The sequence below is a fragment of the Dactylosporangium sp. NPDC049140 genome (assembly GCF_040648435.1).
In genome coordinates, this window is record NZ_JBEZDS010000005.1 from 284846 (window position 1) to 339227 (window position 54382).

General features: G+C 72.6%; 52 protein-coding genes (1 of these 52 only partly in view). 28 read left to right on the top strand and 24 right to left on the bottom strand.

Translation table 11 applies throughout. The annotated features are described in order from the left end of the window. Positions 1-1931, top strand: partial view of a cellulose binding domain-containing protein gene (locus tag AB0B76_RS11915; RefSeq protein ID WP_360373652.1) — the 3' portion only. Its footprint begins 205 nt before the window's first position; only the last 1931 of its 2136 coding nucleotides appear in the window; the start codon falls outside the window, past its left edge; the stop codon is at positions 1929-1931. Between the two features lie 65 nt (positions 1932-1996). After that, complete coding sequence (locus AB0B76_RS11920) at positions 1997-3961, top strand: discoidin domain-containing protein (protein WP_360373482.1); 1965 nt, start codon at positions 1997-1999, stop codon at positions 3959-3961. A 117-nt stretch (positions 3962-4078) separates the two neighbouring features. On the opposite strand, the gene AB0B76_RS11925 is transcribed toward AB0B76_RS11920, so the two are convergent. The 3 genes from AB0B76_RS11925 to AB0B76_RS11935 all read right to left on the bottom strand — a co-directional run bounded on the left by AB0B76_RS11925 (position 4079) and on the right by AB0B76_RS11935 (position 7462). Continuing rightward, positions 4079-5692 (bottom strand): cellulase family glycosylhydrolase, encoded by a 1614-nt coding sequence (locus AB0B76_RS11925; RefSeq protein WP_360373485.1) that lies wholly within the window; start codon positions 5690-5692, stop codon positions 4079-4081. 95 nt (positions 5693-5787) lie between these two features. Continuing rightward, positions 5788-6489, bottom strand: a complete 702-nt coding sequence (locus AB0B76_RS11930; protein ID WP_360373487.1) for a hypothetical protein — start codon at positions 6487-6489, stop codon at positions 5788-5790. A gap of 370 nt (positions 6490-6859) precedes the next feature. Continuing rightward, positions 6860-7462, bottom strand: coding sequence for a hypothetical protein (locus AB0B76_RS11935; protein WP_360373490.1), 603 nt, complete (start codon positions 7460-7462; stop codon positions 6860-6862). Between the two features lie 62 nt (positions 7463-7524). Here AB0B76_RS11935 and AB0B76_RS11940 point away from each other — a divergent pair, with 62 nt between their 5' ends. The 3 genes from AB0B76_RS11940 to AB0B76_RS11950 all read left to right on the top strand — a co-directional run bounded on the left by AB0B76_RS11940 (position 7525) and on the right by AB0B76_RS11950 (position 10011). Further along, entirely contained in the window at positions 7525-8232 is a 708-nt protein-coding gene (locus AB0B76_RS11940; protein WP_360373493.1) for a response regulator transcription factor, read from the top strand. After that, positions 8229-9548 carry a HAMP domain-containing sensor histidine kinase gene (locus tag AB0B76_RS11945; protein ID WP_360373496.1) on the top strand — a complete coding sequence of 440 codons (1320 nt, stop codon included), beginning with the start codon at positions 8229-8231 and terminating at the stop codon, positions 9546-9548. The genes AB0B76_RS11940 and AB0B76_RS11945 overlap by 4 nt, the downstream gene beginning before the upstream one ends. A 76-nt stretch (positions 9549-9624) precedes the next feature. Next, positions 9625-10011 carry an aminoglycoside adenylyltransferase domain-containing protein gene (locus AB0B76_RS11950; RefSeq protein WP_360373499.1) on the top strand — a complete coding sequence of 129 codons (387 nt, stop codon included), beginning with the start codon at positions 9625-9627 and terminating at the stop codon, positions 10009-10011. 43 nt (positions 10012-10054) lie between these two features. On the opposite strand, the gene AB0B76_RS11955 is transcribed toward AB0B76_RS11950, so the two are convergent. Then, entirely contained in the window at positions 10055-10705 is a 651-nt protein-coding gene (locus tag AB0B76_RS11955) for a hypothetical protein (protein ID WP_360373502.1), read from the bottom strand. A 133-nt stretch (positions 10706-10838) separates the two neighbouring features. Next, positions 10839-11246: a MarR family transcriptional regulator gene (locus AB0B76_RS11960; protein WP_360373505.1), complete on the bottom strand. Its 408-nt coding sequence runs from the start codon at positions 11244-11246 to the stop codon at positions 10839-10841. A 55-nt stretch (positions 11247-11301) separates the two neighbouring features. Between AB0B76_RS11960 and AB0B76_RS11965 the strand changes: the two genes are divergently transcribed. Both AB0B76_RS11965 and AB0B76_RS11970 read left to right on the top strand, forming a co-directional pair. After that, entirely contained in the window at positions 11302-12933 is a 1632-nt protein-coding gene (locus AB0B76_RS11965; protein WP_360373508.1) for an MFS transporter, read from the top strand. 88 nt (positions 12934-13021) lie between these two features. Next, positions 13022-13771 (top strand): alpha/beta hydrolase, encoded by a 750-nt coding sequence (locus tag AB0B76_RS11970; protein WP_360373511.1) that lies wholly within the window; start codon positions 13022-13024, stop codon positions 13769-13771. Positions 13772-13846: 75 nt separating this feature from the next. On the opposite strand, the gene mmsB is transcribed toward AB0B76_RS11970, so the two are convergent. The 3 genes from mmsB to chvE all read right to left on the bottom strand — a co-directional run bounded on the left by mmsB (position 13847) and on the right by chvE (position 17810). After that, positions 13847-15070, bottom strand: a complete 1224-nt coding sequence (mmsB, locus tag AB0B76_RS11975) for a multiple monosaccharide ABC transporter permease (RefSeq protein ID WP_360373514.1) — start codon at positions 15068-15070, stop codon at positions 13847-13849. Positions 15071-15077: 7 nt separating this feature from the next. Next, on the bottom strand, positions 15078-16610 hold the full coding sequence (gene mmsA / locus AB0B76_RS11980; RefSeq protein ID WP_360373517.1) for a multiple monosaccharide ABC transporter ATP-binding protein: 1533 nt from the start codon (positions 16608-16610) through the stop codon (positions 15078-15080). A gap of 69 nt (positions 16611-16679) precedes the next feature. Beyond that, on the bottom strand, positions 16680-17810 hold the full coding sequence (chvE, locus tag AB0B76_RS11985; RefSeq protein WP_360373519.1) for a multiple monosaccharide ABC transporter substrate-binding protein: 1131 nt from the start codon (positions 17808-17810) through the stop codon (positions 16680-16682). Between the two features lie 197 nt (positions 17811-18007). Between chvE and AB0B76_RS11990 the strand changes: the two genes are divergently transcribed. From AB0B76_RS11990 to AB0B76_RS12005, 4 genes are read left to right on the top strand one after another with little or no spacing between them, the layout of a single operon-like run. After that, on the top strand, positions 18008-19402 hold the full coding sequence (locus AB0B76_RS11990) for an acyl-CoA synthetase (RefSeq protein WP_360373522.1): 1395 nt from the start codon (positions 18008-18010) through the stop codon (positions 19400-19402). A 31-nt stretch (positions 19403-19433) separates the two neighbouring features. Continuing rightward, a complete protein-coding gene (locus AB0B76_RS11995; protein ID WP_360373525.1) occupies positions 19434-19883 on the top strand; it encodes a cold shock domain-containing protein in 450 nt (149 codons plus the stop codon). Between the two features lie 10 nt (positions 19884-19893). Next, the gene (locus AB0B76_RS12000; protein WP_360373528.1) at positions 19894-20874 is read left to right on the top strand and encodes an SDR family oxidoreductase; all 981 of its coding nucleotides are present in this window, start codon (positions 19894-19896) and stop codon (positions 20872-20874) included. Next, complete coding sequence (locus AB0B76_RS12005) at positions 20871-21443, top strand: DinB family protein (protein WP_360373531.1); 573 nt, start codon at positions 20871-20873, stop codon at positions 21441-21443. The genes AB0B76_RS12000 and AB0B76_RS12005 overlap by 4 nt, the downstream gene beginning before the upstream one ends. On the opposite strand, the gene AB0B76_RS12010 is transcribed toward AB0B76_RS12005, so the two are convergent. Genes AB0B76_RS12010 through AB0B76_RS12020 form a run of 3 tightly spaced genes read right to left on the bottom strand, consistent with a single transcriptional unit; the run spans position 21440 to position 24739 of the window. Beyond that, on the bottom strand, positions 21440-22036 hold the full coding sequence (locus AB0B76_RS12010) for a TetR/AcrR family transcriptional regulator (protein ID WP_360373534.1): 597 nt from the start codon (positions 22034-22036) through the stop codon (positions 21440-21442). The genes AB0B76_RS12005 and AB0B76_RS12010 overlap by 4 nt on opposite strands. Before the next feature lie 13 nt (positions 22037-22049). Further along, entirely contained in the window at positions 22050-24191 is a 2142-nt protein-coding gene (locus AB0B76_RS12015) for a YhgE/Pip domain-containing protein (protein ID WP_360373536.1), read from the bottom strand. Beyond that, positions 24188-24739: an ABC transporter ATP-binding protein gene (locus tag AB0B76_RS12020; RefSeq protein WP_360373539.1), complete on the bottom strand. Its 552-nt coding sequence runs from the start codon at positions 24737-24739 to the stop codon at positions 24188-24190. Before AB0B76_RS12020 ends, AB0B76_RS12015 begins: the two co-directional genes overlap by 4 nt. 101 nt (positions 24740-24840) lie before the next feature. Between AB0B76_RS12020 and AB0B76_RS12025 the strand changes: the two genes are divergently transcribed. Then, positions 24841-25380 carry a Clp protease N-terminal domain-containing protein gene (locus AB0B76_RS12025; protein ID WP_360373542.1) on the top strand — a complete coding sequence of 180 codons (540 nt, stop codon included), beginning with the start codon at positions 24841-24843 and terminating at the stop codon, positions 25378-25380. A 210-nt stretch (positions 25381-25590) separates the two neighbouring features. On the opposite strand, the gene AB0B76_RS12030 is transcribed toward AB0B76_RS12025, so the two are convergent. Together AB0B76_RS12030 and AB0B76_RS12035 are read right to left on the bottom strand one after the other, a co-directional pair. Further along, positions 25591-25866, bottom strand: coding sequence for a hypothetical protein (locus AB0B76_RS12030; protein WP_360373545.1), 276 nt, complete (start codon positions 25864-25866; stop codon positions 25591-25593). 228 nt (positions 25867-26094) lie between these two features. Further along, a complete protein-coding gene (locus tag AB0B76_RS12035) occupies positions 26095-26979 on the bottom strand; it encodes a LysR family transcriptional regulator (RefSeq protein ID WP_360373548.1) in 885 nt (294 codons plus the stop codon). 83 nt (positions 26980-27062) lie between these two features. Here AB0B76_RS12035 and AB0B76_RS12040 point away from each other — a divergent pair, with 83 nt between their 5' ends. Beyond that, positions 27063-28280 carry an MFS transporter gene (locus AB0B76_RS12040; RefSeq protein ID WP_360373551.1) on the top strand — a complete coding sequence of 406 codons (1218 nt, stop codon included), beginning with the start codon at positions 27063-27065 and terminating at the stop codon, positions 28278-28280. A 66-nt stretch (positions 28281-28346) separates the two neighbouring features. On the opposite strand, the gene AB0B76_RS12045 is transcribed toward AB0B76_RS12040, so the two are convergent. Continuing rightward, positions 28347-28946 carry a DUF305 domain-containing protein gene (locus AB0B76_RS12045; protein ID WP_360373554.1) on the bottom strand — a complete coding sequence of 200 codons (600 nt, stop codon included), beginning with the start codon at positions 28944-28946 and terminating at the stop codon, positions 28347-28349. A gap of 547 nt (positions 28947-29493) precedes the next feature. Further along, positions 29494-30324, bottom strand: coding sequence for an aminoglycoside phosphotransferase family protein (locus AB0B76_RS12050; protein ID WP_360373557.1), 831 nt, complete (start codon positions 30322-30324; stop codon positions 29494-29496). 19 nt (positions 30325-30343) lie between these two features. Here AB0B76_RS12050 and AB0B76_RS12055 point away from each other — a divergent pair, with 19 nt between their 5' ends. Beyond that, complete coding sequence (locus AB0B76_RS12055; protein WP_360373560.1) at positions 30344-31156, top strand: phosphotransferase; 813 nt, start codon at positions 30344-30346, stop codon at positions 31154-31156. Here the strand turns inward: AB0B76_RS12055 and AB0B76_RS12060 are convergent. Both AB0B76_RS12060 and AB0B76_RS12065 read right to left on the bottom strand, forming a co-directional pair. After that, entirely contained in the window at positions 31116-32150 is a 1035-nt protein-coding gene (locus AB0B76_RS12060; RefSeq protein ID WP_360373563.1) for a LacI family DNA-binding transcriptional regulator, read from the bottom strand. The genes AB0B76_RS12055 and AB0B76_RS12060 overlap by 41 nt on opposite strands. Positions 32151-32306: 156 nt before the next feature. Next, entirely contained in the window at positions 32307-35705 is a 3399-nt protein-coding gene (locus AB0B76_RS12065; protein WP_360373655.1) for a discoidin domain-containing protein, read from the bottom strand. Positions 35706-35978: 273 nt separating this feature from the next. Between AB0B76_RS12065 and AB0B76_RS12070 the strand changes: the two genes are divergently transcribed. Further along, positions 35979-37355, top strand: coding sequence for a GH1 family beta-glucosidase (locus AB0B76_RS12070; RefSeq protein WP_360373566.1), 1377 nt, complete (start codon positions 35979-35981; stop codon positions 37353-37355). Here AB0B76_RS12070 and paaK read toward each other — a convergent pair. Then, the gene (gene paaK, locus AB0B76_RS12075; RefSeq protein WP_360373569.1) at positions 37352-38650 is read right to left on the bottom strand and encodes a phenylacetate--CoA ligase PaaK; all 1299 of its coding nucleotides are present in this window, start codon (positions 38648-38650) and stop codon (positions 37352-37354) included. The two genes, AB0B76_RS12070 and paaK, sit on opposite strands and share 4 nt — an antisense overlap. Positions 38651-38744: 94 nt before the next feature. Here paaK and AB0B76_RS12080 point away from each other — a divergent pair, with 94 nt between their 5' ends. Next, positions 38745-38936 carry a hypothetical protein gene (locus tag AB0B76_RS12080; protein ID WP_360373572.1) on the top strand — a complete coding sequence of 64 codons (192 nt, stop codon included), beginning with the start codon at positions 38745-38747 and terminating at the stop codon, positions 38934-38936. A 27-nt stretch (positions 38937-38963) separates the two neighbouring features. Then, on the top strand, positions 38964-39503 hold the full coding sequence (locus AB0B76_RS12085) for a DUF4865 family protein (RefSeq protein ID WP_360373575.1): 540 nt from the start codon (positions 38964-38966) through the stop codon (positions 39501-39503). Here AB0B76_RS12085 and AB0B76_RS12090 read toward each other — a convergent pair. Then, positions 39489-39818 (bottom strand): STAS domain-containing protein, encoded by a 330-nt coding sequence (locus AB0B76_RS12090; RefSeq protein WP_360373578.1) that lies wholly within the window; start codon positions 39816-39818, stop codon positions 39489-39491. The genes AB0B76_RS12085 and AB0B76_RS12090 overlap by 15 nt on opposite strands. Before the next feature lie 73 nt (positions 39819-39891). Between AB0B76_RS12090 and AB0B76_RS12095 the strand changes: the two genes are divergently transcribed. The 4 genes from AB0B76_RS12095 to AB0B76_RS12110 all read left to right on the top strand — a co-directional run bounded on the left by AB0B76_RS12095 (position 39892) and on the right by AB0B76_RS12110 (position 42581). Continuing rightward, positions 39892-40332, top strand: coding sequence for a response regulator (locus AB0B76_RS12095; protein WP_360373581.1), 441 nt, complete (start codon positions 39892-39894; stop codon positions 40330-40332). Positions 40333-40980: 648 nt separating this feature from the next. Beyond that, a complete protein-coding gene (locus AB0B76_RS12100) occupies positions 40981-41400 on the top strand; it encodes a hypothetical protein (RefSeq protein WP_360373584.1) in 420 nt (139 codons plus the stop codon). Positions 41401-41403: 3 nt separating this feature from the next. Continuing rightward, the gene (locus AB0B76_RS12105) at positions 41404-41628 is read left to right on the top strand and encodes a helix-turn-helix transcriptional regulator (protein WP_360373587.1); all 225 of its coding nucleotides are present in this window, start codon (positions 41404-41406) and stop codon (positions 41626-41628) included. Continuing rightward, a complete protein-coding gene (locus AB0B76_RS12110) occupies positions 41625-42581 on the top strand; it encodes an NAD(P)-dependent alcohol dehydrogenase (protein WP_360373590.1) in 957 nt (318 codons plus the stop codon). The genes AB0B76_RS12105 and AB0B76_RS12110 overlap by 4 nt, the downstream gene beginning before the upstream one ends. Here the strand turns inward: AB0B76_RS12110 and AB0B76_RS12115 are convergent. Next, positions 42571-43005: a DUF309 domain-containing protein gene (locus AB0B76_RS12115; protein ID WP_360373593.1), complete on the bottom strand. Its 435-nt coding sequence runs from the start codon at positions 43003-43005 to the stop codon at positions 42571-42573. The two genes, AB0B76_RS12110 and AB0B76_RS12115, sit on opposite strands and share 11 nt — an antisense overlap. Before the next feature lie 67 nt (positions 43006-43072). Between AB0B76_RS12115 and AB0B76_RS12120 the strand changes: the two genes are divergently transcribed. Both AB0B76_RS12120 and AB0B76_RS12125 read left to right on the top strand, forming a co-directional pair. Further along, positions 43073-43336: a hypothetical protein gene (locus tag AB0B76_RS12120; protein WP_360373596.1), complete on the top strand. Its 264-nt coding sequence runs from the start codon at positions 43073-43075 to the stop codon at positions 43334-43336. A 122-nt stretch (positions 43337-43458) separates the two neighbouring features. Further along, complete coding sequence (locus tag AB0B76_RS12125; protein WP_360373599.1) at positions 43459-43899, top strand: hypothetical protein; 441 nt, start codon at positions 43459-43461, stop codon at positions 43897-43899. A gap of 44 nt (positions 43900-43943) precedes the next feature. Here the strand turns inward: AB0B76_RS12125 and AB0B76_RS12130 are convergent, their stop codons facing one another. After that, the gene (locus AB0B76_RS12130) at positions 43944-44738 is read right to left on the bottom strand and encodes a maleylpyruvate isomerase family mycothiol-dependent enzyme (protein WP_360373602.1); all 795 of its coding nucleotides are present in this window, start codon (positions 44736-44738) and stop codon (positions 43944-43946) included. Between the two features lie 203 nt (positions 44739-44941). Between AB0B76_RS12130 and AB0B76_RS12135 the strand changes: the two genes are divergently transcribed. Continuing rightward, positions 44942-45655 (top strand): phosphatase PAP2 family protein, encoded by a 714-nt coding sequence (locus tag AB0B76_RS12135; RefSeq protein ID WP_360373605.1) that lies wholly within the window; start codon positions 44942-44944, stop codon positions 45653-45655. A gap of 31 nt (positions 45656-45686) precedes the next feature. Continuing rightward, positions 45687-46490 (top strand): DUF2127 domain-containing protein, encoded by an 804-nt coding sequence (locus AB0B76_RS12140; RefSeq protein ID WP_360373608.1) that lies wholly within the window; start codon positions 45687-45689, stop codon positions 46488-46490. A 94-nt stretch (positions 46491-46584) separates the two neighbouring features. On the opposite strand, the gene AB0B76_RS12145 is transcribed toward AB0B76_RS12140, so the two are convergent. Further along, positions 46585-47244, bottom strand: a complete 660-nt coding sequence (locus AB0B76_RS12145) for a GntR family transcriptional regulator (protein ID WP_360373610.1) — start codon at positions 47242-47244, stop codon at positions 46585-46587. A gap of 119 nt (positions 47245-47363) precedes the next feature. After that, the gene (locus AB0B76_RS12150) at positions 47364-48983 is read right to left on the bottom strand and encodes an AMP-binding protein (RefSeq protein WP_360373613.1); all 1620 of its coding nucleotides are present in this window, start codon (positions 48981-48983) and stop codon (positions 47364-47366) included. Between the two features lie 58 nt (positions 48984-49041). Here AB0B76_RS12150 and AB0B76_RS12155 point away from each other — a divergent pair, with 58 nt between their 5' ends. After that, positions 49042-52689, top strand: a complete 3648-nt coding sequence (locus tag AB0B76_RS12155) for a SpoIIE family protein phosphatase (protein ID WP_360373616.1) — start codon at positions 49042-49044, stop codon at positions 52687-52689. A gap of 403 nt (positions 52690-53092) precedes the next feature. Here the strand turns inward: AB0B76_RS12155 and AB0B76_RS12160 are convergent, their stop codons facing one another. Next, positions 53093-53407 (bottom strand): antibiotic biosynthesis monooxygenase, encoded by a 315-nt coding sequence (locus AB0B76_RS12160; RefSeq protein WP_360373619.1) that lies wholly within the window; start codon positions 53405-53407, stop codon positions 53093-53095. 42 nt (positions 53408-53449) lie between these two features. On the opposite strand from AB0B76_RS12160, the gene AB0B76_RS12165 reads away from it, so the two are divergent. Together AB0B76_RS12165 and AB0B76_RS12170 are read left to right on the top strand one after the other, a co-directional pair. After that, positions 53450-54010 (top strand): aspartyl/asparaginyl beta-hydroxylase domain-containing protein, encoded by a 561-nt coding sequence (locus AB0B76_RS12165; RefSeq protein WP_360373621.1) that lies wholly within the window; start codon positions 53450-53452, stop codon positions 54008-54010. 108 nt (positions 54011-54118) lie between these two features. Further along, a partial coding sequence (locus AB0B76_RS12170) for a hypothetical protein (protein WP_360373624.1) occupies positions 54119-54382 on the top strand: 264 nt, incomplete at its 3' end.

Here is a 54382-nt window from a genome sequence, read left to right on the forward strand (position 1 = left end):
CGGTGAAGGCGGTCGACGCCGGGTACAACGCCGCCATCGCCACCAACGCCACGGTCTCGTTCGGCTTCAACGGGGCCTTCACCAGCTCCAACCCGGTGCCGAGCGCGTTCTCCCTCAACGGCGTCGCCTGCACAGGCGCAACGACCACCCCGACGAGCACCCCGACGAGCACTCCGCCGGTCACCACTTCTCCACCGCCGCCGGGTGAGAACGGGCGGCAGATGGAGGACCTCGACCGGGGCCTGATCTCGGTGCGCTCCGGCAGCGGCAACCTGGTCTCGTGGCGGCTGCTGGGCACCGAGGCGTACGACACGTCGTTCAACGTGTACCGCGCTGGCACCCGCGTCGCGACGGTCACCAACTCGACGAACTACCTCGACAGCGGGGCGGCCGCCGACGCCTCCTACACCGTGCGGGCGGTCGTCGGCGGGGCCGAGCAGGCGGCCTCGCCGGCCTCGCTGCGCTTCACGGGCGGGGCCTACCTGGACGTACCGATCCAGAGCCCCGGCTCCACGTACAGCGCCAACGACGCGTCGGTCGGCGACGTCGACGGCGACGGGCAGTACGAGATCATCCTGAAGTGGGACCCGGTCGACGCCAAGGACAACTCCCAGTCGGGCGTGACGAGCAACGTGTACGTGGACGCGTACAAGCTCAACGGCCAGCGGCTGTGGCGGATCAACCTCGGCCGCAACATCCGGGCCGGGGCGCACTACACCCAGTTCCAGGTGTACGACTACGACGGCGACGGCAAGGCCGAGGTCGCGATGAAGACCGCCGACGGCACCACGGACGGCACCGGGCGGGTCATCGGCGACGCGAACGCCGACTACCGCAACTCCTCCGGCTACGTCCTGTCCGGCCCGGAGTTCCTCACCATGTTCAACGGCCAGACCGGCGCCGCGATGTCGACGGTCAACTACGACCCGCCGCGCGGGACGGTCTCGGCCTGGGGCGACAGCTACGGCAACCGGGTGGACCGCTTCCTCGCCGGGACGGCCTACCTCGACGGCAAGCGCCCGTCGCTCATCATGGCGCGGGGGTACTACACCCGCACCGTCCTGGCCGCCTGGGACTTCCGCAACGGCGCGCTGACCAAGCGCTGGACCTTCGACAGCAACGCCTCCGGCAACAGCTCCTACGCCGGGCAGGGCGACCACCAGCTGGCGATCGCCGACGTGGACGCAGATGGCAAGGACGAGATCGTGTACGGCGCGATGACCGTCGACGACAACGGCGGCCGGCTGTGGAACACCGGCAACGGCCACGGCGACGCCATGCACGTCGGCGACCTCGACCCGTCCCGCCCGGGGCTGGAGGAGTTCAAGGTCGACGAGGACGGCTCGAAGCCCTCGTCGTACTTCGCCGACGCCCGCACCGGCCAGGTGCTGTGGACCACGCCACCCAACGGCGACAACGGCCGCGGCGTCTCCGACGACATCTGGTCGGGCAGCCCCGGCGCCGAGTCGTGGTCCGCGGCCGCGGACGGCGTGCGCTCGCCCAGCGGCGCGGTGGTGTCCTCGCGCAAGCCCGGCTCGACGAACTTCGTGATCTGGTGGGACGGCGACACGACCCGCGAGCTGCTCGACTCCACGCACATCGACAAGTACGGCACGAGCGGCGACAACCGCCTGCTCACCGGCTCCGACGTGCACTCCAACAACGGCACGAAGTCCACCCCGTCGCTGTCGGCCGACCTGTTCGGCGACTGGCGCGAGGAGGTCATCTGGCCGACGACGAGCAACACGGCGCTGCGGATCTACAGCACGTCGACGCCGACGTCGACGAAGTTGTACACGCTGATGCACGACAGCCAGTACCGCGAGGCGATCGCCTGGCAGAACACCGCGTACAACCAGCCGCCGCACCCGTCGTACTTCATCGGCAGCGGCATGGCGGCGCCCAAGCAGCCCGTCATCTACGTCCGCTGACGACCCTCTCACCCGCCGCCACCGCTCGTCCGGGCGGTGGCGGCCGGGGGATGTAAGGTTCCGGGGTGATCGAGCCGACCCATATGCCCGCCGTGCCCGGATGGCTGGTGGTCGATGCGCTTTCCGCCCCGGACATGCCGGCGGAGGGCCTCGAGGGCGTCGTGCTCCTCGACCCGGACGAGGCCGCGGCCGAGGACCGGGCCACCCGGCTGGGCCGGCCCGTGCTCGCCCCCGCCGGCCCGGTGGTCGTCTCCCCCGGCGGCACCCTCTTCGCCGCCGGCGGCTGGTGGCGGCACACCCCCGGCGGGCGCCGCGTCGCCGCCGGCCCGCGCTTCCCGGCCCCCGCCTGGCCGCCGTTCGACCTGGACGCGACCCCGATCCCGGCGGGCCGGCTGCTCCCCACCGGCACCACCCCGCCCGAGATCGCCGACGCGATCGCCGTCGACCCGCAGCGCCCGCTGCTGGTGTTCGACGCCACCGTCACCGGCCCCGCCCTCGCCGCCGCGCTGCGTGCCCTGTCCCCCGCCGACCGGGCCGTGCTCGACGTGGCCGCCCTGGCCCCCGGGCAGGGCGCGGGCCGCGCCGTCGCCCTGGCCGCCGCGGCCGAGCTGGGCGAGCCGGTGAGCCTGGTCAACGGCCTGCCCCTGCACACGCCGTCCGGGGACGTCGTGGTGTACGCGCTCGACGCCGCCCTGCGCCCGGTGTGGGCCGAGCCGGCCGGGCGGCTGCGCTGCCGGCCCGACGGCCGCGAGGAGGTCACGGCGTCCACGCCCCCGCAGCCGGGCCTGCGCGCCGTCGACGCCGCCACCTACGCGCTCGACCTGGGCTGGCTGGTCCGCGTCTCCGGCGGCGGCCTGCACGCGATGCCGGTCGGCCCGCTGGCCCCGGCCGTGGGCCGCGCCGCGGTACCGGCCCCGGACCCCGCGCCGCCCGCCTCGCAGGAAGCCACCGTCGACCTGACGCCGTACCGGCCGCTCGCGGACGGGCGCTACCGGGTCGTGGTCGGCACGCCCGGGCTGGAGATCAACGACCTCGTGTGGCCGGCGCTGTCGGCGCTGTTCACCTCGGCCCTGACCGACGTGCCGGCGGGCGTGGACCTGCAGGTGAACGGCGACGCGACGGACTGGGGCCGGACCGTGGCGGCCGAGCTGGCGGAGCGCCACCTGGGCGCGGACGCCGGTCCCGGCCGCGACGTCCTCGAGCTCGACAGGCACCGGCCCGACGACGGCGCCGCGTTGAAGCCCTACGCGCCCGCGAAGGTCCTGACGTTCGGCGCGGAGCCCGAGCCGGACGCCGCCCCGCCCCGCCGCCGGCGGCTCGTCCTGGCCGTCGCGGGCGCCGCCGCCGTGCTCGCCGTCGGCGCCGGCATCGTGGCGGCCTGGCCCGGCGACCGGGGGCACACCGACAACGTGGGCACGGACCCGTACCTGATGCCGGACATCAGCGCGGGCAGCGCCACCTCCGGCCCGTCCCCGAGCGGCTCCTCCCGCGCGGCCTCGGCCCGCCCCTCCGCCTCGGCCGGGCGCCCGAGCGGCGCGCCGGCCCCGGCGGCCTCCGGCCCGGAGGGCACCCGGACCAGCGGCAGCCCGGACCCGCTCGGCCTCGACAACCTGTTCAACCTGGCCGCGGGCCACGACACCCGCGACAGCGGCCACGCGGACGTGTACGGCTCGGGCAACATCACCGACGGTGACGCGGGAACGTACTGGGAGAGCCGCAGCAACGCGTTCCCGCAGTGGGTCCAGGTCGACCTGGGCGGCCCGGCCCAGCTGCGCCGGGCGGTGCTGCGCCTGCCCCCGTCGGCGGCGTGGCCGGCGCGCAGCCAGCGCATCGAGGTCCAGGCGAGCGCGGACGACAAGACCTTCACGACCCTGACGGCGCCGGCGTCGTACACCTTCGACCCCGCCTCGGGCCAGCGCGCGACGATCATGCTGCCGGGCACGCCGTGGCGCTATGTCCGCCTGGTCTTCACCGCGAACTCCGTCCAGTCCGCGGGCCAGCTGTCGGCGCTGGAGCTCTACCGCCTCTGAAGGCAGGCGCCGCCCGCCTCCAGCCACTGGGCGCCGTTCGAGCGCGTGGCCGCCTCGAAAAAGTGCGGCCCGGGGAGGGGGCCGAATCCCCTCCCCGGGCCGCGAATCCCCCCTGGGTTACGAGCAGGCGGCGCCGTTGAGCTTGACGCTCGCGGGGGCCGGGCTGGACGGGCCGTTGGCGGTGAAGCCGATCGTCACCGACGCGCCCGCGGCCAGCGACGGGGCCCAGCTCGGGGCGGCCGCGGTGAAGGTCGTGCCGGACTGGGTGACTGTCGCGTTCCAGCCGCTCTGCAGCGTCACGCCCGACGGCACGCTCCAGGTGGCGGTCCACGGGTTGACGGCCGCGGCGCCCGTGTTCTTCACGGTGACGCTCGCCTGGAAGCCGCCCTGCCAGGCATTGTCGATCTTGACGGTGGCGGTGCAGCCGCCGGGCGGGGTCGACGGCGAGCGCGAGGCCGACGGGGAGACCGACACCGAGGTGGAGGCCGAGGCCGAGCCGGTGGGGCCGGTGCCGCCGCCGACCGGCGGGATGAGGTACGGCTGCAGGATCGACTGCTTCTGCTGGTTGACCGTCTTCCAGTCGTCGCCGACGATGCCGCCGGTGTCGCCCGAGTTCGGGTTCCACGACCAGTACGTGAAGTCCATGCCGGTGACGCCGCTGCCCATGTACGCCATCAGCTTCTGCAGCCATTGCACGTCCTGCGGGTTCTGCAGGGTGCTGCCGAACTCACCGACGAGTACCGGCGCGATGTTCTGCTTCTCCAGGTAGCCCCAGAACTGGTCCCAGATCGCGGGCAGGTTGTTCGGGAAGTTCGGGTCGTCGAACCACGCCTGGTGGTACACGGAGTTGGCGTACTCGTGCGCGGAGTACACGAGCTTGTTGGCCTTGTTCAGGCGCACCGGGTACTGCCCGGCCTTCGACAGGTTGCCGCCCCACCAGCCGCACGGCTCGTCGGGGATGTCGTCCCAGGCGTTGGCGTTGCCGCCGCTCGGGCAGCTGACGCCCTCGACGACGATGAGCCAGTTCGGGTTCGCCTCGAGGACCGCGTTGCCGGCCCGCTCGGCGGCCAGCCGCCAGTCGCGGTTCACGTCGCCGCAGCCCCAGCAGGAGCCGGTGCCGTTCGGGTCGGTGCCGTCGGCGTGCGGCTCGTTGTGCAGGTCGGCGCCGATGACGGTCGGGTTGTTCGCGTAGTGGCGCGCGAGCATCTGCCAGTTGCTGATCCAGGTCGACTCGGGCGTCGCGGCGACGTACCACAGGGCGCTCTGCCCCGCGCTCGTCGGGCGGTGCCGGTCGAGCAGGATGCGCATGCCCTTGCTGCCGGCGTAGTCGACGACCTTGTCGAGGATCTGCAGCGGGCTCAGGCCGACCAGGTCGGGGTTGCTGTACCCATCGACGCTGTTGGCCTGCGCGCCCGCCTTGAGCGCGTCGTCAGAGTAGGGCACCCGGATCGTGTTGTACCCGAGGCTCGCCATCTGGTCGATGTGGTCCTTCCACGGCCGGGCCCACAGCCCGTGGAAGGTCTTGTTGTCCGTTTCCATGCCGAACCAGTTGATGCCGGTGAGCCGCACCTTGGCGCCCGTGGAGTCGACGAGCTGCGCGCCGACGGTGCTCAGGTATCCGGTTCCGGTGCCGCCGGTGGCCGCCGAAGCCGTGCTGTTGAGGCCGATGACGGTGACGGCCCCGACGACGGCCATGCTGCTGGCCGCGACGGCGGCCCAGAGTCTCCTCATGCCCGATGTTGTATTGAGACACGTCACATGATGCCCAGCCGGGGCCGCCGGACTTCGGCGTCTGGGCAGCTCAGAGCGGTACAGCCGACGGAAACTTACACCGTGGGCAGGGCCTGCAGGAGCTTGGTGTGCGCGTCCAGGACCAGTCGCGCGGCGGCCTTCGCGGCCGGGTCGGAGCCGGCGGTACCTTCGGAGGTCGCCAGCCGCGTGGTGCCCTCGAGGTGCTCGCGCAGCACCCGGATCGCCGTGGCCTTGTGCTGGTCCGCGGGCGCGGCGCGGATCGCGGCGAGGTCGTCCTCGAGGACCATGCCCGGCAGGTCGTGCCCGGCGTGCACGGACGCGTCCTCGATGCCCCCGCCCGAGCTCAGGGCGGAGCGCAGCGCGGCGAGCTCGTCGCGGTGCCCGGTGGCGGCCGGGCCCACGACCCCCGCGAGCTGCGCGTCGTCCTTGAGCAGGTCGAAGAGCGGCAGCGCGCTCGTGTCCAGCGAGATCATGAGCTGCAGGAAGGCGAAGTCGGTCGGGTTCAGCGCGCCGGACACGGCCGGCTGCTGGCCGGGCGGGCGCAGCGCGGGCGCGGCGGGCTCGTGCGCGGGGCGGGCCCAGAGCACCACGACGGCGAGCGCGGCGACGAGCACGACGGCGATGGCGAGGACGCGGCGCCAGAGGTTGCGCCCGGCAGCCTCCTCCTCCTCGGGCGCGGCCGGCTGCGCCGCGTCGACGGCGTCGTCCCCGGGCGTGGGCTCGGTCGACACCGCCACGCTCGCACCGTTGATGGGTTCGCCGCCATCCTGGGTCACCGGTCGACGGTAAATCCGGGGCCGGGCCGTTTTCTATTAGGTGCGTATTAAGTTGTCCCGATGATTTTCAGGCTCCGCGAATAACGCTTTTAACGCGGATATAAGGCGCCGATGCGCGAGACTGAGCCCGTGAAGCGCCTCCTGCGGCGTCCCGGCCGTGCTCGCCTTCGCGGGGCTGTGGGGGCTGGGCGCGTACGCGCTCGGCTTCGCCGTGCTGGACAACAGTTTCCCGTGGGCGCTCGCCGCCGCGTTCGCCGGCGGCGTCGCGGTCGCGGCGACCCTCGGCGGCCTCGTCGGGCGGCCCGGGCCGGTCCTGCTCGCGCTGCCGCTGGCCGGCACATGGCGTCGTCGCCCAGTTGCCTCAGCTGCCTCAGTTGCCGATCCGGGTTACCTCGCCGTGCGGGCCGCCCTGCCACCACATGCAGTCGACCAGGTACGCCGCGCCGCCGTCGCCCGGCACGAACTGCACCACCATCCGGCTCGGCTCGGTCTGCGCCTGCGACACCGAGTAGCCGTCCCGGGGCGTGGCGGTGACGAGCGAGACGACCTCGGCCCGGATGCGCACGACCGCGTCGCCGCCGTCGGAGCGGAACGACTTGAGGTACACGTCGACGCCGTCGGAGCCGGTCGTCACCGTCCAGCCGTCGACGACGCGGGGCGGCGCGGTGGACTTCTGCGTGGGCGGGGCCTGCGTGGTGCGGGTCGCGCCCGGGGTGGTCGGCAGCGGCGTGAAGGCGGAGCTCGGGTCCTCGATGATCACCGACTTGGGGCTGGTGGGGCCGGCCGACGGCGGCGGCAGCGTCTGCATCGCCACCGGTCGATCGCCGCGCCCGTCGTCGGCCGCGACCGGGATCGAGTCCTGGGGCACGGCCGTGCGCAGCACCGGCCGCAGCGCCAGCGACGCCACGCCGATACTCGCCGTGGTGGCCAGGCACCACAGCAGCACCGGCACCGCGCCTTTCTCCACCTGCATCGCCGCATTGTTGCACGCCGACCCGCCCGGCCGTCCCGGCGAAGTGGCGATAGGGTGCGCGCATGCCGCTCATCCTGCTGGTCGAGGACGATGTCGCCGTCTCGGGCGCCCTGTCCCGGGCCCTGACCGACGCCGGGCACGTCGTGCGCCCCGTCGGCAACGCCGGCTCGGCACTGCGCGTCATCGCCACCGACCCGCCGGACCTCGTCATCCTGGACCTCGGCCTGCCCGACATGGACGGGCTCGACGTGCTGCGGATGCTGCGCGGAATCTCCAACGCGCCCGTGATCGTGGCGACCGCCCGCCGCTCCGAGCGCGACATCATCCGGCTGCTCGACGCGGGCGCGGACGACTACGTGACCAAGCCGTTCTCCAGCGCCCAGATGTCGGCGCGGATCAACGCGGTGCTGCGCCGCGGCCAGGGCACGCCCGGGCCGGCCCAGCCGCCGGCCGGGGTCACGGTGGGCGGCCTGCACGTCAACCCGCAGCAGCGCTCGGCGACGCTCGACGGACGGCCGCTGCAGCTGACGAAGAAGGAATTCGACCTGCTGGCGTACCTCGTGCAGCGCTCCGGCCGGGTGGTGAGCCGCCGCGAGCTGCTGACCGAGGTGTGGCAGCGGCCGGACAGCTCGGGCGAGGACCAGACCATCGACGTGCACGTGTCGTGGCTGCGGCGCAAGCTCGGCGAGAGCGCGACGCAGCCGCGGTACCTGCGCACCTTCCGCGGGGTCGGGGTGATGCTCGTCGACCCGGCGCAGCCGCCGGCATGAGATCGGCGTTGATGCGCCTGTCGTTCGCGATCACCTCGATGATCGCGCTGGCGTTCCTCGTGCCGCTGGCGTACGTGACCAAGCAGATCGCCCACGACCGCGCGCTCGCCGAGGCCCGCTACCAGGCCGACGCGATGGTCGCCGCGCTGGCCTCGGCCCCCGGCGACCAGTCGGGCTCGCTGGTGCGCGCGGTGGCCACGGTGCCGGCGGGGCAGTCGGGGCGGCTGGCGGTACACCTGGTGGGGCAGCCGACCGTCGGCACGAGCCATGCGCTGACGGCCGACGTCGACCGGGCCGTGCGCCAGCGCCGCTCGATGACCGCCGACGCGCCCGGCGGGGTCGCGTATCTGCAGACGGTCGTGCTCGACGGCGACCGGACGGCGGTCGTGGAGGTGTACGTCTCCGACGACGAGCTGACCCAGGGTGTCGGCGCGGCCTGGCTGGCGCTGGCCGGGCTCGCGGTCATCCTCGTCGCCGGCTCCACCCTCGTCGCCGACCGGCTCGGCGCCCAGATCGTGCGGTCCACGCGCAAGCTCGCCGAGGGCGCCCGCGCGTTCGGCGACGGCGACCTGCACGCGCGGGTCGAGCCCGACGGCCCGCCGGAGCTGCGCGACGCGGCCAGCAGCTTCAACCGCATGGCCGAGCAGATGGTCGCGTTCGCCGACGCCGAGCGCGAGCTCGCGGCGGACCTCTCGCACCGGTTGCGCACCCCGCTGACCGCGCTGCGCCTCGACGCCGACGCGATGCCGCCGGGCCCGATCGGCGAGCGGATGCGCCAGGCCTTCGACGCCCTCGACGACGAGATCGAGCAGATCATCACGCAGGCGCGCCGCTCGGCCGCGGACCGGCAGCCGGAGACCACCGACCTCGTCGAGGTGGTCGCGGACCGGCTCGCGTTCTGGTCGGTGCTGGCCGAGGACCAGAACCGGCCGTGGCGGGTGACCGGCGGCCAGGAGCCCGTGTACGTGCCGGCCTCCTACTCCGACCTCGTCTCGGCCGTGGACTGCCTGCTGGGCAACGTGTTCCAGCACACCGGCGAGGGGACCGCGTTCGAGGTGCACGTGTCGGCCCGCGGCCTCTACGTCGACGACGCCGGCCCCGGCATCGCCGACCCCGACCGCGCCCTGCGCCGCGGCGCGAGCGGCGCCGGCTCCACGGGCCTGGGCCTGGACATCGTGCGCCGTGTCGCGGACGCGGCGGGCGGCCGGCTGCTGATCGAGCGCTCCCCGCTGCGGGGCGCGCGGATCGCCATCGAGCTGGACCCGTTCGCCGCCGAGACCCCGGCCCCGCGGCCCGCCCGGCGGACCGTGCGCTGATGCTCGACGCGCTGCCCGGCTTCGTCCAGCGCCTGTACCGGTCACCTGGCACACCCTGGCGCACCACGGCGTCGCGGTGCGCGGCCCGGCCCCGTCCGCGCTCGACATCCACACCGACGCCGGGGGGCTGCGCGCCGGGACGCGGGCGAACATCGCGTCGTACTGGCGGCCGTGGCTGCGCCGCCGCGGCCTCGCGCTGCTGAGCGACCGGGGCGTGACGTGGGGCGTACTGGGCCTGGCCCGCATGCACTGCACGCTGTCGACGGGCGGGATCGCGTCGAAGTCGGCCGCGGGCGGGTGGGCCCTGGACGCGTTCCCGGAGCACGCGCAAGTGCTCCGGGAGGCACTCCGGCTCCGCGCGGGCGACGCGCGCCGCTCCGCGTCCGCGCGGACGGCGGCGCCCCGCTGTTCCGGTCCCGCCGCGTGCGCCGGACGGCCGCCGCCGGGTTCATGCACACGATGATCGCCGGCGCGGCCTGAGACTGCTCCGCCGCCGCGGACCCGGATCACGCGTGGGCGACGACGATGGTCTCCAATGACGCGCCGCCCGCGATCCGCTGTTCGAGCAGCGTCACCCCGCACGCGAGTGCGAGCAGCCGGTCGGGGCGCCGGCCCGCACGGCGCGCCTCGGCGGCGAGGGCGAGCGCGGCGAGCCGCAGCGTGGTCGCGGTGCCGGCGGTGAGCCTCCGGCGGCTGCGGAACACCTCGTCCGTCGCCGCCGACAGCGCCCCCGTGAGGGTCGCCATGACGGTGTCGTCCCGCGGGCACGTGCCGGGCGCCTGCGACACCGCCGCCGTCGCCAGCGCCTCCAGATCGATGCCCAGCGGGGAGTCGGCGAATCCGGCGGAATCGGTGAGCGCGACCGCGACCACGGCCCCGAACATGTCGTCCGGCCGGCTCGCCCGGATCCGCGGGCGCGGGCGCATCGGGTGGGCGAACGCCAGCGTCGCGCCGATACTCGCGGCGGTCTCGGCCGCGCCGCCACCGTCGTGCGCGACGTCGCGGACGACGCTCAGGTCGAGTATGAAGTCGAGGACGGGCGCCAGGGCCGGGCTGAGGCCGAGGTCGTCGACGGCCGCCCGGGTGCAGCCGAGGACCTCGAGCACCTCGATGCCGTGCACGCTGCTGGCCGCGAGGACCTGCGCGATGGCGATCACGAGGGCCCGCGCGTGCGGCAGCGCGGCCTCGGCATCGACGGCCTTGAGGCGCTCGGCCGCATCCTTGAACCCCGCGTCGCCGGCGAGGTTATCGGCCCGGCTGAATGCGCGAATCCTCCTAAGCGTTAGGCGGTCACGCCAGCAGGCGGACCAGCAGCGCGTCGAACGTCGCCAACTCTTCGGCGTTCAGCGGCGCGAACGAGCGCACCAGGACCTCCTCCACCAGTCGCTGCCCCTGCTCCCGGATCGTGTCGCCCTTCGCGGTCAGCCGGTGGCGCACCGCGCGGCCCGGGCCCGGGACCCGCTCGATCAGGCCGCGGTCGATCATCCGCGTCGCCAGGGTGCCGAAGGACTGGTCGGTCTGGAAGGTCAGCTGGGCCAGGTCGTGCAGCGACGCGTCCGGCGTGCGGTGCAGGTGCCGCAGCGCGTCCCACTGGACCAGGCTCACGCCCAGCGGGGCCAGCGCGGCGTTGGCCGCGCGGTGGTGGCGCATCTGCAGGCGCTTGACCGACAGCCCGATCTCCGAAATCGCCCTCGTCATGCCGCAAGCCTATCTCAGGTTGCTTTTATCAACATGCTGATCTAAGGTTCCTGATATGAAGAGCCTGACGTTCGCCGCCGGCGCGATGCTCGTCTCCTATCTGCCGTTCTCCGCGGTCAACGGAGCGCTCGGGGCCATCGCCGCGGCGACCGGGGCCGGCACCCTCCAGCTGCAGTGGGTCTCCGACGCGTTCGCGGTGGCGCTCGCCGCGGTGGTCCTGCCCGCCGGCGTGCTCGCCGACCGCGTCGGGCACCGGCTCGTCACGCTGCTCGGGCTGGCCGGCACGGTGCTCGGCGCCGCCGCCGGGACCGTCGCGGGGCAGCTGGACGGGGCGGCCGCAGTCGTGACGCTCTGGGTCGCGCAGGCCGTCGCGGGCGTCGGGGCGGCCGCGGTCATGTCGGCGAGCCTCGCGCTCATCGCCGCCCAGGCGCCCGACCCGCGCCGGCGCGCCCGCTGGATCTCGCTGTGGGCGGCGGCGACCGTGGGCGGGCTCGGCGGCGGGCCGTTCCTGACCGGGGCGGTGACCGCGGTGGCGGGCTGGTGGTGGCTGTACCCGCCGATCGCGCTCCTCGCCGTCGCGGCCGCGGCCGCCGGGTTCGGCGTCGCCGAGTCGCGGGCCCCCGAGCGCCGCAGGCCGGACGCGGCCGGCCTGGACGCCACCGCGCCCGCGCCCGCCACCGCCACCGCGCCCGCCACCGCCACCGCCGCCGCGCCCGCCACCGCCGCCGCGCCCGCCACCGCCGCCACCGCCGCCACCGCCACCGCCGCCACCGCCACCGCCGCCACCGCCACCGCCGCCACCGCCACCGCCGCGCCCGCCACCGCCGCGCCCGCCGCGCCCGCCGCGCCCGCCGCGCCCGCCGCGCCCGCCGCGGACGCCGCCGCCGCGCCCGAGCGCCACGGGCTGGACGGCACCAGGCACGGCGCGGCCGCGATCGGCGTCGCCGCGCTGGTCTTCGCGGTCATCGAAGCCGGTACCGCCGGCTGGACCTCCCCCGCCACCCTCGCCGCCGCCGCGGTGGCCGTGCTCGCGTTCGCCGCCCTGGCCGCGATCGAGCGCCGCGCCGAGTCGCCCCTGCTGCCCCTGTCGCTGTTCGCCTCGCGCGGGTTCGCCGCGGCGGCCCTGGCCGCGACCGTGGTGCTGTTCGCGATCGGCGGCGGGCTGTTCTTCCTGAGCCTGACCCTGAGCCACGCCCACGTGGGCCAACTCGGGATCGCGCTGCGGCTGGGCGGCCTGTTCGGCGGCAACGCGCTGGGCAGCGTGGCCGCGGGGTGGCTGCAGCGCCGCCTCGACGGCAGCACGGTCCTGCTCGCCGGCCTCGTCGTCGCCGCCGCGGGCGCGGCCTCGCTGCTGACCTTGGGCGGCGCGAGCGGAGCGGAGCTGACGTGGCGCCTGGCGGTGCTCGGCCTCGGCGCGGGACTGGTCATGGCGACGAGCTCCGCGGTCGCGGTGCAGTCGGTGCCCGCCCAGTTCGCGGGCCTGGCCGGCGCGGCCAGCAACGCCGTGCGCCAGATCGGCGCGGCCCTCGGCCCCGCGGTTCTGGGCGGCGTCCTCGCGGCCCGCTCCACGACCGGCCTCGCGGGCGCGGTGCACGCCTTCGCCGCGGTGCTGACGGCGGCGCTGGCCCTGACGGCGCTGGTCGCCGCCGCCCTGATCCACCTGCGGCGCGTCCCCCGCGCCGCCTGAGAAAACCCACATATACGAAATATCCGAGATGTCGCGGTGGGGAGCGCCCGACATATCGTCCGGCAACCCCCGAGATCGGAGAAACACGATGAATGTCACCTACACCGAGCGCGGTACCGGCCGCACCGTCCTGCTGCTGCACGGCGGGGCCGGCCCGGCCTCCGTCACCGCCTTCGCCGACAAGCTCGCGGCCGAGCACCCGGTGCGCGTCATCACCCCGACGCACCCCGGGTTCGACGGCACCGAACGGCCCGGCGACGTGGACAGCGTGCGCAAGCTCGCCGGCGTCTACCGGGCGTTCCTCGACGACCTGGACCTGCGCGACGTCGCCGTGGTCGGCAACTCCATCGGCGGCTGGATCGCGGCCGAGCTCGCGCTGGCCGGGGGCGGGCGCATCGCCGGGCTGACCATCGTCGACGGGGTCGGGATCGAGGTGCCGGGGCACCCGGTCGCCGACTTCTTCTCGCTCACGTTCCCGCAGATCGCGCAGGCCAGCTACTACGACCCGACCGGCCGCACGATCGACCCGGGCGCGCTGCCCGAGGCGGCCCGGGCGGTCATGGCCGGCAACCGCCGGACGCTCGAGCTGTACGCGCCGAGCATGGTGGACCCGACGCTGCGGGAGCGGCTCGGCGCGGTGGAGGTCCCGGCCCTGGTGATCTGGGGCGACAGCGACGGGATCGCCGGGCCGCAGTACGGGCGGGCCTACGCCGAGGCGATCCCGGGCGCCCGGTTCGTGCTGCTGGAGCGGACGGGGCACCTGCCGCAACTGGAGAGCCCGGACGCGCTCATCGAGCCGCTGTGGAACTTCATCGAGAGCACTGAAGGCAAGCACTGAACAGCGCAAAGGGTGGACCGCCGACGCCCCGAAGGCGGCCCACCCCCTGCATTCCCACCAGATACCGGAGAAAGTTCAGCGGGCGCGGCCCGCACGGCGCTTGGCCCACACGTCGAACGCGACCGCGGCGAGCAGGACGATGCCCTTGACGAGCATCACGCGCTCCGGGGGCTCGCCGTTGAGCGACATGCCGTTGCTGATGACCGCCATGATGAGGCCGCCGGTGATCGCGCCGACGACCTTGCCGACGCCGCCCTGCACCGCCGCGCCGCCGATGAAGGCGGCCGCGATCGCGTCGAGCTCGAACGCGTTGCCGGCGGTCGGGCCGGCCAGGTTGAGCCGGCCGGCGAAGATGATGCCGGCGATCGCCGACAGCACGCCCATGTTGACGAAGATCCAGAACGTGACCGACTTGACCTTGACGCCGGAGAGGCTCGCGGCCTGCAGGTTGCCGCCGACGGCGTAGATGTGCCGGCCGAAGACGGTGCGCTGGGAGATGAGGGTGTACGTCAGCACGAGCACCGCCAGCAGGACGAGCACCCACGGCAGGTTCTTGAACCGGGCCAGCTGCACGATGACGAACATGAGCACGAGCGAGGCGCCGATGAGCTTGGCCCAGAAGACCGGCAGCGAGTCGACGGCCTGGCCGTAGCCGATGCGGCCCCGGCGGGCGCGCCACTGCACCGCGATGATGCCGGCGACCGTGGCGACCCCGACGAGCAGGGTGAACAGGTCGGCCCCGCCCAGCGGGCCGAGGCCCACGTTGTTGAGGAAGCCCGGGATGAAGCCGTTGGACAGCGTCCGCACGTCCTCGGCGAAGGGGCCGATGCCCTGGTTGCCCAGCGTCGTCATGGTGAGGGCGCGGAAGATGAGCATGCCGGCGAGCGTGACGATGAAGGCCGGGATCCCGAAGTACGCGATCCAGAAGCCCTGCCACGCCCCGATCGCGGCGCCGGCCAGCAGCGTGAGCACGATGGCCAGCGGCCAGGGCAGGTCCGCCTTCACCATCAGCACCGCGGAGAGCGCGCCGGTGACGGCGACGACCGAGCCCGCCGACAGGTCGATGTGCCCGGCGATGATGATGAGGATCATCCCGATGGCCAGGATCAGAATGTACGAGTTCTGAATGACCATGTTCGAGATGTTCTGCGGCTCGAGCAGCGAGCCGTCGGTCAGGATCGTGAAGAACACCAAGATCGCGGCGAAGGCGATGTAGATGCCGCTCTGGCGCAGGTTCACCGAGAACCGCGTCGGCGGCGTGACGGTCGGCTCGACCGCGGGTTCGACCACTGTGGTCATGGACGGGTTACTCCTTGATCCTGGTCATGAGGCGCATCAGGCGCTCCGGGGAGAACTCGGGGCGCTCGACCGAGCCGGTGATGCGGCCGGCGGAGAGGGCGTAGATCCGGTCGCAGATGCCGAGCAGCTCGGGCAGCTCGGAGGAGATGACGAGGATCGCCTTGCCCTGCTCGGCGAGCTGATTGATGATCGTGTAAATCTCGTACTTCGCGCCGACGTCGATGCCGCGGGTCGGCTCGTCCAGGATCAGCACGTCGGGGTCCGTGAAGATCCACTTGGCCAGCACGACCTTCTGCTGGTTGCCGCCCGACAGCGTGCCGGCGATGGCGCCGACGCTCTTGGACTTGATGTTGAGGCTGCCACGGTACCGCTCGGCGACCTCGAACTCCCGGTTGTCGTCGACCCATCCGCCCTTGGCCAGCTTGTTCAGGGCGGCGCCGGAGACGTTGCGCTGGACGTCCTCGATGAGGTTGAGCCCGTAGCGCTTGCGGTCCTCGGTCGCGTAGGCGACGCCGTGCCCGATCGCCTCCTGCACCGAGCGCAGCTGGATCGGCTTGCCGTGCTTGTACACCTGGCCGCTGATGTCGACGCCGTAGCTGTGCCCGAACACGCTCATCGCGAGCTCCGTGCGACCGGCCCCCATCAGCCCGGCCAGCCCGACGATCTCGCCGGCGTGCAGCGTCAGCGTGGCGTTGTCGACGACCTTGCGGCCGTGCTGCGTCGGCGAGTGCACGGTCCAGTTCTCGATCCGCAGCATCTCCTCGCCGATGCGGGGGGTGTGCGGCGGGAACCGGTGCTCCAGGTCGCGGCCGACCATGCCGGAGATGATGCGGTCCTCGCTCACCCCGCCCGGCGCGTGCATGTCGAGCGTCTCGATGGTCCGCCCGTCGCGCAGGATCGTCGTGGAGTCGGCGATCGCCTCGATCTCGTTGAGCTTGTGCGAGATGATCACGCACGTGACGCCCTGGTCGCGCAGCCCGCGCAGCAGGCCGAGCAGGTGCGCGGAGTCCTCGTCGTTGAGCGCCGCGGTCGGCTCGTCCAGGATCAGCAGGCGCACGTCCTTGGACAGCGCCTTGGCGATCTCGACCAGCTGCTGCTTGCCGACGCCGATGTCCATGGCCGCGGTGACCGGGTTCTCGTGCAGGCCGACCCGGGCCAGCAGCTTCGCCGCGTCGTCGTTGGTGCGGTTCCAGTCGATCAGGCCACGGGCGGAGCGCTCGTTGCCCAGGAAGATGTTCTCCGCGATCGACAGGTACGGGATGAGCGCCAGCTCCTGGTGGACGATCACGATCCCGCGCCGCTCGGAGTCCCGGATGCCGCCGAAGTGGCAGGGCTCGCCCTCGAACAGGATGTCGCCCTCGTAGGTGCCGTGCCCGTACACGCCGGACAGGACCTTCATCAGGGTCGACTTGCCGGCGCCGTTCTCGCCGCAGATGGCGTGGATCTCGCCCCGGCGCACGGTCAGGTTGACGTCGTCCAGGGCCTTCACGCCCGGGAACGTCTTGGTGATGCCCCGCATCTGCAGGAGCGCCTCGGTCATGCTGATCTCCCTCAGGGCCCACCGCGGGCCCGGGCGGTCGAAGTCGCCCGGGCCCCCGGCGGAGCGGTGCTACTTGAGCTTGTCCTCGGTGTAGTAGCCGCCGTCGACGAGCACGGACTTGTAGTTGGACTTGTACACCACGACCGGCTCGAGCAGGTACGAGGGCACAACCTTCTTGCCGTTGTCGTAGTCCTTGGTGTTGTTCACGTCGGGCTTGCCGCCCTTGAGCACGGCGTCACCCATCTTGACCGTGACGTCGGCCAGCTTGCGGGTGTCCTTGTAGATCGTCGCGTACTGCTCGCCCGCGATGATCGACTTGACCGACGCGACCTCGGCGTCCTGACCGGTGACGATCGGGTACGCCTGGCCGCCGGTGCCGTAGCCGGCGCTCTTGAGCGCCGACAGGATGCCGATCGACAGACCGTCGTACGGCGAGAGGACGCCCTGCACCTTGGTGCCGCCGTTGTACGTCTTCGTGATCAGGTCTTCCATGCGCTTCTGGGCCGTCGCCGGGTCCCAGCGCAGGATCGCGACCGTCTTGAAGTCGGTCTGGCCGCTCTTGACCACGAGCGTGCCCTTGTCGATGTACGGCTTGAGGGTCTCCATCGCGCCGTTGAAGAAGAACGTCGCGTTGTTGTCGTCGGGCGACCCGGCGAACAGCTCGATGTTGAACGGTCCCTTGGCGGTGCCTTCGGAGCCGTCCTCCTTCTTCAGGCCGAGACCCACCAGCAGCGAGGTCGCCTGCTGCACGCCGACCTTGAAGTTGTCGAAGGTGGCGTAGTAGTCGACGTTCGGCGAGTTGCGGATCAGCCGGTCGTAGGCGATGACCGGAATCTTCTTGTCCGCCGCCTCCTGCAGCTGGGTGGTGATGGCGGTGCCGTCGATCGAGGCGATGATCAGCAGCTTCGCGCCCTTGGTGATCTGGTTCTCGATCTGGTTGACCTGCGTTGGGATGTCGTTCTCGGCGTACTGCAGGTCGACCTTGTAGCCGAGCTTCTCCAGTGCCGCCTTGACGTTGTTACCGTCGGCGATCCAGCGCTCCGACGACTTGGTCGGCATGGTGACGCCGACCAGCGCGCCGGCATTGTTGCCGGGAGCGGTGGCATCCTTGTCGGCCGTCTTCTCCGACGAACCACAGGCGGCGACGCTGAAGGCGACGGCCAGGCCAATCGCCGAAGCGGCGATGCGGGCAAACTTCACTTCTCCCCCTCAGGGCAGCGTGCAGCGGTCGGCAAGCGGGGCGTAAGGGTGTAAACGCTGCCACCGACGCGGTTTCGAAAGTGTTGCTGGGGCGTTGCCGCCACAGTGTTAACGCTCACAAAGAGGGGTGTCAAGACGAGCGATCGGATCGTGATCCGGCCGTTTCCACACTCTACGCTCGTGTGACGATGAGGCCCATGCGCCTGCTCACGGGTCTGCACGCCCACGGTACCGACCATCGGCCCGCCGTCAGTGTGAACGGTCGCGGTCTGTCCGCCGAACGGTTACACAATGCCGCCGCCGCGGTCGCCGGCGACGTGCGGGGGGCCGCCACCGTCGCCGTCGACGCCACCGCGACGCTGGAGACCGTCGTCGCCGTCACCGGCGCCCTCATGGCCGGCGCGGCCGTGGTGCCGGTGCCCGCCGACGCCGGGCCGGCCGAGCGGGAGCACATCCTGCGCGACTCGGGCGCGGCCGTCACGCTCGGCAACCGCCCGGACCGCTACCCCGGCGCCGTGCCTGTCGACGTGGCCCGGGAGTCGGCCGCCGGGTACGCCGCGCCGGACACCGGGGACGTCGCGCTCGTCATGTACACCAGCGGCACCACCGGCAGCCCCAAGGGCGTCGAGCTCACCCACGGCGCCGTCGAGGCCGGGCTGGACGCCCTCGCCGAGGCCTGGGCCTGGACCCCCGAGGACCGGCTCGTGCACGGCCTGCCGCTGTTCCACGTGCACGGCCTCATCCTCGGCGTGCTCGGCGCCCTGCGGCACGGCTCGCCGCTGACGCACACCGGCCGCCCGCACCCGGCCGCGTACGCCGCCGCCCGCGGCACCCTGTACTTCGGCGTGCCCACGGTCTGGTCCCGCGTCTGCCAGGAGCCCGCCGCGGCCCGGGCCCTGCGCCGGGCCCGGCTGCTCGTCTCCGGCAGCGCCCCGCTGCCCGCGCCGGTGTTCGAGCGCCTGTTCGCGCTCACCGGACACCGCCCGGTCGAGCGCTACGGCATGACCGAAACGCTCATCACGATCTCCAGCCGCGCCGGTGGCGAGCGCCGGCCCGGCCAGGTCGGCGTCCCGGTGACCGGCGTGCGCACCCGGCTCGTCGCCGAGGACGGCACCGATGCCCCCCGCGACGGCGAAACCATCGGCGAGCTGTGGGTCGACGGGCCGATGCTGCTGCGGCGGTACCGCGGGCAGCCCCCCGGCTCCGCCCGCACCCCGGACGGCTGGTTCCGCACCGGCGACCTCGCGCGCATCGCGCCCGACGGCTGGCACCGCATCGTCGGGCGAGCCTCCACCGACCTGATCAAGAGCGGCGGGTACCGCATCGGCGCCGGCGAGGTCGAGGACGCCCTGCTGGCCCACCCGGCGGTGCGCGAGGCGGCGGTCGTGGGGCTGCCCGACGACGACCTCGGCGAGACCGTCACCGCGTTCGTGGTGGCCGCGGCCCCGGTCACCGAGCGGGACCTCGTCGACTTCGTGGCCGCCCACCTCAACGTGCACAAGCGCCCCCGGGCCGTGCACTTCCTCGAGGCGCTGCCGCGCAACGCGATGGGCAAGGTGCAGAAGAAGCGGCTGACCGGCCCTATGCTGTAGCTCAGGCTCTCGTTGTGTGGTGGTGGTTGCGGTGGAGACGGGCAGAATTCTGCGGTTCGATGAGGTCCGGGGTTACGGGTTCATCGCGCCGAACGCGGGCGGCGAGGACGTGTTCGTGCACGCCAACGACTTCGGCGACCAGCGGCATCTGGTGCACCCCGGGATGCGGGTGGAGTACGAGGTCGAGGAGGGCGAGCGGGGCCTGAAGGTCTCCACGGTGCGCATCCTCGACGCCCCGCCGCCGCGCCGCGAGCACGCCCGCACCACGGCGTCCGCGGCCGCGCCGTTCACCCCGCTGACCGGCGCGGCGCCGCCCGGCGACGACGACGGGCTGTGCGACGTGCTGTCCAGCCGCGAGTTCAACGCCGAGGTCACGGAGCTGCTCATCCAGCACGTGCCGACGCTGACCGGCGCGCAGATCGCCCAGGCCCGCCAGCACCTCGCCGCCTTGGCGCGCAGCCATGGCTGGGTGGAGAGCTAGGGTTGCGGCCGTGAAGGTTCTTTTCATCGGCGGCAGCGGGATCATCAGCTCCGCGTGCTCGGCCCTGGCCGTGCAGCGCGGCATCGACCTGTACGTCCTCAACCGTGGCGAGTCCAGGCAGCGGCCCCTGCCCGAGCAGGCCACCCTGCTGCGGGCCGACATCCACGATCCGGCGGCCGTCCGCGAGGCGATCGCGGGACACTCCTTCGACTCCGTCGTGGACTGGGTGGCCTTCACGCCCGAGGACGTCCGCGCCGACATCGAGCTGTTCCGGGGCCGCACCGGGCAGTACGTGTTCATCAGCTCGGCCTCGGCCTACCAGACCCCGCCGGCGCGCCTGCCGGTCGTGGAGTCCTCGCCGCTGCGCAACCCCTTCTGGCAGTACAGCCGCGACAAGATCGCCTGCGAGGACCTGCTCGTGCAGGTGTACCGGGACAAGGGCTTCCCCGCGACGATCGTGCGCCCCTCGCACACGTACGACCGCACGCTCGTGCCGTTCGACGGCGGCTGGACGGTGCCGGCCCGGATGCGCGCCGGCAAGGAGATCGTGGTGCACGGCGACGGCACCTCGCTGTGGACCCTGACCCACCACGAGGACTTCGCGCGCGCGTTCGTGCCGCTGCTGGGCCACCCGCGCGCGGTCGGCGACACCTTCCAGATCACCAGCGACGACTACCTGACCTGGAACCAGATCGCCGAGCAGCTCGCCGCCGCGCTCGGCACCACCGCGCGGATCGTGCACGTGCCCTCGGACGCGATCGCCGCGGCCGACCCGGAGTGGGGTGCCGGCCTGCTCGGCGACAAGGCCCACTCGATGGTCTTCGACAACGCCAAGGTCCGCGCGCTCGTGCCCGGTTACGTCGCCACGATCCCGTTCCACCAGGGCGCGCGCGAGATCGCCGCCTGGTTCGACGGGGACCCGGCCCGCCAGGTCGTCGACGAGCGCCTCGACAAGGTGATGGACGACCTCGTGGGAAGGTTCCGGATTTGAGCAAGTCCGACCTGCAGATGTACCTGCAACGGGGCCGCGACAGCCTGCTGTGGAAACTCGAGGGCCTGGGCGAGTACGACATCCGCCGTCCGCTCGTCCCCACGGGCACCAGCCTGCTGGGGCTCGTCAAGCACGTGGCTTCGGTCGAGGCCGGGTACCTCGGCGCCACCTTCGGCCGCCCGTTCCCGGAGCCGCTGCCGTGGATGGACGAGGGCGCCGAGCACAACGCCGACATGTACGCGGCCGCCGACGAGTCCCGGGACTACCTCACCGGGCTGTACCGCCGGATCCAGGCCCACTCCGACGCCACCATCGCCGCGCTCGACCTCGACGCGCCCGGGCGGGTGCCGTGGTGGGAGCCGGCGAAGGCGGACGTGACGCTGCACCGGGTCCTGATCCACATGATCGCCGAGACGGACCGGCACTGCGGGCACGCCGACATCATCCGCGAGATCATCGACGGCGCGATCGGCTGGCGGCCCGACGCGAACAGCCTCGCCTTCGCCACGCCCGAGGAGTTCCAGGCCTTCCACGACAAGATCGAGCGGGCGGCCCGCGCCGCGTCCTAGATGCCGACGCGCGCCCGGATCACGGCCACCAGGGACTCCTGCACCGACTCCAGGCTGCGGTCGGGCTCGAACACCAGCCAGTCGACCGCGACGACCAGGCACACGCCGAACAGCGCGGCCGCGGCCATGCGCACGTCCAGGCCGGCGTCGAAGTATCCCTCTTCGACGCCCCGGCCCAGCACGCCGGCGATGACGCCCACGGCCTCGTCGCGCAGCAGGCGCAGGGTCTGGTGCCACTCGCGGTTGGTGCGCCACATCTCCGACAGCAGCAGCTGCGCGAACGAGCGGTGCCGCTGGATGTACGCCAGCTCCGCCCGGATCAGCCCGACGGCCTGCTCCGGCGGGGTCGCCGCGGCCGCCACGGCGGCGTGGAAGTCGGCGGTGAGCAGCCCGACGCCGTGGCGCAGCAGGGCCTCGAAGAGCGCGTTCTTGGACGGGAAGTTGTAGTACACGGTCCCCTTGGCGACCCCGGCCGCGACCGCGATGTCGTCGACCGTCGTGGCGGAGAAGCCGTGCTCGGCGATCAGCTCCATCGCGGCGTCGTACAGGCGCTGCTTGGTGTCGTCGCGGCGGCGGGTGCGACCGTCGGGCACGGCTCGGGACTCCCTACATGACCAGGTCGGGGTGCAGCTTCGCCGGGGTGAGCCGGCGCCCGCGCCACGCGGCCAGCGTGGTGAGGGCGAACGCGGCGGCGGCGAACCCGGCCAGGACGAGCGCGCCGGTGACCACGGTACCGCCCGGGCCGCCGTTGACCAGGTGCCGCAGCCCCGACACCACGTACGTCATCGGCAGGAACGGGTGGACCGCCTGCAGGAAGCCGGGCGTGGTCTCGATCGGGTACGTGCCGCCGGACGAGGTCAGCTGCAGCATCAGCACGGCGAGGGCCACGAGCCGCCCGGCCGGGCCGAGCCGGGCGCCGAACCACTGGATGAGCGCGGTGAACGCGACGGCGGTGAGGGCCAGGAAGGCGTACATGCCCAGCGGGTGCGCCGGGTGCAGGCCGAGCGCGAAGCGGACCACGAGGAACAGCGCGGTCGCCTGCACCACGCCGATGAGCAGCGCGGGCAGCCAGCCGGCCAGCGCCGCCCGCCACGGCCGGGCACCGGAGACGAGGTGCCGGCGGGTCAGCGGGCGCAGCACCATGTAGCTGATCATCGCGCCGACCCACAGGGCCAGGCCGAGGAAGTACGGCGCGAACCCGGCCCCGTAGGTGCCCGCCGGGTGCTCGGTCTCGCGGTCGAGCGCGACCGGGTCGCCGAGCACGCCGGCCCGCGCGGCGCGGGTGTCCGGGTCGTACCCCGGGATCTTCCCGGCGCCGTCGGCGAGCCCGTCGGCCAGGCGGCCGGCGCCGTCGCCGAGGTCGGCCAGGCCGGCCGCGAGCCGGTGCCCGCCGTCGGAGAGGGTGCCGAGGCCGTCGTCGAGCTGGCGGGCGCCGGTGGCGAGCCGGTACAGGCCGCCGCTGAGGTCCTTCGCCCCGGTGACCGCCTGGCCGGTGCCGTCGTGCAGCCGGCCGGCGCCGGTCGCGAGAGCGTCGAGGCCGTCGGCGAGCCGGTCGACCTGGGCGCGGGCGGCGGCGACGTCGTCGGCGAGGTGCGGGGCGGCCCGGGCGACCTCGCGGGCCGTCTGGGCGACCGCGTTCATCTGCGTGCGCAGCTGGTCGAGGTCGCCGGTGTCGAGCCGGGTCTGCAGCTGCTGGGCGGCCTTCGCGGCGGCGTCGGCGGCCTGCAGCGCGGTCTGGTACTCGCTGCTGTCGCGCACCTGCGGGTACCGCTGTCCCAGCCGCTCCAGGTCGGCCTTCGTGGCCGCCGTCTGCTGCGCGGCGGTCTTCGCGAGTCCGGGCAGCGCGTCGAGGTGCTGCAGAATCAGGTCGGCCCCGTCGGCGATCGCGGTGGCCGCGTTCGCGATGAGCTCGGCGTTGTCGCGCAGCACCGGCCCGGCCCGGTCCGCCGCGGCGTCGACCTTCCCGGCGAGCAGGCGCCCGCCGGCCGCGGCCTGGGCGGTGCCGTCGGCGAGCTGGGCCGCCCCGGCGTCGAGGGCGACGAGGCCGTCGTAGAGCTGCTTCGACCCGGCCGTCGCCTGGGCCAGCCCGTCGTCGAGCTGCCCGGCGCCGTCGTGGGCCCGGTCGATGCCGGTGCTGAGCTGCCCGGCCCCGCCCTTCGCGTCGGCCGCCCCGCTGGCCAGCTGGGAGGCGCCGGCCGCGGCCTGCCGGGTCTGGCTCTTGAGGTCGGTGAAGCCGATGAGCATCTTGTCGAAGTACCCGCGCGCCGCCGTGCTCGACGCGCTCGCCCGCACCTCGGTGAACACGCTGCGGGACAGCTGCCCGGACAGGTAGTTGGTGGCGTCGTCGTTGACCACGGTGAGCTGTCCCCGGGTGGGGTCGCGCTGCGGGTCGGGCGGCGTGACGAGCGAGGCCGAGAAGTCCGCGGGGATGGTGAAGACGAGCTGGTACCGGCCGTCCTCGAGCCCCTTGCGGGCCTGCTCGGCGGTCGCGGGCTGCCAGCCGAACACGTCGCGGTGCTGCAGCTCGGCGGCGAGGTCCCGGCCGGCGTCGAGCGTGCTGCCGTCGGCGGCCCGAGCGGGCCGGTCGGCGTCGACGATGGCGACTGGGATGTGGCGCATGTTGCCGTACGGGTCCCAGAACGCCCAGAGGTACAGCGCGCCGTACAGCAGCGGGATGAGGGCCAGCACGACCAGCGCCGCGATGGTGATCGGGGCGCGCAGGAACCGGCGCAGCTCGAACAGGTTCATGCCGCACGCTCCGTGACCACGACGGCCGGTCCGCACTCCCGCAACGCCAGCTCCACCACTTCTCGCTCCACTTCGGACAGTCCACTGTCGACGTCGTCGACGAGGATGATCCCGGGCTCGCCGACCCGGGCGAGCGTCAGGCACAGCAGGTGCGCCCCCTGGCGGTCGAGGTCGCGCCCGAGCGTCTGCGGCGGCAGCGGTACCCCCTGCAGGATTTCCAGCGCCTGCCGCCGCCGTTTCCGGAGGTTCCACGACGCCCGCCCGAGCAGCACGAGCCGCTCCTCGACGTGCTCGGCGACGGTGAGCCCGGGCTCGGGCTCGTTGACGCCGGCGACGAACCCGAGCGCGGGCCTCGCGAGCCGGCGCACGGTGCCCTCGGTCGTGCGGAAGTACCCGGCGAGCGCGAGCAGCAGCGAGGTGCGCCCACTGCCGCCGGCCCCGGCCAGGGTGACGAACTCCCCCGCGTCCACGGTCAGGTCGACGTCGCGGAACACCCACCCGCGCCGCGTGCGCGCCCCGAGCCCCTCGGCCACGAGTACCTCGGCCACAGCAACCTCCCCTGTTTGCACTGACCAGTCAGTCTAAAAACATTCGAGTGCCGTCGCGCTATTCCTTGCGTCACTAACCCCAGAGGGGTTATATAGGGGGCATGGAAATCGAGGTGACGCTTCCCGACCATCTGGCGACGGCGCTGGACCGCATCGGCCTGCCGGTCTCCGCCCTGTGCGAACGCGCCCTGGAACAGGCCCTCCGCCGCGCTGAGACCCTGCGCGCCCTCCCGGAGGCGGACCTGCCGCACTACACCGAGCGGGCGAAGACCGCACTGCGCCTGGCGTACGAGCACGCGACGACGACCGTGACCACCGCGGACCTCCTGCACGGCCTGCTGGAGGAGGGCACGAACCTGGCCGTGCGCCTGCTGCCGGTTCTGGGCGCCGACCCGGCCACCCTGACCGCGCCCCCGACAACGGAGAACACGGGCCCGGCCGCGGCCGCGCTGGAACTGGCCCACTCGGAGGCGACGGCCCTGGGCCACAACTACATCGGCGCCGAGCACATCCTGCTGGGCCTGCTGGCGGAGCCCTCGGGCGTCGCGGGCGCGACATTGCGCGCTCGCGGCTTGACCCTGGACACGGCGCGGACGGCGGTGGTGGCGGCGCTGGCGGGCTTCACCCATGCCCGCGGCTAGCGCGGCGCTGCTCTATCTGGCGCTGGTCCTGCCGCTGCTGCTCGAGCTCGCGGGCTGAGATCCCGACATGTCGGGCGCTCCGCGCCACGACATGCTCGGATTTATACCCTGACACCGATTATTTCGTGATCTCACCGATCGAGCCTCCGGCCGGGTGAACACGTCACCGAGGCGGGGGCAGGCGCTGGGCGCCCGGGCCATCGAGGAATCTCAGGAGATGCAGGTGGTGAGCGAGCGCAGGCTGCGGGGGCGGCGGCGCCGGTACACGGCGGTCACCGTCGCGATCGCCCAGCGCATGCGTGCCACGGCCATCTCCGGGTGGTCGCCGAACTCTCCGGCCACGCACGTGGCGCAGCCCCGGCTGCCGAACCGCGCGAAGGACTCGGCGATCGCCTTGCGCACCTCGACGGGCGCCGGCGACTCCGAGGACTGCACGCAGGAGACGAACAGCGCCTCGGCTCGCGCGGCCACCAACACATCGGGCATTTCGCACCTCCCTGGAACGTTCATCCTGCTCAATACCGTACGAAGACGGTGCACCGGCTCACATCGGGGACGCACCCCGGCCCGTCCCCGACGACCAGCCCTGAGCCGACCCTGGAGATCCGCGAGGAGCTCGCACCCGGGGCCGCTTACCAGTAGATCACCCAAAGTAGCCGAACGATCACGGAGGTCGCCTTTCCGACTCGCCCGCATCAGATCCACTGTGGACGGTCACGCGGTGCGGTACGCGTCCACCAGGTCGAGCAGGGCGCGGACCGCGGCGCTCGGGCGGCGGACCGAGGCCGTGGCGACCGCGAACGTCCAGCGCAGGTCGGTGTCGATCGGGCACACGCGCAGGCCCGGCTCCTCCGGCGCGGAGAAGCGCGGGACGAGGGCGACGCCGAGGCCCTCGCGGACGTACTGCCGCACGGTGGCGATGTCCGCGACCTCCAGCGCCACGCGGCGGCGCAGCCCGGCGGCGGCGAACCCGCGGTCGACCTCGGCGCGGTTGCCGTACCCGGGCGGCGAGTCGACGAACGGCTCGTCCGCGAGTTCGGCCAGGGCCAGGCGGGCGCGGGCGGCGAGCGGATGAGCCGCCGGCAGTACCGCCACGATGGGCTCGGCGGCCAGGGTACGCACGGACAGGCCGGCCGGGGCGCGGCCCGGCAGCGACAGGAACGCGACGTCGAGCTCGCCGTCGAGGAGGCTGGCCGCGAGGCCCGCGGAGCCGGTCGGGGCGGCGCGCAGGCGCAGGTCGACGGCGGGGTGCTCGGTGCGGTACCGGCCCAGCAGGCCCGGCAGGTCGACGAAGCCGACTGAGATCAGGGTGCCGATGCGCAGGGTGCCGCGCAGGCCGCCGCGGACCTCGGCGACGGCGTCGCGGGCGGCCTGGGCGGCGTCGATGACGGCCCGGGCCTCGGGCAGCAGCGCGGCGCCCGCGTCGGTCAGGACCACCCGCTGCGAGCTGCGCTCGAACAGCCGGGCGCCGAGCTCCCGCTCCAGGGCGCGCACGGCGGCGGAGACCCCGGACTGCACGACACGCAGGCGCTGGGCCGCGCGCGTGAAGTTGCGCTCCTCGGCGACTGTCACGAAGTACACCAGATGCCGTAGCTCCACGGAGGGCATCATCGCATTTCGTGATGGTCGCGAGCACGAAGATTCGTTGACGGTGCTGCTCCCGGCGAGCGATGCTGCCCTGCATGAGCACCGCCCTGACCCGCCCGGCGCCCGCGCTGGCCGATCACCGCCGCCTCAGCCACGAGCACGGCTTCTGGGCGATCGCGTTCGCGTTCGCCGTCTCGCTGGCGTTCACCGTCGTCCCGACGCCGCTGTGGGCGCTGTACCAGCGGCACGACGGGTACTCGACGATCGCCGTGACGATCGCGTTCGCCGCCTACGCGTTCGGGGTCATCGTCAGCCTCTTCCTCGCCGGGCACGTCTCGGACTGGCTGGGCCGCCGGCGGGTACTGCTGCCGGCCGTGCTCCTCGAGGTGGCCGCCGCGGTGCTGTTCCTCGCCTCGACGTCGTTCGGTGTGGTGATCGTCGCCCGGGTACTGTCCGGTCTCGGCATCGGCATGATCACCGCGACCGCGACCGCGCACCTTTCGGAGCTGCACGCCAAGGCCCGCCCCGACGCCGGCCGCGCCCGCGGCGACCTGGTGGCCACGGTGGCCAACCTCGGCGGTTTCGCGTTCGGCCCGATCGTGTCCGGGCTGCTCGCGCAGTACGTCGCGGCCCCGCTCCGCACTCCCTACCTGGTCTTCCTCGGCCTGCTGCTCGTCGCCACGCTGGCCGTCTTCCTGGCGCCGGAGACGGTCGCGGTGTCGTCGCGGCGGTACCGTCCGCAGCGCGCCGGCGTTCCCGCCGCCGCCCGGCCCCGCTACTTCGCCGCCGCGACCGGGGCGTTCGCCTCGCTGTCGGTCCTGGGCCTGTTCACGTCGCTGGCCCCCGCGTTCGTGGCCGGCACCCTGCACCACCCGTCCCGCGCCCTGGCCGGGGCCGTCGCGTTCCTGGTCTTCGGCGCCGGCGCCGTGGCCCAGGTGCTGCTGCGCCGGCGCTCGATCCGCGGCCAGCTCGCGACCGGGCTGACCCTGATCGTCCTGGGCCTGGCCACGGTGACGGCCGCGGTCTGGGCCGAGTCCCTGCCGGCCTTCCTGATCGGCGGCGTCCTGTCCGGCGCGGGCGCGGGCGCGCTACTCAAGGGGACGATCTCGACGGTGGTCGACCTGGCGCCGCCGGCGATCCGCGGGGAGGCGCTCGCGGGCCTGTTCCTCGGCGGGTACCTGGGCCTGGCCGTGCCGGTGCTGGGCCTGGGCGTGCTGACGCAGGTCGTGAGCGCGCCGGTTGCTCTGCTCGGGTTCGCGGCGGCGATCGCCGCGCTGGTGGCCGTGGTGAGCCGCCCTCTGCTGCGGCCGTGATGCCCCGGGGGGGCGGATATGTCGGCGCTGACCTGGCCCGACATATCCGCCTTTTCGGTTATGCGGCTATTTTGGCAGGCGGGCGCTGGCGTCGCCCCGAGTCTGGGCCACCGACTGGGCGATCGTCTTGACCGTCGGGCTGATGCCGTTGGCGAGCTCCGAGGTGGCGAGGTTCTTGAGCTGGTCGAGGTGCTCGCGGAGGGTGGCGACGGCCTGCCGCTCGAACTCGGGCCCGGTCCCGGCCCGGAGCGTGGCGAGACGGTCGGCGTCGACGAGGCCCGGCATCTTGTGACCCTTGTGCGGGTTGTCCTTGGGCAGGCCCGCCTGGTCGGAGAGCGTGCGGAGGCGCGGGAGCTCCTGGTCGTACACCCCGTGCAGCTCCCCCGCCAAGGCGACCAGCTGCTGGTCGGCGGCCTTGGTGCGCACCAGGTCCAGGACCGGCAGCAGCTGCTCGTCCAGGGGGATCATGATCTCGACCCAGGCCAGGTCGGTGCCGCCGAACTCGGACGGCGCCGCGGCCACGACCGGTGGTGGCGTCGGCGGCGGTTTGGGCTCGGCGCCGCACCCGGCGGTCAGGGCGAGCCCCGCGATGAGCCCGGCGAGCAGCGGGACCCGAGTGCGGGTCCGGGTGTTTGCGGTCGGCCGTGGCGGCGGTCGGCGGCGCATGGTTCGGGCGACCTCCTTGTCGAGGCGCGGCGGCGGTACTCCGGCCCGGATGGCGGTGGCGGCCGGAACCCTGAGGCGTGGTCCGATCCTGCGGCTGCGGCGTTCCCGGGCGCCCAGAGCCCGAGCCGGAACGCCGCAACTGCAAGGTCGGCGCGGGCGCGGCGTGGTGCCGCTCCCGGTGGCGGGGACCCCAACCCGGTCACCGCCACGACGGTTGTACGGATCGCCCGGCACCCGACCGGGCAACGTCTCCCGGCCGGTGCGCGTGGGCGTTCCCGTTCGGGAGCGCCGCGGACGCTCGGGCAGCCCCCGCCTGGATGACCGACCCGTACGACCGAGCTCGTACGCACTTCTGCCGGGCGACCCAGTCAGCCCCCGTCGGGCCCGCTGACCCGCTGCACTGACCGCCCCGGAAAGCACGCTCCGCCGGCACCCGATCCATTGGAGAGCGCTCTCCGCTGCATCAAGTCTTGCCGCTCGCGCAGGCGGTGTCAACAGGGCAAAGGCTCCTTGGTCGCAATCATGGGAGAGCGCTCTCCCGCGACCTTCATCCCCAGCGCACCTCGCGTAAGGTGTGGGCCGCCATCTCGTGCATCTGTGGTGTTCCCGATGCGTCGGCCGCCACCGCCGATGCGATGGTCAAGGCCCATCCCCGGCCCCGCTGCCAGGTGTCCTCGTCCATGTTCGGCAGGGCCGCGCGGAAGCGGGTTCGGCCGGGGGCGTCGAAGACCATCCACGCCGCGGTCAGGTCCGTTGCCGGGTCGCCGGCGGTTATGTCGCCGAAGTCCAGGACCGCGGACAGGGTGCCGCCGGTGCTGAGCAGGTTCGCGGGGTGCAGGTCGCCGTGGAGCCACAGGGGCGGGCCGGGCCAGTGCGGTACCGCCGCCAAATCGTTCCACAGTGGACGTAGCTGCGGTGGGATTCGCGTCGCGGGGCGGGTGGACAAGGGAACTCCGCGGACCGGGTTCGCCGGGGCGTCCGGCGGGGCGGGCACGTGCAGGGCCGTCAGGAACTCGGCCAGCTGTTCGGCAAACGAAGCGCGCGGCGCTACCGGGGTCTCGGCGACCACGGTGCCGGGTAGCCAGGGGGTGATGCTCCACGGCCACGGGTAGTACGGCGTCGGGCGGCCCGCGCGCACCGGGGCCGGGATCGGCAGGGGTAGGGCCGGGGCGAGGTGGGGCAGCCAGCGCTGCTCGTTCAGGACCAGCGCGGCGGCGACCCGGCGGCGGGGTACGCGCACGGCGTGCCGGGTGCCGAGCCGGTAGATGGCGTTGTCCCAGCCCATCGCGGCCGGCTCCAGCGTGCCCTCGAGGTCCGGGTGCTGGTCCCGCACGAGCCTGTGTACCAGCGCGTCGTCCACGGCGATGTCGGCGTCCACCCCGGTAGCATGCCCGAGCGTGGAGCACGACGTGCGCGGCGTGGTGCGCCGCAACCTGCCGCAGGCCGAGGCGGCCCGGGTCGAGGCGCTGGGCCGGGGGCTGGACAACACCGCGTACCTGGTCGACGGGGTCTGGGTGGTCCGGTTCCCCGCGGACCCGGACGCGCTCGACGTCGCCCGGGAGGCCCGGCTGCTGCGCGAGGTCGCCGCGGTCCTGGACGGCATCGCGGCCGTGCCCGAGCCGGCCTTCGCGGCCGAGGGCGCCCTTGGTTACCGGTTGCTTCCGGGGGTACCGCTGATGCTGCTCCCACCCCAGGATCTCGGGGACATCCCGGCGACCCTCGGGGCGGCGCTACGAGCCTTGCACGCGCAGCCGGTGGAGCGGTTCGAGGTGGGCCGCGACGCCGGCCCGCCCGCGCAATGGCTGGAGGAGGCGCGTGAGCTCGCGGCGGGTCTGGAGCTGCCCGAGGCGGCGTGGTTCCTGGAGCAGGAGCCGCCGCCGCCCGGGCGCGAGACCGTGTTCTCCCACAACGACCTCGGCGCCGAGCACGTGCTCGTCGACCCGCAGACGCGCACCGTCACCGGGCTGATCGACTGGAGCGACGCGGCCATCTGTGACCCCGCCTACGACTACGGGCTGCTGCTGCGCGACCTCGGGCCGGCCGCCCCGCCCGCGCCGGCCGGGCTGGGCGAGCGCGCCCTGTTCTACGCGCGCTGCGGGCTGATCGAGGACCTCGCGTACGGCGAGCCGGCGTACGTGGCGAAGAGCCGCCGCCAGGCCGCGTGGCTGTTCACGCCGAGTGGCGCACGACCAGCTTCGGGTCGAAGATGACCGACTCGACGCGCAGGTCGGGGTCGTCGATGCGGGCCAGCACCAGGCGGGTCGTCTCGGCCGCCATGTCCTCGAGCGGGTGGCGGACCGTGGTCAGCTGCGGCCGCGCATCTAAGGCGGCGCTGCTGTCGTCGAAGCCGATGACCGCCACGTCCTCCGGCACCCGCCGGTCGAGGCTGCGCAGGGCCATGAGCGCGCCCTGCGCCATGAGGTCGTTGGCGACGAAGACGCCGTCGAGGGCCGGGTGCTCCTTCATGAGCGAGAGCAGCGCCGACTCGCCGGACTCGTAGGTGAAGCCGCCCTCGACCGTCGGGAACCAGGCGTGACCGTGGCGGGCGAGGGCCTGGCGGAAGCCGGTCAGGCGGTCCTGCGAGGCGGGCACGTGGGCCGGGCCGGTGATCATGCCGAGCCTTGTGCAGCCGCGGCCGAGGAGGTGCTCGGCGGCGAGGGCGCCGCCGGCGTCGTTGGCGAGGTCGACGTACGAGATCGGCACCGGCTGGGCGGGGCGCCCGACGAGCGCGGCCGCGATGCCCGCGTCGCACAGCTGCTGGGGCAGGGTGTCGTCCGGGTGCAGGCTCAGGACCACGGCCCCGTCGGCCTGGCCCTGGCCGAGGTCGCCGACGAGGCGGGTGCGGGCCTCCTCGTTGCCGACGATCTGCAGGGCCAGCTGGATGCCCTTGGGGCGCAGCACGCTCATCACACCGCCGACGATGCGGCCGAAGAACGGGTCGGCGAAGAAGCGGCGCATGAACGGGTCGTCGTCGTGGGCGACGGCGTCGGAGACGACCAGGGCGACCGTGCCGCTGCGGCGCGTCACGAGCGAGCGGGCGGCCCGGTTTGGCACGTAGCCGGTGGCGTCGACGGCCTGCCACACGATCTCGTGCAGCTTCGGGTCGACGTTGCGCACCCCGTTGATGACCCGCGAGACGGTGGCCCGCGAGACCCCGGCCGCCTCGGCCACATCCTCCAGCGTAGGTCGCCTTTTCTCGGTCACGCCGCCTCCGCTTCGCTCCGGCGGCGCGAGCCAACCCTGTGCCTATGGTGAGCGGCCTCTCCGCTCCGCTCCGAACCGCTCACGCCGCTTTTATAGCACGAACCCGGAAAGCGCTCTCCAGGCAATAAGCCCAGAGAGCGCTTTCACGTCATTTCGTTACCGATAGACCCCGAACTCCCACAGGGAATACCCGTATGCGGTGGCCCTGACCTGGCCGTTCATCCGCACGTACCGCGCATTGCCGTTGACGTTGACGTCGTCGAACCCGCCGTCGCCGGCCGCGGTCGAGTAGATCGTCGTCCAGTTGGCGTTGTCGTCGGACGTCTGGATCTGGTACGTCTTCGCGTACGCGTCCTCCCAGGCCAGGAAGACCTTGTTGAAGGTCTGCTTGGAGCCGAGGTCGACGGTGATCGACGCGGTGTCGACCCACTCGCTGGCCCAGCGGGTGCCGTAGTTGCCGTCCACCGCGTAGGAGGGCAGCTGCGGGCCGTTGGTGCCGGTCGGCTGGTAGCTCGAGGCCGTGGCCGTCTTGTTCAGCGCGATGTTCGTGCCCGGGATGCTGGGCGCGACCACCTTGAACGAGCGGGTCTCGATGCCGACGTTGCCTTGGCCGTCGAAGGCGTACACGTAGATCTTCCAGACGCCCAGCTTCTCCGGCGCGGTGACCGTGAACGTGGAACCGTTCTGCGTGAAGTTCACGTTCCGGAAGCCGGTGCCGCCGGTGATGTACTTGTCGCTGGCCATCAGGTTGTAGCGGATGGTGTCGCCGTTGGGGTCGCTCGCGGCCACGTTGACCGTGAACTGCCCGCCCGCCGGCACCGCCGTCTGGTTCGACACCGTCATCGCGGTGATCTGCGGCGCGGTGTTGGCCAGCGGGGAGCCCGAGTATGCCTGCTTCAGCGCCCCGTACCCGAGCCGGCGCCAGCCGCCGGGGTACGTGTTGAGCCACACGCCGCCGAAGTCGTTCTCCAGGCCGTAGTGGAACTCGGTCACGCCGAGGGCCACGCCGGGGTGCGCCTTGATGGCGTTCCAGCTGGCCGTGTACCCGTCGCGCTTCTGCAGGTCGGTCGGCTCGTTCGGCACCCCGTTGACGTCGTTGGGCACCTCCCACTCGCCGGACGGCCCGCCCTCGGTGACGATGTACGGCTTGGTGTACCCGCCGTTGATCCAGTCCTGCTTCACGTTGCCGATCGCCCCGTAGGAGTTCACGGCCAGCAGGTCCAGGTGCGGCGCGTTCGCCTTGTAGTACGGCCAGGCCCCGGTGTACGCGTCGGTCGAGGTGACCGGGTGGTTCGGGTCGGCCGCGTGGATGGCCACGGCGAGCTCGTCGACGAACTTGGCGTACGCCACCCGCCGCGCCTCGACGTCGGCCGCGGAGAGCCCGTGGTCCTGCATGGTCAGGATGACCTCGTTGCCGACGTCCCACATGAGCACGCCCGGGTTGTTCTTCAGGGCGTTGACCCGGTTGACGACCTCGGTCTTCGTGGCGTTCTTGTACGCGGTGTCGTTGACGTAGTCGGCGCCCTGGTTGAGCCAGTGCCCGACGACGACCTTGATGCCCTGCTGGGCGGCCCGGTTGAGCAGCTCCGGGGTGTTCGCGTCGTCCACGCCCCAGGTGCGGACCGTGTTGACGCCCATGTTGTGCAGGTCGCGCATGTACCCGTCGGCGGCGCCCTGCGGCGGGCCGTACGTGAGGCCCTTGACCTCCCACGGCTGGCCGTTGACCTGCAGCTGCCAGTTGCCCTGGCTGCCGGTCACCTTGACCACGCTCGGGCCGGCCGGCGTGGCCGGGTCGGTCATCGCGGCCGGCGCGGTGCCGGTCGCCTTGGCCACCGTCACCGAGTCGACGGACAGGACGCCGCCGGAGGTGGTGCTCGGCGTCGGGGTGGTGAAGCCCGCGACGGCGTTGGGCAGCGAGCCGCCGACGGACAGGTCGAAGCGCAGGTAGAAGCCGTGGTGCACGGCGTTGTTCCAGGCCGTCACGCCGACCTGGCTCTCCCGCACGACCCAGGACTGCTTGCCGTCGAGGTAGAAGCGGATCTCCTCGTCGGTCTTCGTCCGGTCGATGACCTGGGTGTACTCGTGGTAGCCGGTCTGGCAGCCGGTGCAGCTGGCCAGGCCCGAGGTGCGGCCGTTGTACTCACCGCACACGCCGTCGGGCGCGGTGCCGCAGTGCAGGGTCTGCGACAGCTGGCTGCGGCCGTTGACGTCGGTCATGATGTCGGTCTCGCCGACGCCCGGCCAGTTGTTGTAGTTGCCGCGGTACGCCGCGCCGGTCGCCCGGAACCCGGGCCAGTAGCCGGCCGCGTTGGCCACGTCGGGCTGCTTGACGAGGGCGGTGAACTTCACCTGCTCGCCCGGGGCGGCCTGGAAGTCGGTGCGCTGGGTCTCCAGGCGGCCGGAGGTCCAGTTGCCCGCCCCGTCACGGATCGCCTTGACATTGAGCTTGCCGGCGCCGTCGAGGTACACGTTGGCCGTGCTGGTGCTGGCCGTCTCGACCTCACCGGTGCCCCAGTTCGCGGCGCCGCCCGGGAACTGCGTGCCGGAGCGCAGCAGCCAGTTGGCCGCCGACGGGGAGGTGTTCGCCGCGCCGTCGAAGGTGTCCTGCCAGACCGTGGTCCAGCCGGGATCCGGCGTCGGCGACGTCGACGGGGTGACCGACGGGGTCGGCGAGGTCGTGGTCGTACCGCCGCCGGCGTAGACCTTGAACTCCCACAGCGAGTACCCGTAGCCGCCGGGGCGGGCGGTGCCGTACATGCGCACGTAGCGCCCGGAGCCGCTGACCGGGATGGTCTGCGTGCCGCCGGTGCCGGTGCTGGTGGAGTAGACGTCGGTCCAGGCGGTGCCGTTGGCCGAGGTCTGGATCTGGAAGGCCTTGCCGTAGGCGGCCTCCCACTGCAGGACGACCTGGCAGATCGACTGGGTCGCGCCCAGGTCCACCTGGATCCACTGCGGGTCGCTGAACGTGCTGCTCCAGCGGGTGCCGGCGTCGCCGTCGACGGCGTACTGCGGCCCGTTGCCGGCGCCCTCCGAGGACGAGGCCGTGGCCGTCTTGCCCTGCGCCACGTTTGTCGCGGTGTTGCAGGCGCCGCCGGTCGGGTTCGTGCCGCCGATGGTGCCGTAGACCTGGAACTCGTACAGCGAGTAGCCGTAGCCGGAGCCGCGGACCGTGCCGTACATGCGCACGTAGCGGCCGGTGCCGGTGACGTCGAGGGTCTGCTGGCCGCCGGTGCCGGTGGTGGTGCTGTAGATGTCGGTCCAGTTCTGGTCGTCGGCCGAGGTCTGGATCTGGAAGGCCTTGCCGTAGGCGCCCTCCCAGCTCAGCTTGATCTGGCTGATCGACGCGGTGCCGCCCAGGTCGATGCGGACCCACTGCGGGTCGCTCCACTGGCTGCCCCAGCGCGTCCCCGCGTTGCCGTCGTTGACGAAGCTGGGCGCCACGTCGTCGGACTGGGTCGACGAGGCCGTGACGGGCTTGCCTTGCGAGATCAGGCCGTCGGCGGCGCGCGCGAACGGCGCGACAACGACGGCGACGGCGGCGACGACGGCGAGCACCAGGACTATGCGCCATCGCGAGGTGAGCAGGCTCCGCCAGGGGCGGGCGGACGTGTGCGCCGGATGCACGAGGGGCTCCTTGCGGGGTGTGTGGAGGCGCCGTGGCGGTTTGGAGAGCGCTCTCCGATTGCTCGAAGTGTTGTCCCGCCGTTTCCGTCGTGTCAAGGGTTCGCGCCGCCGGACCTTGACACGCGGGCACGCCCGGTCGCAGTCTGATCACGCATCTTGGAGAGCGCTCTCCAAGCCCCTTTCCCAAGGCACGGGGTGATAGCTGTGAGCACGACGGCGCTGACGTTCCCTTCGACGTTCTGGTGGGGCGCCGCGACGGCCGCCTACCAGATCGAGGGCTCCGTGACCGCCGACGGCCGCACCCCGTCGATCTGGGACACGTTCGCCGCCCAGCCGGGCCGCATCGACAACGGCGACACGGGCGGGACCTCGACGGACCACTACCTGCGCTACCACGAAGACGTGAAGCTCATGGCCGAGCTGGGCCTGTCCGCTTACCGGTTCTCGGTCGCGTGGCCCCGCATCCGCCCGGCCGGCGGCGCCGGCATGAACGAGGCCGGCCTGGACTTCTACGACCGCCTCGTCGACGAGCTGCTCGCCGCGGGCGTGCGCCCGGTCGCGACCCTCTACCACTGGGACCTGCCCCAGGAGCTCGAGGACACCGGCGGCTGGACGGCCCGCGACACCGCCCTGCGCTTCGGCGACTACGCCGCCGCGGTCGGCGCGCGCCTGGGCGACCGGGTCGCGATGTGGAACACGCTCAACGAGCCGTGGTGCTCGGCGTTCCTCGGGTACGGCACCGGCGGGCACGCCCCCGGCCGCCGCGGCCACGTCGGCGCCCTGACCGCGACCCACCACCTGCTGCTGGCGCACGGCCTGGGCGTCGCGGCCCTGCGCGCGGCCGGCGTGACGGGCCAGGTCTCGGTGGCGCTCAACGCCGGCGCGGTGCGCCCGCTGACCGCGAGCCCGGCCGACGCCGACGCCGCCCGGCGCATCGACGGGCTGCTGAACCGCATCTTCTTCGACCCGATCCTGCGCGGCGCGTACCCGTCCGACACCGTCGAGGACACCCGCGACCTGACCGACTGGCACTTCGTCCGCCCCGGCGACCTCGCGGCGATCTCGGCCCCGGTCGACGCGATATGCGTGAACTACTACCAGCCCGACCTGGTGAGCGCGGCCCCCGAGGGCGTGCTCGACCACGGGACCCCGTACCCGACCGCGCAGGCCGTGCGCTTCCACCCCACCCCCGGCCCGGTCACGCACATGGGCTGGTCCGTCGACCCGACCGGCCTGCGGGACCTGCTGCTGCGCATCCGCCGCGACTACGGCGACCGCCCGCTCTACGTGACCGAGAACGGCGCCGCGTACGACGACCACCCGGGCCCGGACGGCGGCGTGGACGACCCGGAGCGCATCGAGTACCTGCGCGCCCACCTGGCGGCCGTGCACGAGGCGATCGCGGCAGGCGTGGACCTGCGCGGCTACTTCGTGTGGTCGCTGCTGGACAACTTCGAGTGGGCGTTCGGGTTCAGCCGCCGCTTCGGCCTGATCCGCGTGAACTACGACACCCTGGAGCGCACGATCAAGGCGAGCGGCCGCTGGTACGGCGAGGCGATCGCCCGCAACGCCATCTTCTAGCGCTCGTCGAGCACGCGCCGCATCTTGCCCGCGGAGCGCTCCACCTCGCCGGGGGCGGCCACCTCCACGCGGACCGTCACGCCGATCGCGCTCTTCACCGCCCGTTCCAGGTCACGCGCCGCGTCCGTGGCCGTCTCCGGGGTCGCGTCCGGACGGCGTTCGGCGCGGACCGTGAGCACGTCCAGGCGCTCGGCCCGCGACAGTACACACTGGAAATGCGGCGACAGGGCCGGCCGGCGCAGCAGGAGCTCCTCGATCTGGGTCGGGAACACGTTGACCCCTCGGACGATCATCATGTCGTCGCTGCGGCCGGTGATCTTCTCCATCCGGCGCATCGTGCGCGCGGTGCCGGGCAGCAGGCGGGTCAGGTCCCGGGTGCGGTACCGGACGACCGGCATCGCCTCCTTCGTCAGCGACGTGAACACGAGCTCGCCGTAGGAGCCGTCCGGGAGCACGGCGCCGGTGTCGGGGTCGACGATCTCCGGGTAGAAGTGGTCCTCCCAGATCGTCAGGCCGTCCTTGGTCTCCGCGCACTCGTTGGCCACGCCGGGGCCCATCACCTCCGACAGCCCGTACACGTCGACGGCGTGCATCTGCAGGCGCCGCTCGATCTCGGCGCGCATGTCCTCGGTCCACGGCTCGGCGCCGAGCACCCCGATCTGCAGCGAGCTCGCGCGCGGGTCGAGGCCCTGCCGCTCCATCTCGTCGACGATCGCCAGCAGGTACGACGGCGTCACCATGATGACGTCCGGCCGGAAGTCGCGGATCAGGGTCACCTGCCGCCCGGTCATGCCGCCGGAGACGGGCACGACCGTGCAGCCCAGGCGCTCGGCGCCGTAATGGGCGCCGAGGCCGCCGGTGAAGAGGCCGTAGCCGTACGCGACGTGGACCAGGTCGCCGGGGCGACCGCCCGAGGCCCGGATGGAGCGCGCCATGAGGTCGGCCCACGTGTCGACGTCGGCCTTCGTGTACCCGACGACTGTCGCCTGGCCGGTGGTGCCGGACGAGGCGTGGATGCGGGCCACCCGTTCCCGCGGCACCGCGAACATCCCGAACGGGTAGTTGGCCCGCAGGTCGGCCTTCGTCGTCATCGGGAACCGCGCGAGGTCGGACAGGTCCCGCAGATCGTCCGGGTGTACCCCGGCCGCCTCGAACTTGTTCTTGTAGTGCGCCACGTGCTCGTAGGCGTGGCGCAGGCTCTGGCGCAGCCGGGTGAGCTGGAGGGCGGCCAGCTCGTCGCGGGAGGCGGTCTCGATCGGGTCCAGGGTGCCCGGGGCGGGAGTGACGTCGCGCACAGGACCATCCTGCACCCGCAGCTCAGCTCGTGCGTGCCGCCCGTCACGCGCAAATCGCGCTCGTTGATCTTTCTGAATCGATACAGTAGTGCCCATGGAGACCACGACCCGCCGGGTTCGCACCGCGATCGCCGGCCGCATGCAGGCTCGTCGCGCCCGCCGCACGCTGGAGCGCGAGATCGCCGCGTACCGGACGCCGGCCGAGCGCCTCGAGCTCGACCTCATCCTGGGCCGGCACACGGAGGAGGAGATCGCCGAGATCGACGACATCCTGCGCCGGACCTAGGTTTCTGTACCGACTAGTATGTACGGTATGGACGCCATGCAGTACGAATTCACGCTGCCGGCCGACTACGACATGGAGATCATCCGCGAGCGCGTACGCCGGCTCGGCCACATGTTCGACCACCGCAAGGGCCTGGGCCTCAAGGCCTTCCTGATCCGCACCGCGGGCGTGGGCGGCTCCTCCGTCAACCAGTACGCGCCGTTCTACCTGTGGAACGCCGCCGACGCCATGGGCCGGTTCCTCGTCGGCGGCGGCTTCCACAACATCGTGCGCGACTTCGGCCGGCCGCCGGTGCGGCACTGGACGGTCCTCGCGGCGCTGGCGGGTCCGGCCCGGCACGCGCCGGTACGCTCGGCGACCCGGCACGTCGCGACGCTGTCCTGGGGCGCCGAGCCGGCCGCGCCGGCCCCGCACCCGCAGCTGCACACGGCGGTGGTGGCCTTCGACGCGTACCGCTGGGAGGTCGTGCGGTTCTCGCTGTGGGCCACGGAATCGCCGGAGGACCCGGAGGCGACGGAGCGCTACGAGGTGCTGCACCTCTCCGCGCCGCCGTCAGAGGGCTTCTGACGCCGCCTCGAGCGACCCGACGATCGTGAACACCTGGTCGAGCCCCGTGATTCGGAAGATCCGGCCGACCCGCTCATCGGTGCACACCACGGCGAACGCGCCACCGCCCGCGCGCGCCCGGTTGTACGCGCCGATCAGCACGCCCAGCGTCACCGAGTCCATGAAGGTGACGTCGGCCAGGTCGACGACCAGGCCCGGCTGCACGTCGAGCGCCGCATTGACCGCCGCCCGCAGCTCCTGCGCATTGCCGACATCGAGCTCACCCTCGGCGTGCACGACGCCGTGCCCGCCCACCGTGCCGATCGTGAACGCCACCCGGTAACGGTAGCGGTCGCGGGACCCTGGTGGGGACGCGCTACTGTGAGGCGACTGTGGTGGGAGGTGCACGATGAGCGACGCGCAGGCCGTCCCGATCGAGATCCTGCTGGTCGAGGACGACCCGGGCGACGTGCTCATCACGCGCGAGGCGTTCGCCGAGAACAAGCTGCGCAACCGCCTCACCGTCTGCACCGACGGCGCCGAGGCCCTGCGCTTCCTGCGACGGGTGGGCGAGCACGCGGGCGCGCCGCGGCCGGACATCATCCTGCTGGACCTGAACCTGCCGGGCGTCGACGGGCGGGTCGTGCTCCGGACCGTGCACGCCGACCCGGACCTGAACCGCATCCCGGTCGTCGTGCTCACCTCCTCCACGGCGGAGGAGGACTTCCTGCGCAGCCACGAGCTGCGGGTGGACGACTACGTCGCCAAGCCGGTGGACTTCGCGGGGCTGATGAACGTCGTGCAGCGCATCGAGACCTTCCACATCAGCGTGGAGCGGGCGGCGCGCTGAGCTTGAGATCACGACATGTCGGGCGCTCCGCGCCACGACATGTCGGATTTATCGCCTGACGCCGCTTATTTCATTCCCCACGCCGTTTTTCGGCGGCCTCAGCGCCACTTCTCCGCCGCCGCGGCACTGTTTCTCCGCCCTCCGCGCCGCGGCCTCCGCGCCGTTTCTCCGCCCTCCGCGCCGTTTCTCCGCCCTCCGCGCCGTTTCTCCGCCCTCCGCGCCGTTTCTCCGCCCTCCGCGCCGTTTCTCCGCCCTCCGCGCCGCCCTCCTTGCCGTTTCTCCGGCTCCGCACCGCCCGACCTCCGCACCGCCCTCCTCGCTGTTTCTCCGCTCCGCGCCGCCCTCTGCGCCGCCGGCCTCGGCACGGCCCGCCCTCCGCGCCGCTTTCTCCGTTCTCCACGCCGCCTTCCCCGCCCTCTGCGCCGCTTCCGCCCCTCCGCGCCACCGGCGGCGCCGGGAAAACCCCGCAAGCCCCAACAGACCGCGCATAACCGAAATGCCGGATATGTCGCGGCGCGAAGCGCCCGACATATCCTGAACAATCGCACTCGCGCACCGGCCAAAGTAAAGAATTCTTGACACGGTGTCGGCCTCGCTTTACCTTTGTGGTGTCAAAGATTCTTTACACACGTAGCGAGAGGCCGAGCCATGTCGCATCAGGAGCAGCGCGCCTGGATCTATGCCGTCGTCGCGGTCGTCGTGCCCGTCGGCTACGCGATCGCGCTGCTGGCCCGGGTACCGGCGGAAGGCCTCGCCGCCAGTCACTACGTCGTGCCCCTGCTGGTCGCGATCGGCGCGTCGGTGGTGCTCAACGTCCTCGCCGAAGCCGTCGCGGCCGGCGCCGCGCCCAAGGACGCCAAGGCCGTCGACGAGCGCGACCGGGCGATCGGGCGGCTCGGCGAGTACGTCGCCTTCTACGTCATGAGCATCGCCGCGATCGTGCCGCTGGTGCTGGCCATGCGCGAGGCGCCGTACTTCTGGATCGCCAACTCGCTGTACCTGGCGTTCGCGCTCGCGGCGCTGGTGTCGTCGGTCGTCAAGATCGCCGCGTACCGGCGGGGGATGTAGGGCGTGGGCAAGCCGACCCGCGTCACCAACTCGATCCGGGCGCTGCGTTTCGCGCACGGCGAGATGACCCAGGCCGAGCTCGCGGAGCGCATCGGCGTGACGCGCCAGACCGTCAACGCCATCGAGCAGGGCAAGTACTCCCCCACGCTCGAGGCGGCCTTCCAGATCGCGCGGGCGTTCGGTGTACCGCTCGAGGCGGTCTTCCACTATCCCGAGGAGGAGTCATGAAAGCCGTGATCCGGCAACGGTACGGCGACCCGCTCGAACTTCGCGACGCGCCCACGCCACCGGTCGGGCCCCGCGGGGTGCTCGTCGAGGTGCGCGCGGCCGGCGTCGACCAGGGCGTGTGGCACCTGGCGACCGGACTGCCGTACGCGGTCCGGGTCGCCGGCTTCGGCCTGCGCCGCCCGAAGCAGCCGGTGCTGGGCCTGGACCTGGCGGGCGTCGTGCGCGCCGTGGGGCCGGAGGTCACGCGGTTCCGGCCGGGTGACGAGGTGTTCGGCACCGGCGACGGCACGTACGCGGAGCTGGCCCTCTCCTCCCCGGACCGCCTCGCCCGCAAGCCGGAGACGATCTCGTTCGCGCAGGCCGCGACGGTCGCCGGGTCCGGGGTCGCCGCGCTGCAGGGCCTCCGCGACGCGGGCCGGCTGCGTGCGGGGCAGCGCGTGCTGATCCTGGGCGCGGGCGGCGGGGTGGGCTCGTTCGCGGTACAAATCGCGCGAATACTCGATGCGGAGGTCACCGGGGTGTGCTCGGCCGCCAAGGCCGGCCTCGTGCGCTCGCTCGGCGCGGCGCACGTCGTGGACTACGCGGCGGGCGAGCCCTCGGGCCGCTGGGACCTCATCCTCGACACGGGCGGCGCCCGGCCGCTGCGGACCCTGCGCCGCCTGCTTACCCCGACCGGTTCGCTGGTGATCGTGGGCGCCGAGGGCGGCGGCCGGTGGCTGCAGGGCGCGGACCGCCAGCTGCGCGCGGGCCTGCTCAACGGCTTCACCCGCCAGCACCTGACCGGCCTCATGTCCCGCGCCGCCGCCGAACCCCTGGAGACGCTGGCCTCCTGGATGGAGAACGGCTCGTTGGTACCCGCGGTGGAGCGCACCTTCCCGCTCGCCGAGGCCGCGGAGGCGATCGCCTACCTGCGCGCCGGCCGCCCGCTCGGCAAGGTCGCGCTCACGATCTGAGCTGTGGCGTGCCGCCGCTCCTGCTCCGGACGAAATTTACGAGCCCCGGCACATCGATCCGGTACGGCGGATCGCTCGCGTACTCCGCGATCCGCAACGCCGCCCGGTCCAGCAGCCGGGCGGCGCCGTCCGCGTTGCCGCGCCGCGCGTGCGTGAGCCCCACCGCCAGCTGGGCGAGTCCCCGCCAGAGCTCGCGCTCGCCGTCGGGCGCGGCCTTCCAGGCGGCCTCGAGCACCTCGTGCGCGTGGAACGGCCGCCCCTCGTCGAGCAGCCGCTGGGCCTGTTCGAGCGCCTCCTCGGGCCCGACGACGAGATCGTCGGGCATCGTGGGCACGCCCTCGGCCCCGCGCGGCAGCGGCCGCCCGAGCTCGTCCCGCGGCCGGGAGTTGCGCGCCCGGCCCTCGGTATCGCGGTCACGCTCCATGCCATCGAGCCTATTTCACGATTTTCCGTGACGGTGGAACCGCTCGATGTCGGGCATGATGTACCGCGTGACGCTATGGGAATATGCGCGACTCGAGTACCGTGCGGCGGGCACGCTGGGCACAGACCGGTTCGAGGACTGGGACGCCGTTTTCCACCACCCGGGCGGCGTACAACGCTGGGGCACGGACGAGCGCTTCAACGACCTGCGCCACCTCAACCGCGCGGGCGCGGAGGGCTGGCAGGCGTACGACCGCGCCGCAATGATCATCGGCCAGCCGCACCGCCTGCACGCGGTCACGTACTCCCTGCGCCGCCCGGTCGAGCGCTAGGGGCCTTCCTCCCGGCCGTGTGGTCCCGGAACGTGCAGTCGGAAGGCGGACAGTTACGCGCCTGCACACCTGGGAGCCGGTACGCCTAGCCGGTACCCATCCGGATCCATGGAGGCTCCACCATGACCACACCCGCGCAGCCCGAGCCACAGCCGCAACCCGAGGCCCCCGCGGCGGCCCCCTTCGAAGGGCAGCCGGCGCCCGGGCAGCCCGCGCCGCCGGTCAGGAGCGGCAAGCGCCGGCAGATCACGATCCTGCTCTCGCTCGTCGTCCTGCTCGGCGTGCTCCTCGGCCTCGCCTGGTTCTTCAACCGCGACGCGGCCACGAACGCGAACGTCGGCGACTGCCTGCACAACCCGGGCGACGACAAGCTGAAGATCGTCAAGTGCGACAGCGCCGACGCCGACTACTCGGTGCTCGGCAAGATCTCCGGCAAGGACCAGAGCGAGGCGACCAGCCCGTTCACGTCCGTGTGCGACCAGTGGCCCGACAGCACCAACACGTTCTGGCAGGGCGAGGCGGGCAAGAAGGGCGACGTGCTCTGCCTGAAGAAGACGAAGTAGACCGAAAGGGCCGCGGGACCAAAAAGCCCCGCGGCCCGACAGGGTCAGTACCCCGGGAACACCGCGCGCAGGTCGTCGAGCGAAATCGGGCCGGTGATGCTTACCGACGACGACGTGTACGCCGGCTTGAGCCGCCCCGCCGCCAGCCGCAGCCACTCCTCCAGCGTGAGCGACAGCGTCCCGTCGAGCGGGCCGGCCGGCGCCGCGCCCAGCGTCACCGGGTCGGTGAGGTGCAGGGTCAGGGTCTCGCCGGTGTCCGTCAGCTGCACGAGCAGGTCCGCGGTGCGCCCGTCGAGGTTGGCCGGCTTGGCGATCCAGCCGAACAGGCCCTCGACGCGGTCGCTGATGAGCGCGGCCGCCTCGGGGGCGAGCGCCGCCGACGGGTCGAGGGCCGCGCGCACGTCCCAGTCGTGGTAGCCGTACTCCGTCAGCCGCAGCAGCGCCGAGGTGGCCACGTCGACCGGCTCCGGCATCCAGCCGACGTCGATCTTGTGGGACTCGCGCTGCTCGGGCGTCAGGGCCTCGTACGCCTCGACCAGGCGCTGGTTCGCGACCGGGAACGCGGCCTGGCGCTCCTGAGGGGTCATGCCGTCCCAGCGCGCCCACACGCCCTTGTTGAACTCGAACTCGGGGGCGGGCCGGCCCTCGAGCGAGGCCTGCACGGCCTCCAGGTTGATCTCGGCGCCGCTGCCCAGGTGGCTCACGACCTGCGACACGTCCCACTCGTCGGCCGCCGACGGGCCGGTCAGCTGCTCCGGCGTCAGGCCGGCGACCAGCGCCGACAGGTCGTCGTGGCCCTTGCGGAGGGCGGCGATCGCCTGATCTGCCCGAGTACTCATCAAACCCCCAAAAAGCTTCGGAAACCCGAGATACTTGAAGCATAAACAAAGTCGTGATGCACAACACGCCCTGGGTGCCCGATCAGCAATATTGCGCCAACCGCAACATCAGGTAACTTCACATGGTGAACACGGGGGCTGAGGTTGGTGAACAAGAACACACAACGCGGTTAAGGCCCCGTGCCTGGACTGAACTGCTCCTCGTGCTCGGTCTATTCCTGGCGTACAAGGTCGGGCGGCTCGCCGTCGACGGGCGAGTCGGGGCCGCGTACGCCGACGCCAACCTCGTCTGGCGGCTCGAACGCGCGCTGCGCCTGCCGGACGAGGCCACCGTCCAGCACCTCCTGCTCAGCGCCGAGGCCCTGGTCCGGACCGCCAACGTGTTCTATGCCGTCGTGCACTTTCCCGCCACGATCGCATTCCTGATCTTCATGTACTGCTTCCGCCCGGAACATTACCTGCGGTTCCGGCGCATCCTGGCCTGGCTCACCGCCATCGGGCTCGTCATCCACTTCGTGTTCCCGCTCGCCCCGCCGCGGATGCTCGACGGGCTGGGGCTCGTCGACACCGCCGCCGTGTACGGCCCCAGCGTGTACGGGCCGCCGCAGACCGACACGCTGAGCAACCAGTACGCGGCCATGCCCTCGCTGCACGTCGGCTGGGCCCTGATCGTGGCGGCCGGGCTCATCCACGCCACGAGCTCCCGGTGGCGCTGGCTGTGGCTCGCCCATCCGGTCCTGACCATGCTCGTCGTCGCCGGTACCGCCAACCACTACTGGCTCGACGGGATCATCGCGGCGATCCTCGTCGGGGTGCTGCTCATGGCCACCAGCCGGCAGGAGCACGCCTCCCCCAAGGTCCCGATTCAGCTACGGCGCGAAGCGGTCGAACCGGTACGAGGCACAAAGCTGACATAAAAAGGAACATCCATGCGGTATCAAAGATCGCGTGGATTGGAACCTGCGCACCTGTGCGCGCCGGGGGCACGTGACCTATGCCCCGACCGAGGACACGTTCCGCGAGAAGCTGCACGCCACCACCCCGGTCGGGGCGGCCTGGCGGTGCCTGCGCTGCGGGGACTTCGTGATCGGCGAGCCGCATCAGACCGGCCCTGCCGATCGCGCCCCGATCGTGCTGCGCGGCCGCGCCCTGCGCGACGCGCTGATCCTGCGGCTGCTGTCCCTGGAGCGGTTCTTCAAGGGCCTGTTCTGCCTCGCCGCCGCCTACGGCGTGTTCCACTTCCGCAACCACCGCGACGGCGTCGAGCGGGCCTTCAACGAGGACCTGCCGCTGCTCAAGCCGTTCATGGACAAGGTCGGCTGGAAGTTCGAGGACTCCGCGATGATCCACACCATCCGGACCGTCATCGAGGCCGAGTCCCAGACGCTGCTGTGGGTCGCCGCCGGCCTCGCGCTCTACGGCTCGCTGCAGCTCGTCGAGGGCGTCGGCCTGTGGATGCTGAAGCGCTGGGGCGAGTACTTCGCCGTCGTCGCCACCTCGCTCGGCCTGCCGATCGAGATCTACGAGCTCACCGAGAAGCTCACGTTCACCCGGGTCGGGGCGCTCGTCATCAACATCGTGGCGGTGTTGTACATCCTGCTGTCCAAGCGCCTCTTCGGGCTGCGCGGCGGCCACGCGGCGCACGAGGCCGAGCGGCACGAGACCAGCTTCCTCGAGGTCGAGCTGGCCGCGAACGAGCCCACGCTGCCCCGGGGCCTGCGCATCCCCAAGGCCCCCGCGGGCGTCCGGTAACGGAACAGACGGCAAACTGCCACTGGCGGGACCCGTACCCGCGTCGTATAGTTGAACGCGAGACCGGCATCTTCCCCCGTGGATGCCGGTCTTCTTAATTCCCGGCCGCGGACCGGATCGCGCGGATCGCGTTGAGGTTGTGCTCGCGCGCGCAGGCCTCCAGCGTCGCCGCGTCGTCCTCGCCCCGCGCCAGCCGTTCCAGCAGCGTGTCGTGCTCGTTCACCGCCGTCGCCAGCCGCAGCGCCGGATACAGCGTGACCAGCACCCGCGACGCGTCGATCCGGTCCCAGATCCCGTCCAGCGACTCGATCACGTAGCGGTTGCCGCAGCGGCGGTACAGCGCCCGGTGGAACCGCCGGTGCAGCGCCATCACCAGCGCGTGGTCGATCGGGCCGGCCGAGGCCGCCTCCCGCAGCTGCGTGTTGTACCCGCGCGCCTCCTGCAGGTCCTCCGGCGACACCCGCGTCGCCGCGGCCGCGAACGCGTACCCGTCCAGCAGCGCCAGCATCCGGACGAGCTGCTCCCACTCGTCGTCCTGCAGCATGGCCACCCGCGCGCCGACGTTGCGCTCGAAGTGCACCAGGCCCTCGGCCTCCAGGCGGCGGATCGCCTCGCGCACCGGCACCGGGGACACGTCCAGCTCGCGCGCCAGGCTGCTGAGCACCAGGCGCTTTCCCGGGCCGAACCGGCCGTCGATGATGCGTTCACGGATCTCGCGGTACGCGAGCTCGTGCTTGGACGGCACTGGCTGCACGCGGCACATCCCACTCTTGACAGGGCCCGGGAAGGGCACAATCATATACGATAATCATATACGATGAGACGGCGGTCCGGCCGGTTAAGACGGGGGCGGCCGGACCGCCGGCGCGTCGGTCACGAGTCCGTCATCGTAAGACCCAGCTCGCGGGCCGACACCTCCCGCATCTCGACCTTGCGGACCTTGCCCGTCACGGTCATCGGGAACGCATCGACGATCTTGACGTACCGCGGGACCTTGTAGTGCGCGAGCCGCCCGGCGCAGTAGTCCCGCACGACCTCGGCGGTCAGCGGCGCGGCCCCGTCGCGCAGGCGCACCCAGGCCATGAGCTCCTCGCCGTAGCGCTCGTCCGGCACGCCGATCACCTGCACGTCGACGATGTCGGGATGGCCGTAGAGAAACTCCTCGACCTCCCGCGGGTACACGTTCTCGCCCCCGCGGATCACGAGGTCCTTGATCCGCCCGACGATGTTGACGTACCCATCCGCGTCCATCGTCGCCAGGTCCCCCGTGTGCATCCACCGGGCCGCGTCCACGGCCGCCGCGGTGGCGTCGGGCTGGCGCCAGTAGCCGAGCATCACGCTGTACCCCCGCGTGCACAGCTCCCCCGCCTCGCCCCGCGGCATCAGCAGACCGGTCAGCGGGTCGACGATCTTCACCTCGAGGTGCGGCCCGACCCGCCCGACGGTCGACACCCGCCGCTCCAGGTCGTCGTCGCGGGCCGTCTGGGTCGACACCGGCGAGGTCTCGGTCATGCCGTAGCAGATCGTCACCTCGGTCATGCCCATGTCGGCGATGACCCGCTTCATCACGTGCACCGGGCACGGCGAGCCGGCCATCACGCCGGTGCGCAGCGTCGACAGGTCGTAGGAGGCGAAGTCGGGCAGCGCCAGCTCGGCGATGAACATCGTCGGCACTCCGTAGAGGACCGTGCAACGCTCCCGCTGTACCGCCGCCAGGGTCTCCGCCGGATCGAAGGCCCGCGCCGGGATGACCATGCACGCGCCGTGGGTGGTCGCGCCCAGGTTCCCCATCACCATGCCGAAGCAGTGGTAGAACGGCACCGGCAGGCAGACCCGGTCGGCCTCCGTCCAGCCCTGCGCCTCGGCCACGAAGAAGCCGTTGTTGAGGATGTTGTGGTGCGACAGGGTCGCGCCCTTCGGGAAGCCCGTCGTGCCCGAGGTGTACTGGATGTTGATCGGGTCGTCGAAGGCCAGCGTCGCCTCGCGCTCCCGCAGCGCCTCCTCGGGGGCCTGTTCGGAGCGCAGCGCGGCCCAGTCGGCCGAGTCGATGAACACCACGTCGGCGAGGCCCGGGCGCACCTCGGCCACCATGGCCCGGTAGTCGGAGGTCTTGAGGCGCTCGGCCGAGACGAGCAGGCCCACGCCGGACTGCTCGAGCACGTACGCCAGCTCGTGGGTCCGGTACGCCGGGTTGATGTTGACCAGGATCGCGCCGATCTTGGCGGTGGCGTACTGCAGGATCGTCCACTCCGGACAGTTCGGGGCCCAGATGCCGACCCGGTCGCCCTTGGCGATGCCGCGGGCGAGCAGGCCCCGCGCCACCCCCTCGACCTCGGCCAGGAACTCGCGGTAGGTCCACCGCCGGCCGGTCGGGACGTCGACGAGGGCGTCGGCGCCGGGCACGCGGGCGGCGGTGCGGTCGAGGCTGGCGCCGATGGTCTCACCCAGCATCGGCCCGTCGGCGGGGCCGACGGAGTAGGACAACAGTGTCATGCCCCGCAACGATGCCACCGCACTGCGCAAAAAGCACCGGGAACCTAAGCTGAGCAGGATGGGCGACACGGAGGTCAGCCGCGACCTGGCGGCGGTCGACTGGGCGGCGACCCCGCTCGGGCCGCCGGAGTCGTGGCCGCACAGCCTGCGCTCGGCCGTGCGCATCATGCTCGACTCCCGCTTCGCGATGTGGATGGCGTGGGGGCCGGAGCTGACCTTCCTGTGCAACGACGCCTACCGGCGCGACACGCTCGGCAAGAAGTACCCGTGGGCGCTGGGCCGGCCCGCGCACGAGGTCTGGGCCGAGGCGTGGCACGAGGCCGGGCCGCGCATCCGCACCGTGCTCGAGACCGGGAAGGCGACCTGGGACGAGGGGCTGCGGCTGTTCCTCGGGCGCAGCGGGTTCACCGAGGAGACGTACCACACCTTCTCCTACAGCCCGCTCGCCGACGACGACGGTACCGTCGCCGGGATGTTGTGCGTGGTCACGGAGACCACCGAGCGGGTCGTCGCCGAGCGGCGCCTGGCCACGCTGCGCGACCTCGGGGCCGGGCTCGCCGCGGCGACGGGCGAGCCGCAGCTGCTGGCGGCGGTCGAGCGGGCCCTCGCCACCCGGTCCGACGATCTGCCCTTCACGCTGGTGTACCTGTACAAGGACGGCATTGCCGGGCTCGCCGCCGCGACCGGGGTCCCCGCCGGCCACCCGTGCACCGACCCGCGCGTGTGGCCGGGGGCCGACGGTGCCCCGCTCACCGCCGGCGGGCTGGACGGGCTGCCGTCCGGCGCGTGGGACGAGCCGCCGACCGAGGCCCGGATCGTCGCCCTGCCCCGGCCCGGCGGCGGGCGCCCGTACGGGTTCCTGGTCGCGGGCCTGAACCGGTACCGGCCCTTCGACGCCGCCTACGCGGGCTTCGTCGACCTCGTCGCCGGGCAGATCGCGGCCCGGCTGAGCACCGCCCGGGCGTTCGCGTCGCAGCGCCGCCGGGCCGAGAGCCTCGCCGAGCTCGACCGGGCCAAGACCGCCTTCTTCACCAACGTCAGCCACGAGTTCCGCACCCCGCTGACCCTGCTGCTCGGCCCGGCCGAGGACGCCCTCGCCGACCAGGCCGAGCCGCTGCCGCCGGGCCAGCGGGGCCGGGTCGAGGTGGTACGCCGCAACGCCGAGCGGTTGCTCAAGCTCGTCAGCACGCTGCTGGACTTCTCGCAGCTGGAGTCCGGCCGGCTCGAGCCGCACCGCGAGGCGCTGGACCTGGCCCGGCTCACCGCCGAGCTGGCCGCCCTCTTCGCCCCGGCCGCCGGACGCGCCGGGCTGCGCCTCGACGTCGACTGCCCGCCGCTGCCCCGTCCGGTCCACGCCGACCGTGACATGTGGACCAAGATCGTGCTCAACCTGCTGTCGAACGCGCTGAAGTTCACGTTCACCGGCACGATCACCGTCCGGCTCGCCACCGCCGGCGACGAGCACGTCGAGCTGACCGTCACCGACACCGGCGTGGGCGTCGACCCGGGCGACCAGGCGCGGCTCTTCGAGCGCTTCCACCGGGTGCAGGGCGCCCGCGCCCGCACGCACGAGGGCTCCGGGATCGGCCTCGCGCTGGTCGCCGAGCTGACCGCCCTGCACGGCGGCGTGGCGAGCGTGCACAGCGCGGCCGGCGCGGGCTCGACCTTCACCGTCCGCATCCCCGTCGGGTCCGGCCCGGCGACGCCCGCGCACGATTCGCCGGTACCGCAGGTGCACGGCTACGTCGCCGAGGTCGAGCGATGGGTCGGCGCCCCCGCGACCGCCCCGCCCGCGCGCCCCGACCCGGACGCGCCCCGCGTCCTCGTCGTCGACGACAACGCGGACATGCGCGACTACATCCGCCGCGTCCTCGGCGCCGACTACCAGGTGTTGGAGGCGGCTGACGGGGTACAGGCGCTGCGGTTGCTGCGGGCCGACCCGCCCGACCTCGTGCTGACCGATGTGATGATGCCCAACCTCGACGGCTTCGGCCTCATCGCGGCCGTGCGCGCCGACGGTCCCGGGCACCTGCCGGTCATCCTGCTCTCGGCCCGGGCCGGGGACGAGGCCACCGTCGAGGGCCTCGACGCCGGCGCCGACGACTACCTGGTCAAGCCGTTCAGCCCGCGGGAGCTGCGGGCGCGGGTGCGGGCCAACCTCGAGTTCGAGCGGGTCCGGCGTACGCGCGACGAGCTGCAGCGCAGCCGCGTCCTGCTCGACCAGGCCCAGCGCCTGGCCGCGGTCGGCTCGTGGGAGCTCGACCTGGACAGCGGCGACATCCACGGCTCCGACGAGTTCCTGCGCCAGTTCGCCGTCACCCCGGAGCAGCTGCTCGACGAGCAGGGCCGGCAGCTCATCAACCGCCGCGTCCACCCCGACGACCGCGCCCGCGTCGACGAGGCCATCGACGCCGCGGTCGACGGCGAGCCGCTGGACTACGAGTCACGGGTGGAGATGGCCGACGGTACCGTGCGAATCTTCCGCACCCGCGGCGAGCTCGAGCGCGACGCCACCGGCCGCCCCGTGCGGCTGCGCGGCTCCAACCAGGACATCACCGAGCAGCGCCGGGCCGAGCAGGCCCTGGCCGCCGCGGCCGCCGCGCAGGAGGCCGCGGCCCGCGAGCACAGCATCGCCGACCAGCTCCAGCGCAGCCTCCTGCCGCCGGTGACGCTGGCCCCCGAGCACCTCGAGCTCGCCGCCTACTACCGGCCGGGCGTCGCGGGCACCCAGGTCGGCGGGGACTGGTACGACGTCATCGAGCTCGGCGCCGACCGCACCGCCCTCGTCATGGGCGACGTGATGGGCCGGGGTGTACCCGCCGCCGCGGTCATGGGCCAGCTGCGCGCCGCGGTGCGCGCCTACGCCCGGCTCGACCTGCCGCCGGCCGACGTGCTGGAGTACCTCGACGGCGTCGTGCGGGACCTGAGCGAGGACCAGATCGTCACCTGCGTCTACGCCGTGTACGACCCGGGCGAGCGCAGCCTGACCTACGCCAACGCCGGGCACCTCCCCCCGCTGCTGCTGCGGCCTGGTTCGGCGCCGCGCCCGCTGACCTCGTCCGGCCCGCCGCTGGGCACCGGCCCGCTGACCCTGGCCGAGGAGCGCGTCGAGCTCCCGGTCGGCGCACTGCTCACGTTGTACACCGACGGCCTGGTCGAGCACCGCGACCGCGACCTGGACGCGGGCATCTTCGCCCTGGCCGCCCTCGTCGGCGACCTGCAGGGCCCGCTCGCCGACGCCCCGGACCGCCTCGTGAGCCGCCTGCTCCCGGACGGCCCCGACGACGACATCACGCTGCTCATGACCCGAATCGTCGGCAAGCCGGGCGAGGAGCAGTCGGTGATCCGGGACATCCCGGCCCACGAGCGTGCCGTACGCGACGCGCGCCGCCTGGTCGGCACGACGCTGCGCCGCTGGGACGCCCCGCAACGCGTGGTCGACGACCTGGTCCTGATCGTGAGCGAACTGGCCGCGAACGCGGTCCTGCACGGCCGCCCGCCGATCCAGCTCCGCCTGCGCCGCACCCAGACCCATGTGGTGCTGGAGCTGCACGACACGGCCCCGTACCTGCCGCGCAAACAACGCCCCACCCCGGACGACGAACACGGGCGGGGGCTGCAGCTGGTGGCTTCGCTGTGCGACCGCTGGGGAACTCGCCCCACCGCCGACGGCAAGGCCGTCTGGTGCATGCGGAGTGTTTTTTAGCTGTCTTTCAGCTCGCTGGCGCTCGCGTTGGGGGAGCTTCGCTCCACCCATACCCCGGCTGAATTCCTAGCTCGCTGCGCTCGCGTTGGGGGAGCTTCGCTCCACCCAAACCCCAGCTGAATTCCTAGCTCGCTGCGCTCGCGTTGGGGGAGCTTCGCTCCACCCAAACCCCCTCAAGACCAGCACCGGGGCGCTCTGGCGGCGAATGAGTGCGCTCGGCGCGGGCGGCTTACCTGGACGGGGGGCTGACAAACGACGCTCGGCCGATGGTGCGCGGACGCCTCCGGCTCCCGCAACGGGTAAGCGTGGTCCCTGTTCGTTGTTGCTTGCGGTTATGCCTCTTGGCCGTTGTTTGCCGCGGGTTCGTGCGGGTCGTCATTCGGTGGTCCCGGACCTTGCGCCGTTACCCGCCGTGAACCTCGACGGCTACCTCGTGGTGGCTGACCCGCTCGTCCCATCGGCTCAGCGCCCGCCGGGCGGTCTCCTCGACTACGGCGACCTCGAAGTCTTCCCCGGCAAACCCGCGCACGTCGTCGAGCCCGCCGAAGTACACAATGGAGGTGAAGAGCACCTCGCCCCCGTCGGCCGAGCGCAGCAGCCGCGCCCCGAGGAACCCGGCCACCTGCCGCAGATGCGCCGCGACCTCGCCCTCGTAGTGCCGCTGATAGTCATCCGCCGTGGCGACCGGCGCCCACCCCCGCCAGACCCGAGCAATCATGCGCCCCCCTGTCGTCCTCTACCGGTGCGACACTAACAACCCATGTTCGTCGATCAGACCCCGTTCCCGTTCCTGAAGGACCTGTGCGGCGCGTGGCAAGCCATCCGCGCCGAGTGCGCCGCGCTGCCCGGGGACGCGTTCGAGCCGTGGGTCCAGCGCGAGATGTACGGCCAGGGCTGGAGCACCTACGGCCTGGTCGCGTTCGGCACGCGCATCGAGGAGGCGCTGGCCGCCTGCCCGCACACCGCCGCCGCACTGGCCCGCGTCCCCGGCCTCACCACCGCGGCGTTCTCGCGCCTGGTGCCCGGCACCCACATCCGCCCGCACGAGGGCTGGGTCACCACCGTCTACCGCGCACACCTGGGTCTGGTCGTGCCGCCCGGCGAGTGCGCCCTGCGCGTCGGCGGCCAGACCCGCGCCTGGACCGAGGGCGAGACCCTGGTCTTCGACGACACGGCGGAGCACGAGGCCTGGAACTACACCGAGGCCGTGCGGATCGTGCTGCTGTTCGACTTCCTGCGCCCCGGCCACACCCTGGACGAGATGGACGAGCTGCCACCCGAGGTGGCGGCCGCATTGCACCGCCGCCGCAAAGGACAATGAGGATTTCGGCACCGCCGGTTTTCGGAGGCGTGGGCGGAATGCGCAATCCGGCGATCGACGTTCGATTGTTCCGCGCTTCGGGCCCCGCTGTGGAGCGGGATCCCCGTCGTGGACGACGGTGGCCCGCTCGACCGAGGGCTCCTCCGGCGGGGCGGGAGGTTCGGCCATCTCGACCGGCTGGACTGGGCATTCGACCTGCTCAGCGGGCAGTTCGGACGGCTTCGGCGCGAGAGCTTCCCGGGCCCGCTGCGCGAAGTAGGCGTCCGCCGCCTCGACACTGCCGAACTTGTCGCAAAGCTTCTTCCGATGCCGCTCTTCAAGCCCCCAATCGCGACGCCGCCGGTGTTCCTTCCGAAACTTCTCACCAGCAGG

Excerpts from the sequence above, each read along its gene's own strand:
- AB0B76_RS12080 (WP_360373572.1), top strand. The coding sequence starts at position 38,745 with ATGGAGACCACGACCCGCCGGGTTCGCACCGCGATCGCCGGCCGCATG.
- AB0B76_RS12165 (WP_360373621.1), top strand. The coding sequence starts at position 53,450 with ATGTTCGTCGATCAGACCCCGTTCCCGTTCCTGAAGGACCTGTGCGGC.
- AB0B76_RS11990 (WP_360373522.1), top strand. The coding sequence starts at position 18,008 with ATGCGCCTGCTCACGGGTCTGCACGCCCACGGTACCGACCATCGGCCC.
- mmsA (WP_360373517.1), bottom strand. The coding sequence starts at position 16,610 with ATGACCGAGGCGCTCCTGCAGATGCGGGGCATCACCAAGACGTTCCCG.
- AB0B76_RS11925 (WP_360373485.1), bottom strand. The coding sequence starts at position 5,692 with ATGAGGAGACTCTGGGCCGCCGTCGCGGCCAGCAGCATGGCCGTCGTC.
- AB0B76_RS12085 (WP_360373575.1), top strand. The coding sequence starts at position 38,964 with ATGGACGCCATGCAGTACGAATTCACGCTGCCGGCCGACTACGACATG.
- AB0B76_RS11935 (WP_360373490.1), bottom strand. The coding sequence starts at position 7,462 with ATGCAGGTGGAGAAAGGCGCGGTGCCGGTGCTGCTGTGGTGCCTGGCC.
- AB0B76_RS12150 (WP_360373613.1), bottom strand. The coding sequence starts at position 48,983 with ATGACACTGTTGTCCTACTCCGTCGGCCCCGCCGACGGGCCGATGCTG.
- AB0B76_RS12100 (WP_360373584.1), top strand. The coding sequence starts at position 40,981 with ATGTCGCATCAGGAGCAGCGCGCCTGGATCTATGCCGTCGTCGCGGTC.
- AB0B76_RS12015 (WP_360373536.1), bottom strand. The coding sequence starts at position 24,191 with ATGAACCTGTTCGAGCTGCGCCGGTTCCTGCGCGCCCCGATCACCATC.
- AB0B76_RS11970 (WP_360373511.1), top strand. The coding sequence starts at position 13,022 with ATGAATGTCACCTACACCGAGCGCGGTACCGGCCGCACCGTCCTGCTG.
- AB0B76_RS12160 (WP_360373619.1), bottom strand. The coding sequence starts at position 53,407 with ATGATTGCTCGGGTCTGGCGGGGGTGGGCGCCGGTCGCCACGGCGGAT.
- AB0B76_RS12025 (WP_360373542.1), top strand. The coding sequence starts at position 24,841 with ATGGAAATCGAGGTGACGCTTCCCGACCATCTGGCGACGGCGCTGGAC.
- AB0B76_RS12045 (WP_360373554.1), bottom strand. The coding sequence starts at position 28,946 with ATGCGCCGCCGACCGCCGCCACGGCCGACCGCAAACACCCGGACCCGC.
- AB0B76_RS12095 (WP_360373581.1), top strand. The coding sequence starts at position 39,892 with ATGAGCGACGCGCAGGCCGTCCCGATCGAGATCCTGCTGGTCGAGGAC.
- AB0B76_RS12110 (WP_360373590.1), top strand. The coding sequence starts at position 41,625 with ATGAAAGCCGTGATCCGGCAACGGTACGGCGACCCGCTCGAACTTCGC.
- AB0B76_RS11945 (WP_360373496.1), top strand. The coding sequence starts at position 8,229 with ATGAGATCGGCGTTGATGCGCCTGTCGTTCGCGATCACCTCGATGATC.
- AB0B76_RS11940 (WP_360373493.1), top strand. The coding sequence starts at position 7,525 with ATGCCGCTCATCCTGCTGGTCGAGGACGATGTCGCCGTCTCGGGCGCC.
- AB0B76_RS11960 (WP_360373505.1), bottom strand. The coding sequence starts at position 11,246 with ATGACGAGGGCGATTTCGGAGATCGGGCTGTCGGTCAAGCGCCTGCAG.
- AB0B76_RS11965 (WP_360373508.1), top strand. The coding sequence starts at position 11,302 with ATGAAGAGCCTGACGTTCGCCGCCGGCGCGATGCTCGTCTCCTATCTG.
- AB0B76_RS12125 (WP_360373599.1), top strand. The coding sequence starts at position 43,459 with ATGACCACACCCGCGCAGCCCGAGCCACAGCCGCAACCCGAGGCCCCC.
- AB0B76_RS12155 (WP_360373616.1), top strand. The coding sequence starts at position 49,042 with ATGGGCGACACGGAGGTCAGCCGCGACCTGGCGGCGGTCGACTGGGCG.
- mmsB (WP_360373514.1), bottom strand. The coding sequence starts at position 15,070 with ATGACCACAGTGGTCGAACCCGCGGTCGAGCCGACCGTCACGCCGCCG.
- AB0B76_RS12130 (WP_360373602.1), bottom strand. The coding sequence starts at position 44,738 with ATGAGTACTCGGGCAGATCAGGCGATCGCCGCCCTCCGCAAGGGCCAC.
- AB0B76_RS12030 (WP_360373545.1), bottom strand. The coding sequence starts at position 25,866 with ATGCCCGATGTGTTGGTGGCCGCGCGAGCCGAGGCGCTGTTCGTCTCC.
- AB0B76_RS12040 (WP_360373551.1), top strand. The coding sequence starts at position 27,063 with ATGAGCACCGCCCTGACCCGCCCGGCGCCCGCGCTGGCCGATCACCGC.
- AB0B76_RS12115 (WP_360373593.1), bottom strand. The coding sequence starts at position 43,005 with ATGGAGCGTGACCGCGATACCGAGGGCCGGGCGCGCAACTCCCGGCCG.